Source organism: Glutamicibacter sp. 2E12, assembly GCF_050030965.1.
GTDB lineage: Bacteria > Actinomycetota > Actinomycetes > Actinomycetales > Micrococcaceae > Glutamicibacter.
Genome location: NZ_CP188297.1, coordinates 3,692,618 through 3,749,246, shown reverse-complemented (window position 1 = coordinate 3,749,246; position 56,629 = coordinate 3,692,618). Strand labels below are relative to the sequence as shown.

The following is a 56,629-nucleotide window of genomic DNA, read 5'->3' as shown; positions in this document are numbered from 1 at the left end:
GCAAGCTGGCCAAGCACCTGAAGTCCGAGGGCCACACCCCGTTGCTGGTGGCCTGCGACCTCCAGCGCCCCAACGCCGTCAAGCAGCTGCAGATCAACGGCGAGCGTGCCGGCGTGCCGGTCTACGCACCGCACCCGGGCGTCTCCTCGGAATTCGACACCGCCACCGGCGACCCGGTAGCGGTAGCCCGCGACGGCGTGGCCGAGGCCAAGGCCAAGCTGCACGACATCGTGATTGTCGATACCGCCGGCCGCTTGGGCGTGGACACCGAGATGATGGCCCAGGCCGCGAACATCCGCGCCGCCATCAACCCGGATGAAGTCCTCTTCGTCATCGACGCGATGATCGGCCAGGACGCGGTCAACACCGCCCAGGCCTTCCACGAGGGCGTCGACTTCACCGGTGTCGTGCTCTCCAAGCTCGATGGCGATGCCCGCGGCGGCGCCGCCCTGTCGGTCGCCTCGGTCACCGGCAAGCCGGTCATGTTCGCCTCCACCGGCGAGAACCTGGACGACTTCGAGATCTTCCACCCGGACCGCATGGCTTCGCGCATCCTGGACATGGGCGATGTGATGACGCTCATCGAGCAGGCCGAGAAGAACTGGGACAAGACCGAAGCCGAGCGCATGGCGAAGAAATTCGCCGACCAGGAAGACTTCACCCTGGACGACTTCCTGGCCCAGATGGCCCAGATCAAGAAGATGGGCTCGATGAAGAAGCTGCTGGGCATGATGCCCGGCGCGCAGATCTCCCGCCAGCAGCTCGAGCAGTTCGACGAACGCCAGATCGACCGCGTTGAGGCCATCGTCCGTTCGATGACCCAGCACGAGCGCGTGGCTCCGAAGATCATCAACGGCTCGCGCCGCGCGCGTATCGCCAAGGGTTCGGGCGTTTCGGTCTCCGAGGTGAACCAGATGCTGGAGCGTTTCGCCGAAGCGCAGAAGATGATGAAGAAGATGGCTGCCGGCGGCGGCATCCCGGGCATGCCGGGGGCCGGCAAGGGCGCTGCCCGCAAGGCGAAGGCCAAGGGCAAGGGCAAGAAGCAGCAGAAGTTCGGCAACCCGGCCAAGGCCGCGCAGGCCGAGCTGGAGGCCAAGAACAAGAAGGCCGCCGCCCCGAGCGGTGCCGCCTTCGGCCAGGGCGCCAACCAGGACTTCGATCCTTCGAGCCTGAACCTGCCGGCGGGCTTCGAAAAGTACCTTGGCAACAAGTAGCAACCAGTCCTTGCAGGGCGGCGACCAGGAGCACACGCTGGTCGCCGCCCTGACTCTTTTCTTCGAAGAACCCCAGGCGCAGCAGGCCGAAGCCAAGGTCCGCGAGCTGCTGGCCGCCCGCGAAGTGATCTCGCTGGTCTCCGTGCCGGTGCCCTGGAACGGGCTGGCGATGATCGAGGCCAGCCTGGCGGTGAACCACGAGGGGCTCTTGCTGCTTGCTGGCGCCGCAGGCGCCATCAGGCTGGGCCAGCAGGTCGAGGACTTCGCGCTGGCGCTGAAGCTGGGCACCGGTGCGCTGTACATCGACCAGGACGACGCCGAGGTGCAAACCGGGGAGCCCATCGAGGATCCGCGGCTCGATGCCATGCCGCCGGGGCGGACCGTGGCCATCGGCGCGCTGAACGAGCCGGACATGGGGGTGTGGGCCGCCGCGAGCAAAACCAGCTGGCAGCTCTTGCCGCCGGAATCCGCCGGCGCTGCCGTCGCCGTGCACGAAGGCTTCCTGGTGGGCGGCGTGCTGGCTGCCAGCCAGCATCCGGCGATCATGCTCAGCCGCACCGGCGCGCGCTTCACCGCGAGCTTCTGGTTCGACAAGCAGCCGGCCAAGCTCGGCGGGCACCCGGCCTGGGTGCACATCTGGCCGGTCGCGGCCAGCCCCGCCTTCTGGCCGCAGGCCTCAACACCCGCCCGGCGCGAACTGGACTGGCTGCTCGCCAACCAGGACAGCGTGGATGGCCAGGAACTCGACGAGCTGGCCGGGCTTCTGGTCGGCGCCGAGCACATCGAGCGGCTCAAGCAGGCGCTGGTGGGCACCGGCAGCCTGCAGTCGGCCCAGCGGGTGCTGGAGACCTTCGGGCATCCACCGGTCCTGGCCCGCTATCTGGAAGACGCCGATCTTCCCGAGGGCGCGCGGCGGATCGAGCCGGTGTCAATGGCCAGGGCAGTGGGCCGTGCACTGATCACCGAATCCCGCACCTCCGGTGCCAGGCCGCGATGGTACAACACGTTGTCGTGGAAACCCGCCGCGCAGCTGGCGCTGGGGCTCATCGAGGGCCTGGTATTCTCGCTGGTGCTTGCGGCCACCCATTGGCAGCAGCCCTGGGCGCCACCCTGGGTAATCGTGCTGCTGCTGGTGCTCGGCTTTGTTGATGCCACCGGGAATACCGTCCTCGGCGCGGTCCGCTGGTTCCGCGCCCGGCGCCGGCGCTAGCGCCAGGCAACCACCCGGGCGCTGCCTGCCAGGACGGCACGGGTTACCGCCTATGATTGACTTATCGCCATATCCAATTAACCAAAGGGGTTACTTTTCGTGGATTCAACCGGGTTCAACTACCTCAACCTAGAGTTCATTTTCATGGGCGACAAGCCTGCATCTGCACAACTGGTACGCACCGCGCTGGCCGATCGCCGCCTGCTGGGTTTCATTGGCGGAGCTGTTGAGCGCGAGAACTCCACTGAAGTAGCCGCCGAGGTGGCCACGGTGAGCGAAGCCCGCGATGCGGTGCTCTACCGCATCGATGCCAAGGGCAAGCTGCGCGAAGGCTCGCGCGTGACCAAATTGGTCCACGAGCTGAAGAACTCCACCGGTGCCAGCTACGTGCTGGTTGACGGGGACGAGATTGACGGCCCCAACCCGGATGACGAGCAGCTCGGCGAGTACGGCGGCACCAACGAGCTGCTGCACGGGCCGAAGCTCAAGGGTTCCGAACTGGTGCTGGCAGCCGGCTTTGCCGAGAACGAGATCACCGTTTGGGAGAATGCATCCGGGCTGATGGCCATGCCCAAGGAACCGGTCTATGCCCCGAGCATCTCGCGCTCGAACCGCCCGTACCTGTGCTTGGACCGTACCGGCAATGTCATTACCGCAACCATCGAGGCCAAGGGCTCGCGCCGGACCATGTTCGGTTCCTCGGTGTCCATGGTGCTGGACCTGGAACGCACGGCAATCCTGGAACCGGAAGCCGGTTCGCCGGCAGCGGTGCGCCTGGATGAGCTCAACAGCTTGCTCTTTGGCTGGGACGAAGAAGAAATGCAGATCATCGAGCAGCTGATTCCGGATCCGGCCGACCGCTCCGAGGCCCAGCAGCTGCTGTGCAGCAGCGGGGACTTGAAGGATATGAAGCGCCTGGTCTCGCTCTTCGGCTTCGATCCGCGCAGCATCGATTACCTCACCGGCCGTCCGCTGCCCGAAGACCGAAGGGTGATCACCACCGGCGGCCCGTTCAAGACCTTGAAGTCCGCATTGGCTGAGCAGGAGCGCGAGGCCACGGGCCTGGAACGGCTGCTGTACCGGCACAACTGGAATCCGAAAGCGCTGATGGGTTCGGGTGCCGCCGTACTGGCCTCCGGCGCGGCAGCGCACCTGGTCCTGGCCAAGAGCGGCAAGTTCGCCTGGTTGCCCAAGCCGGCGCGCCAGCTGCTGATGCTGGCCTGGTACGCAGATGGCACATTCTATCTGGGCAAGGGCATCGTCGATGCGCTGAAGGCCAAGAACAAGCGCTAGGCGCCCACCGCAGCCAAAAGGACAGCCCGGCGGGAAGCTGGATCCGCTTCCCGCCGGGCTGTCTCATGCTTTTCGTGCCTAGCCGCGTTCCTTCAGCTCAGGGAAGTCGGTATCGCGGTACTCGCCGCTCGGGGTCGTGCCGGCCGCATGCTGCTCTTCCTCGGCCAGGCGCAGCTCCACGCGGCGGATCTTGCCTGAAATGGTTTTGGGCAGCGTGGAGAATTCGAGCCGCCGGATCCGCTTGTACGGAGCCAGGTGCTCGCGGCAGAAGCCGAGGATTTCCTTGGCGATCTCCGCGCCGGGCTCGACGTGCGAGGCCAGCACCACAAAGGCCTTGGGCACCGAGAGCTTCAGCGGATCCGGCGAAGGCACCACCGCCACCTCGGCCACCGCGGGATGCTCCAGGACCACTGACTCCAGCTCGAAGGGGCTGAGCTTGTAGTCGCTGGATTTGAAGATGTCATCGGCACGCCCCACGTAGGTCAAGACGCCTTCATCATCGCGTTCGGCGATATCTCCCGTGTGGTACACGCCGCCACGCAGCGCCTCGGCGGTTTTCTCCGGATCGGCGAAATAGCCCTTCATCAACCCGGCAGGCCGGGGATCCAGGCGCAGGCAGATTTCCCCGATTTCGGCCAGCTGCCCGGTGGTCGGATTGCGCAGCTCCACCGCGTAGCCCGGCATCGGGCGGCCCATCGCGCCGACCTTCACCTCCGTACCCGGCGAATTGGCAATCTGCACGGTGGTCTCGGTCTGCCCGTAGCCATCACGGATCACCTGCCCCCATGCGGTGCGCACCTGGTCGATGACCTCGGCGTTCAACGGCTCGCCGGCAGAGACCAGCTTGCGCGGGGGAGTCTGCAGGGTGCCCAGGTCCGCCTGGATCAGGTAGCGCCAGACGGTGGGCGGTGCGCAGAAGCTGGTGACCTTCTCCATATCCATCTGGTTCATCAGCGCCAGCGGATCAAAGCGCTCGTAGTTGTAGACGAAGACCGTCGCTTCGGCGATCCACGGGCCGAAGAAATTCGACCAGGCGTGCTTGCCCCACCCGGGGGACGCCACATTCAGATGGACATCGCCTGGTTCCAGGCCGATCCAGAACATCGTTGCCAGGTGGCCGATGGTGTACGAGGTATGGGTGTGCTGGACCAGTTTCGCCAACGAGGTGGTGCCCGAGGTGAAGTAGAGCAGCATGTTCTCATCGGCCAGGGTCGGGGAGTCCAGGCGGAATTCGGCCGGAGCGTCGTGGGACTTGGCATAGTGCAAGGTCCCTTCGGCGGCCTGCCCGCGGACTTGCACGATCCGGTAGTCCCCGGGGACTGCTTCGAATTTGGCGACCTGGTCATGGCTGGTGATCACCCAGTTCGCGTTGCCGCGCTCGATGCGGTCGGCGAGGTCCGCGCTGACCAGCTGCGTGGTGGTCGGGATGATGACCGCACCGAGCTTCATGCCGGCGAGCATCACTTCCCAGAGCGCCACCTCGTTGCCCAGCATGACGATGATGGTATCGCCGCGCTGCAGGCCTTCGTCGGCAAGCCAGCGGGCCACCTGGGTGGAGCGGCGCGAAAGTTCGGCCCAGCTGTAGCGTGCCGAGCTGCCATCGGGTTCGGTCAGGATCAGTGCCGGTTCATTGGCTCGCGCCGGGTCCTTGGCTACCTCGTCGAACCAGTCGTAGGCAAAGTTGAAATCGGTGAATTCCGGCCACGTGAACTCCGCCCGAGCCCGGTCGTAGTCATCGCGTGCTGCCAGCAGCAGATCGCGTGCTGCCCGGAACTTCTCGGTATTGCCCATGGGGGTCCTTTGCGTGATGGGCGCCTGCGCCCGACAGAATTCTTCGGTCTTCAGGATTCAATATACTTCAGTGCACAGTTCTGGCGAATTGTTGCGTCACCATGCGCGGTGCAGGTGCTGAACTTCACGAATTTTGTCCAGTAGCTTCCAATACGGGCATGCATAGTGACCGAACGCCCGATCCGGCTGAACCCGCTGGCGGGGACGCTGCCGGTGGCAGGCTGGCCAAGGCGCCTGCGAGCAGTGCCGGGCAGGCAACTGGACTCGCAGATGCCGATGGTCTAGCGTCTGGAATATGCCAAAGGAAGAGACCCCCGCCAAGAAGCACAACCCCCTGTTGGTCTTGGGAAAAATCAGTTCCATCCTCGATTCCTTTTCACTGCGCCAGCCGGTGATGAACTTGGCCGATATCCGTGAAGCAACGGATTTGCCTGCCTCCACGGTGCAGCGGCTTGTCGCGAATTTGGTGGGGCAGGGTTTCTTGGACCGCGAGGATGACGGCTTCCGCATCGGGATGAAGATGGCCTACTGGGCCGCGCCGGCGACCCGGGGGCGGGAAGTGCTGGACGTCATCAGCCCATCGTTGCGCGAACTGCGCGACTTCACCGGGGAAACAGCCTGCCTTTTCCGTGCCGAGCAGCAATTCCGCGTCTGCGTGGGCATCGCCGAAACGCGCCACGCGCTGCGCAGGGAAATGCACCTGGGTGAGCTCGCCCCATTGCATGCCGGATCTGCCGGCCGCGTGCTGCTGGCCTGGAAGCCCGAGCTCATGCAGCGGTTGCAGGAATCACAGCTGCAGCCGTTGACCGATGCCACGATTACCGGCATGGCCAACCTGGAAAAAGCGGTTCAGCAGACCCGCGCCGATGGCTTCGCGATCACCACGGGGGAGCGTGAAAGCGGGGCCTCGGGACTGTCCGCACCGGTCTTCGATTCCGCAGCGGGCCTCGTGGCGGCGGTGACCATCAGCGGACCCACCCTGCGCATGCCGCGGGAGACCTGCCAGAGCTGGATCGAGCCGTTGCTGGACACCGCTGAACGGATGACCCGGCTGATCGGCGGACGCTTCCCGGGCGAAACCCACCGGTCTTCCGCCTAGCACAGCCCGCCCGGTCCGAGAGCCGCGGCGGCACCAGGCAGCAGCGGCACTAGAGGCTGGTGCCGCAATCCGGGGTGGCATCAGAGGGGATCACCCAGGCAAAGGCATCTGCCTTGGAACGCGCCCCCTGGGCCGACTTGGAACGGTTCGGCTCGCCCAGCTCCTGCAGCAAGGATTCGGACAGCCCGACGAGCCCGGCAAAGCGCTGCGGCGTGAGCCATGGCGGCTGGGTGGCGAACAGGATGTCCTCGCTGGAAGTGTTCCCGCTGGCCCCGGGGGCGAAAGGACAGCCTCCCAGGCCGCCGAGCGCTCCATCAACCAGGGTGGCTCCTGCCGAAATGGCTGCCAGCGTATTGGCAACACCCAGCCCCCAGGTATCGTGGCCGTGGAACACGATGCGCCGTTGCGGGGTTTCGCCGCGCACCCTGGAAATGAGCGAGGCGACCTGTGCCGGAACCGCTTGGCCCAGGGTGTCGCAGATGACGATGTCGCAGGTGCCCTCGGCCCGTGGATCATTGGCGATCTCCAGCACGCGCTCGGCGGGGACCTGCCCCTCGAAAGGGCAGGTGAACGAGGTGGCCAGGCACAGCTGGATGCGCCCGCCGGCTTCCTGGGCATAGCGCACGGCTTCTGGCAGGGCGGCGAGGCTCGCCTCCGTGCTGCGCCCGATATTCGCCTGGTTGTGCGCATCGGAAACAGAGAGGCAATACTGGAAGTTCCGGAGGCCCGCCTTGGCCGCCTTGGCCACATGCCCCGGGGTCGCCACCCAGATCCAGCAGCGTTCCAGCTCGTCGGGGCGCAGCCCCCGGGCAACATCGAGGGTATCGGCCATGGGCGGCACCAGGTCGGCACGCGCCATGGAGCCGAGCTCGATTTCCTGGACTCCGAGCCGGATCAACTCGCGCACGGTCCTGATTTTCTCCGGGGTGCTCAAAAGCTTCCCGGTTAGCTGCAGCCCGTCACGCAGCGTGACGTCGCGCAACGCGGCCGCGGGGGTGAATGAGTAGCTCACGCGATATTCCTTTCGCCAGCCGAGGCTTGCGCAATTTGCGCATCGGTCATTCCCAGCAATCCGCCCAGTACCTGTTCGGTATGCTCCCCGAGGTCGGGGCCGAGGTTCCGAATGGGCAGAGAGGTGCCTCCCATGACCGGCACGATGCCGGGGAAGCCGACACCTTGCAAGGTTTCCTCGCCGGTGGAGACATCCAGATGCTGGATCATGTTCCGGGAGATGTATTGCGGCTCGTTGGCAATGTCCTTGGCGGTGTAGATCGGGCCGGCAGGAACTCCTGCCGCATCGAGGATGGCCAGGGCCGTGTTCGAATCCACGCTTGCGGCCCATTGGCCAACGGCGGCATCCAGCATTTCCCTGGCCTCCCAACGCTGGGCATTGCCCTGCAGCCGCGGATCGGCCCCGAGCTCCGGCCTGCCGATGGCTTCCATGTAGCGGCGGTAGATCCCGTCACCGTTTCCGGCGACCACAATGCTGGCCCCATCGGCGCAGACATAGGCATTGGATGGCGCAATGCCTTCCATGCGTCCACCGGTGCGGGTCCGGGTTTCGCCGTAGGCGCCGTGGTCCGGGAGCAAAGATTCCATCATGGAGAACATCGCCTCGTGCAGCGCCACATCGATCACGCGATGGTCCAACCCGAGGGAGGCCTTGTCCCCGCGCGCCATCTCCCGCTGGTAGAGCGCCATCACCGCGCCGAACGCGGCATACAGTCCGGCAATGGAATCGCCAATCGATACGCCGACACGAACCGGCGCGCGATCTGGATCGCCCACCAGATTGCGGAAGCCGCTGAAGGCTTCGGCCACGGCGGCAAAGCCCGGGCGCTCGGAGAGTGGCCCGGTCTGGCCGAAGGCCGAGATGCGGGTGATCACCAGGTCCGGATTCACGGCGCTAAGTTCTTCGGGGCCCAGGCCCCACTTCTCCAAGGTGCCCGGACGGAAGTTTTCCAGCAGCACATCGCAGTGCTTGGCCAGTTCCAGCACGGCCTCCCGGCCGGCGTCGCTGCGCAGGTCCAGGACGATGGACTTCTTGTTGCGGTTGATCGTCCGGTACAGCATCGAGACGCTGCCCTTCTTGAGCCGCCAATTTCGCAGCTCGTCCCCGGTTCCCGGGCGTTCCACCTTGATGACTTCGGCGCCGAAGTCCGCCAGGAGCCGGCCTGCAGTGGGGGCGGCAATGTAGTTGCCCAATTCGAGAACGCGGACACCCTTCAATGGGGCGATGTGCTCTGACATGTTCTGCCGTTCCTTTGCTGTCGCGCTAAATGAAGATGTTGAGGATCATGACCATTCCAAGGGCCACGATGGATGCGACCGAGACGCCTACGCTGACGGTCTTCAGCGCACCGCGCACGGTCTGCCCGAACAACGACTGCAGGAGCCAGAAGGTGTTCGAGGTGACATGGACCATGAACAGCGCGCCGGAACCTGCCGCCAACGCGATGAGCACCGGGTCGATGCCCAGGCTCGGGGCGATCGGTGCCAAGAGGCTTGCTGCAGTAATTCCGGAAAGGGTCACCGAGCCAACGGCAATGTGAAGCAGGGCCGCGATGCCCCAGACCACTACCAGAGGTGCAACGGTGCTGGCCGAGAAGAACTGGCCCATGATGTCGCCCAATCCAGCCGTGGAAACCGTGGCTGCCAAGGAGCCGCCGACGCCGGTCAGCAGCAGGATCTGCCCGCTTTCCCTGAACCCGCTGGCCACGCCGCGGTCAATCGCCTTCTGGCCGATGGTGTAGCGTGCCACGGCAATCGTTCCGACCAGGCCGATGAGCAGGGCAACTACCGGATTGCCGACCAGCTGGATCCAGCTGGCCTCATAGCCGAGGATTTCGGCCAGCGCGCCGCTGGCGATGAGCAGCAAGGATGCGAGCAGCGGCAGGAAGAGCAGGAACAGGGGCGCCTCGCGGCGCTGCCCGGTCTGCACCGCGGTGGCCGCCGTGGTTGTTCCGGCGTTGCCGGTGCGTGCCGCATCCTGGCCGGTTCCTTCGCCGCGCTCCAGCTTGCGGGTACCCGGTGTCGGCTCGTCTTGCGCCAGCAGCTGCTCATCGCTCTCGGCTTTCCAGAAGCCGCGGTCGAAGAAGAAGGACATGATGGCGACGGAAATCAAGACCGTGGGCACGACGACCAGCAGGCCGAAGATCAGCATCTTGCCCAGGGGAACCTCAAGCATGCCGGCCAAGGCGACGGCGCCGACGCCAGGGACCATGAGGACGATGCCGACCTCGCCGGCGATGGCCATGGCCGTGGCAATGCGCGCGGTTCCGTGCTTGCCGATTTTCGGCGCCATGCGCCGGGCCAAGGGGGCCGCGATGACCAGCAGCACATCGAGGAAAATGGTCTGCAGCGCGGTGCTGACAGCCAACGCCATGGTGTAGGGCAGCCGTTTGGGGCCGAAGGTGTTCAGCAGGTGCTCGACCAAGCGGCGGATGGCCCCGGTCTCATTGAGGATGGAACCCATCAGCACGCCGAAAGCCACCAGCAGTCCGACTTCCACCATGATGTCGCCGAAACCCTGGGTGATGGTCTCGATGGTCTTGGTGACTCCCAAGCCGGTGGATAGGCCCAGGTAGAGCGAGCCAATGACCAAGGCGATGACTGGGTTGACCTTGAATCTCACGATAAGCACCACGGTGGCAAGCACGGCCACCGCGGTATTTATCAGAATCGCGATATCGGACATGTTGGATCCGTTCTAGAGGAATCGGGGAGCAGTGTGACATAAGCCACGGCATGAGAACTCATAGTATGAGTGTCAGCTCACGATGTAAACTATTGGCTTCTTGAGCGGGAAACCTCTGGAAATAAACCCGCAGCGAACCCTGGCGGCTTGACGCGAGGAAGGGGAGTGGCGATGGGCTGGCGAAAGTTTCGAGGGAAGAGAAAAATCCAGGGCGCCTGCCGAAGCCATGTCCGGAAGGCGCCCTGGATGCTGGAGGTCTCTACCCCTTGAGATTCGGGAAGTCGGTGTCCCTGTATTCGGTGCCCGCCGGGGCGCCGGCGCGGTGCCGGTCCTCTTCAGCCTGGCGCAGCTCCACCCGTCGGATCTTGCCCGAGATCGTCTTGGGCAGGTCCGCGAATTCCAGCCGGCGGATGCGCTTGAAAGCCGAAAGGTGCTCGCGGCAGTAGGCCAGGATGGATTCGGCCAATTCCGGTCCGGGCTCATGCCCGCCGGACGCGACGATGTAGGCCTTGGGCACCGTGAGCCGCAGCTCATCCGGTGCTGGAACGACGGCCGCTTCGGCCACGCCCGGATGCTCAATCAGAACCGATTCGAGTTCGAAAGGGCTGATCTTGTAGTCGCTGGATTTGAAGACGTCATCGGCGCGCCCCACATAGGTCAGGACGCCGCGTTCGTCCCGCTCGGCGATATCCCCGGTGTGGTAGACCCCGTCCCGGAAGACCTCATTGGTCTTTTCCTCGTTCTCGAAATAGCCCTTCATCAGCCCCAGCGGGCGCTGGGCGGTGACCAGGCAGATCTCGCCCACATCGCCTTCTTCCCCGGTGGCTGGATCGCGCAGCACGATCTCGTAGCCGGGCATCGGGCGTCCCATGGCGCCGATGGTGATGGGCTCTGCGGGTGGATTGGCGATCTGCACCGTGGTTTCGGTCTGCCCGAACCCGTCGCGGATCACCTGCCCCCAGGCCTTGTGGACCTGGTCGATGACCTCTGCGTTCAGCGGCTCGCCGGCCGAGACCAGTTTCTGCGGCGGATGCTCCAGTGCACCGAGGTCGGCCTGGATGAGCAGGCGCCAGACGGTCGGTGGCGCGCAGAAGCTGGTGACCTGCTGGGCGTCCATCTGGTTCATCAGGGCCACTGGATCGAAGCGGTCGTAGTTGTAGATGAAGACCGTGGCTTCGGCGATCCACGGGGTGAAGAAGTTGGACCACGCGTGCTTTGCCCAGCCCGGCGAGGCGACGTTCAGGTGGACATCGCCTGGTTCGAGGCCGATCCAGAACATCGTGCTCAAGTGCCCGACCGGATACGAGGTATGCGTATGCTCGACCAGCTTGGCCTTCGAGGTGGTGCCGGAGGTGAAATAGCGCAGCAGCGTTTCATCGGCGCGGGTCGGATGCTCCAGTGCGAAGGCCGCTTCTGCCGCGGACGACTGGGAGTAGTCGAGGATGCCAGCCGGCGGCTGCCCGCCGATCTGGATGAGCGTGTAATCGCCCGGCACCGATTCGAACTTGGGGATTTCGCCCTCGTTGGTGATGACCCATTGGATATGGCCGCGGGCAATGCGGTCGGCCAGATCGGTGGGCGTCAGCTGCGTGGTGCAGGGGACCATGACCGCACCCAGCTTGATGCCTGCAAGCATCGATTCCCAAAGTTCGACTTGGTTGCCCAGCATGATGGCGATTGAATCCCCGCGCTTGATGCCCTGGTCGCTGAGCCAGCGCGCAAGTTGGGTGGACCGGGTTGATAGTTCGGCCCAGGTCCGCTGGGTGCAGCTGCCGTCGGATTCGGCGATGACCAGTGCTGGGCGCTCGGAGCGCTGCGGATCCCGGGCGACGTGGTCGAACCAGTCGAAGCCGAAATTGAAATGGGTGAATTCCGGCCAGGTGAACTCGGCGCGAGCCTGGTGGTAATCCTCCCTTAGCTCCAGGAGACGGTCACGGGCTGCTCTGAATTCTTCGGTAACGCTCACAACTAACCTTCCGTAGCTCTGGGTAAACCACCAAAACCCAAGGTGAGGTGGATCACCAGTCAATATACTTGGAAGTCCTAGCGAGTGGAAGATCGCCACCGATATAAAACCGGGCCACCCCATGATTGCTGTGCGAAGTCGGACTGAATTCCGGTCCCTGGTTACGTCGTGGCCAGAGCCCAGCTAGCAGTTTGTTCCCGATATCCCGTCTGCAGCCGCGGCGTGTGGCCTTGCATTATTTCTGGGGTCCGACTGCCCGGACGCAGGCTTCGTCGTTGTTGGCCTTGAGGTCTTCGGCCAGGGCTGTTAATGCTGCATTTCCAGGGCAGTGGTTTTACCGATCCTCGCGGATGCAACCCGTACGCCGGGGCAATGGCATGGAATGCAGTGGCTGCAGTGTGGCCCGGGGCCGCTGCGGAATCTGCCTGATCGGCGAGCTCGTCTGCCTGTTCCATTGTTGTCGCATCAGTGGTTTCGCTTGCGACCGGAGTAGTTGAAGCGGGTAGAAACGTGCTGTTGATTGATCTGGATCCACGAGCAGTCCAGACCTATCCTCTATTAAGTGCCGACCAAGAAATGGGACTGGGTGACCCATGGTTAAAGCCAAGCGGCTTTGTCCGGGCAGCCCATTTTCCGTGAAATCTGAGTATCAACTGCGATGCCCCATGGAAGCAGGGATCGGGTTGCACTTGGGGATAGAGTCTCTCGAAGACGGCTAGAAGTTGCACCATATCCAGTACTGACCAAGGAGGGGCATGGCAATCACAGCGAGTGAGGCGCGCCGCGATCTTTTCGGCTTGATCGAACGAGTCAATCTTGACCATGCCGAAGTGGAGATCTTGTCGAAGCGCGGATCTGCAGTCCTCATGTCTAAAGATGAGTATGACTCTCTGGTGGAAACGAGCTACCTTCTGCGCTCGCCGAGGAATGCGCTCCGCCTGCTTGCTTCGCTGGAAGCGGTACGCGGTAGCCAAGTGTCCGAGCGTGGACCTATTGATCCCTGAGTGAAAGATTGCTGACCTGGACGGCTGCCGGCTGTGAAGACTATTTCCACTGGCAGACCCAAGATCGCAAAACGCTCAGGCGTATCCATGCGTTGATTGAGGCTGTGCTGCGCTGTGACCCATTTGAGGGTATTGGCAGGCCTGAACTGTTGAGGCGTACCCTGGCTGGCGCGTGGTTGCGCCGCATTGATGAAGCTAATTGACTGATCTATATTGCCGATGATCGCGCGGTGGCAATCCTGCAGGCCAGATACCGTTAGTGAACGGTTTCAAGCATTCGGTCGCCTGGCAGGCACGCGTTATCGCGGCGCTTCGAGGGGAACGCGCGGGCGATATCCCTATTGATGGGCAGATCGCTTCCAGGGACGGCCGCAAGGGTCCGGCACGCATGGTCCGTGCAGGGCACGTTGTAATCCCAAGCTGACTCTTTGTCTTGCCGGCAGGGCGTGCTCAAGATATTCGGCAGCCGCTGGCCCGAGGCATTTGACCCCATTGCCCGGGTGAATGGCTTCGGGGATGTCGATGTTCAGCAGCTGGACTCGAGTTTCTGCGCCCGCCACCTTGGCATCCATGGTGTCGCCATCGCCATCGGCAACCCGGGTGGCCGTACCGCGATTCTCCGATCCGCCACTGCTGGTGAGTTCTATGGCACTGGCAAACAGCGACCCTGCCGCCGCAAGGAAATCCGGATGGCCTTCGTAGTTTTTGCAGCGGGGTTCTTGGTGTGCGAGCAGGGGAGGCTAATGCCATCCCTGGAACAGAATTCGCTGTGATCGGCTGAACATCCCAATTTCATTGAAGCATCAAGTAATTTGCGATAGGCTGTTAATCAATAAGGAATAGATGCACTTGGAAAAGGAGCTTGCCATGTCAGTACTCCAGCAAGACAAACTAGCGGCCACCACCCACATGAACGCAGTCCAGCTCAAGGTCGGCGACATGAAAACCATGAGCGAGTACTACCAGAAGGCCCTGGGCCTTGAAGTGCTGGCCGAATCAGCCGAAGGCACCCGCCTGGGCCGCGGAACCCAGGAACTGGTCAACCTGCAGAACGCGCCAGGACTGCAGCTCCCATCGCGCAACGAAGCGGGCCTGTTCCATACCGCGCTGCTCTTCGACACCAAGGCTGATCTGGCTGCGACCGTCCTGTCGGCAGCCCAGTTCGACCAGAGCCGCTTCGTGGGCAGCTCCGATCACCTGGTATCCGAAGCGTTCTACTTCACCGACCCGGAGGGCAACGGCATCGAGCTGTACTGGGACCGCCCGCGCGATACCTGGAGCTGGAACGGCGGCGAGGTGGCCATGGACACCATCTACCTGGATCCGAACAAGTTCCTCAATGAGCACCTGACCGAGCAGTCCATTGCCGGACAGCGCAAGGCCGCCGCGGATGTAGGCCACGTGCACCTGCAGGTGGGCGATGTCGCAACCGCCCGCCAGTTCTACGTCAGCACCCTGGGCTTTGACGAAACCACCACCCTGGGCGAGCAGGCACTGTTCGTCTCGGCTGGCGGGTACCACCACCATATGGCCATGAACGTCTGGAACTCGCGCGGAGCCGGCCCGCGCAAGGACACGCTGGGGCTGGGTGAAGTGCTGATCAACGTCCCGACCGAAGAAGAAGTGGGCAAGCTGGCCGAGCGGCTGGCCTACGCCAAGGTGGCAAACCACCACACCGGAGCCGAACTTCGCTTCCGGGACCCTTGGAACAACGAACTGCGCGTCGCCGTAGGCTAACGCGGAGACAACGCACCGAGGCTTCATTGCCCCCGGGCGCTCGCCGAATCGGCGAGCGCCCGGGGGCACTTCCTGTCTTCACCCGGTTCCGGTGCCCAGGGCCTCCAGGTGCTCGGCAATGGTCTTGGCGGTCAAGGGCCTCGTCTGGAATGGCCGCACAGTCCCTGCCTCGGCCTGCTCGAGCACCTGCTGGGCGAAGGCGGCCGGGTTGGCCACGTCCAGGTGGGTCAGGTTCTCCGGGGCGTACTGCCACCACTGCGATGCTTGGAGGGCCTGGACGGTCGGCGCATCGAAGCGGTCGCGGATCTTCTTGGCCGGCAGGCCGCCGACCACGGTGTACGGCTCGACGTCGCTGGTGACTACGGAATTCGAGGCGATGACCGCGCCGTCGCCGATGGCGACCCCATGGCCCAGCGTGACCTTTTCGCCGATCCATACATCGTTGCCGATGGAGATCTTCCCCGGCGTGTAGCCGTACTTCGTCGTGCCCAGTTCCGCGCCGTGATCAGCCGCGTAGGTGCGCATCAGCAGCCGCTGGTTGTAGAACACCGGGCTGGTCGATGCCCACTCCAGGGGGTGCTTGGCTCCCATGACAGTCATGCCCTTGGCGATCGAGGTGAACCGTCCGACGCTGATGGCCTTGTTGAGCTTTGAATGGGTGTAGGAGAACGCGCCCATGCGCGGAAGGGCTGTTCCGCTGGTTCCCCAGAAGGTGGTGTAGGGATCCAGCGCGAGGTCTTCCTGGTAGCTGATCCACGCCTCGGGATTGCAGGTGCTTCCGGTGTCCTGGAAATCCTTCATGCCCGGAACCGTCATCAGGATCCGGTGGCTTTTGAGCAGCGGTCGCAGTTGGGACATCTGAATTCGCATGCGATCGACTTTATGGGACCGGACTTGGAGAATTGTCAGCAAGTCCCGAACGCGCGCTGGATGCGACCTGCTGCCCGGCTACTGCTTGGGGCGGAAGGAGAGGTTCTTGTGAGTGGTGAAGTACGGCAGGATCATTGTTTCGGGCAGACCCAGGCGCTTCATTTCCATGGCCTTGCCCACGCGCAGGCGCAGGTTCACGTCCACCGCTGCATCCTGGTCCTGGGTTTCGCCCAAGAGCTGCGGTTCCACATCGAAGACCGCCAGCTGCTCGTCCACACTGCTGCTGGCCACGGCCGCGATTTCTTCCTTGCTGTCCCGATTGACGAAGACCAGCTCGAAGGTTGCCGGTTCGGGCAGGTCTTCGACGTGGGCCCGATGCTCCACCCGCACCTGCAATCCCTGGCCGTCAGGGAAGTCGACGCCCCGCAGTTTTGCTTCGAAATGCGGGACGCGGTTCTTCGCGCCGAGCTTCTTGAGCATCTTGGCTATGGACATGGTGTCCTCCCAAAGTGAGACTAGATCGCGGGCTTGGTACTCGCTGGCAAAAGTGCGGGCCTGCTGCGACATCCGGGCGGCCAGGGCGGGATCGTCCATGAGCTGCTGCACCCGGTCGGCCATGGCCTGGATATCGCCATGGCGGACCAGGAAGCCGTTATGCCCGTCGGTGATGCTGTCGGCTGGGCCGAAGTTGATGTCGAAGGACACCGGGATGCATCCCTGGGCCTGGGCCTCGAGGATGACCAGCGCCTGGCCCTCGTTGGTCGAGGTGAATAATTGGGCCGTACAGGAAGCGAAGTGGCGGGGGAGCTGGTCGGAGTAGCCGTGGAAGATGACCGACTCGCGCAGGTCCAGCTCGGCGGCCCGTTCCTCCAGCGCGGCGTGTTCGCTGCCCTCGCCCACAATGTGCAGGGTTGGCCGCTTGCCGCGAAGGGCCAGCTCGTGGAGGACATCCAGGGCGGCGGAGACGTTCTTGTTGGGGGTCAGCGAGCCGGCAACAATGAGGTCGGTCGAGCTGCGTGCCGGCACAGGTGGCTGCACCACTGCGGGGTTCAGCGGGTTGGGAATGACGAATGCCGAGTCTGCTGCGCCGAAGCGGTCGACATAGGCCTGGCGCTGGGAGTGGGTCAGGAAGACAAAAGCATCCCAGTTGGAGCGTTCTTCGATGATGGGTTCGTGGCCCTTGGAGAGCTGGCCGCTGGCAAGGTCCTGCCCCTTGGCCACATGGATGCTGTGGAACGCGAACACCTTGGGCGCATGCACCGGTTTCCAGGAAGCGAGCATGGCCGCGGTGTACTTGCTGTCGATGACCACCAAGGAGTTCGGGTGGTCGACGATCTGCGACAGCCAATGGCGGTAGAAAGCCGCCGCGCTGGGGAAGCGCGCCACCAGGGTTCCGTTGCGGTCAAAAGCCTCAACGATGCGGCGGGCCTTGCCGTCATGGAACTTCATATCGGACAAGAAGGCGGTGCCATCGGCCCGGTAGTACGTGGTCTTCTTGATCCCGCCTTCGGGGCCGGCAACGCTGTGCTCGCAGAACAAGGCGGCGCCCTGGCCAGAGTGGTGGACGGACTTGCGTACCGTGAAGTCCAGGCAGGCCGGTTCGGCCTTCCGCTCGGGGATGCTGGCCTGCGGCTGCAGGTCATGCTCCGCCAGGTGGAGGTAGGGATTGAGCACCCGGACCTTGGGCGAAAGCTTGCCGCGCTCGACGAGTTCCTCGACAATCTGCGGGAGCTGTTCGTTGGGGCCGAAGGTCACCACCGCGGCAGAACCGTGCCGCTGGGCGAACGCGGCCGCGCGCTGGGTGCAGACGGTGGTCATCCCGCCGAATTCGCGCTCGAGCTTCCACGTGACCATGTAGGCGTCCAGCTGCTGTTCCCTGATATCCACGGAGAATGATCCTTAGTTTGACCACGGCAAAGTTAATTTCGCGCGAGGATATGCAGTTCCTCGCGCCACATTCCAGACTACGCGGTGAAGCTAGGCGGGCGCTGGGAAGACGCCGTCGTGTCGGTCTCGATTTCCCTGGCCTGCACCGCAAGGCTGGCCCAGCGGCCGAAGAGGCGGCCAACGCGGATTCGAACGTATCTTCGAAAACTCCATGGCGCTCGCCGAGCGCCGTGGGGGAATCGCCGGGAAGGCTCCAGCCCTTGCTCTTCGGTGCGAAACTTCCTATGGTTCAGGTTATGGGGTACTCTCCCCACACTTGTTGGAGGCGCAGCGCGTCTCCGGTAAAGGACGGCACGTCATGTCGAGCAAATCCCCACGCAAGGGCGAAGCGAAAAAACCAAGCAAGAGCATCAAGGAAAAGCGCGCTGAGAAGCGGCTGAAGCACGCGGAGATCGCTGTCGATCCGGTGCGCAAAGCTGCCAGGTAACCACTGATTGGCACCGGTTCCCGCGCACGGAGCCGGTAAATGAATCGAGTCCCTGCCTACGGCGAATGACGCCGGGCAGGGACTTCGAGTATTTTAATTGCCGGTATTCCGGGCGCCGCTTAGGGCAGCTGCGGGTCGACCTCGAAGTGCTCGGCCACCTGGGTGATGACCTCATGTGCGCCCTGCAGCGAAACCGAGGAGAGGAAGATCGAGTCGTCGACCTGCATGACCTCGCCTTCCAGCTTCTCCCACAACGGGTTGGAGGTGAACTTGTCTTCCTGGGCGCGCGACGCGTCGCCCTCGGCCCCTTCCGGGGCCCAGGTGGACTGGAAGATCACTTCGGCGTCGGCCTTCAGGATTTCCTCCGGCGACAGCGGCACGAAGATCGACTCGGTGGTATCCGGGGCATCCTCCGGGCGCGGAACGCCCATGTCCACCATGATCTCGCCGATGAACGAATCGGTGGCGTATAGGCGCGCGGTGTCCTCGCCGGCGAAACGCACCAGAGAGTAAGTGGTCTCGGGCTTCTTCGCGAGGATTTCCTTGCCCACCGCGGCGGCGCGGGCCTCGTAGTCAGCCACGGCCGTTTCCGCCTGCTCCTTCTTGCCCAGGGCCTCGCCCAGCAGCACCACGTTTTCCTTCCAGGTTGGTCCGGTGGACTCGGAGAAGATGGTCGGGGCGATCTTGTTCAGCTGGTCGTACATGGCGCCCTGGCGCACGTCGGCGGAGATGATCACGTCCGGCTCGGTGGCCAGCAACTTTTCCAGATCCGGTTCGGTGATGGTGCCGACGTTCACGGCTTCGTCGGTCTGCTCGGTGATGTCGCCGAGGTACTCGGGGAAGGGGTTGTTGCCCTTGCGGTATTCGGTGTAGGCCACCAGCTCGGCTCCCAGCAGCATGGCGGCATCCACGTAGGAAGGGTCCAGTGCGGCGACGCGCAGCGGGCGTTCGGCCAGCTCGGTGGTGCCGCGGAAGTGCTTGATGGCCGCCGGGAAGCTGGAATCGGCTTCCGCGGTGGCGGCGGTTTCTGCCGGCTCGGTGCTCGGGGAGGAGCTGGCGCAGGAGGACAGGGCCAGGGCGGCCGCGGCCAGGGCGGCGCTCAGGGCGAGAATGCGGGGAGTGTGCATGCGAGTGCTTTCCATGAAGGTGATTGACTAATTAGCGCATGATGTATTTTTGCTTGCCCCACTTAGGCAAGGGTAAGCTTAGCGCGCGAGAAGAACAGTAGCATGGATCCGGCCGTCCCGGTCAAGATCCTGCGACATCATTGCTTCGCATATCCTGCACGCACCCGCCGCGCACTCCGCGGCCCGAGAAAGGCCACCGACCATCGACCGCACCACACCGCGCATCAGCTCGCTGCTGGCCCTGGCCGCCGGCGTGGGCGCCGCCATCGGGCTCAGCCTGTGGATCGGCAGCACCACCTCCAGCTTCGCCGAGCTGCGCCACGCGCTGCTGGCCCCCGACGGCCAGGTCAGCGACATCGCCATCCGCGAGATCCGCTGGCCGCGCACCGTCACCGCGCTGGCCGCCGGCGCCGCTTTGGGGATGGCCGGCACGCTGATCCAGGGCCACACCCGCAACCCGATCGCCGAACCCGGCCTGCTGGGCATCAACCAGGGCGCGGCCCTGGCCATCGTCTCGGTCGCCGCTTTCACCGGTCCGTTGCCGGCGTGGACCCAGGCGCTGCTGGCCCTGGGCGGAGCGCTGCTGGCGGCCCTGGTGGTCTTCGGCATCGGGCGCATCGACGGGCGCGGGGGATCGCCCATCACCTTGCTGCTGGTGGGCGCGGCGGTCACCGCGCTCTGCGCCGGAGTGGTCTCGGCCATCGTGCTGCTCAGCGAGGCCGCCCTGGAAACCCTGCGCTTCTGGCAGGTCGGCTCCGTGGTCCAAGGCTACGAATCCTTCTTGTCGCTGTGGCCGCTGCTGGTGGCCGGCACCGTGCTGGCGCTGGCCAATGCCCGCGGGCTGAACGCGCTGACCCTGGGCGAGGATTCCGCCCGCAGCCTCGGGGTCACCGCCCTGCATGCCCGCGGGCTGGGGCTGGCGGCGATCGTGGCACTGTCCGGGCTGGCGGTCACCCTGGCCGGGCCGATCGCCTTCCTGGGCCTGCTGGTACCGCATATTTCGCGGCGCATCTTCGGCGCCGACTACCGCTGGGTGATTCCCGGCTCGGCCCTGTGCGGCGCGCTGCTGCTGTGCGTGGCCGATGTGCTCGGCCGCATGCTGGCCCGCCCCGGGGAACTGCCCGTGGGCGTGGTCATCGCGCTGCTCGGCGCGCCCTTCTTCATCTACGTGGCCCGGCGCCGCAAGGCGGTCACCGTATGAGCGCCCCGGCGATCCGCACCCCCGCTTCCGCGGTGCGCGCCCGGCGCGCTGTGGCTACCGGCCTGATCCTGCTGGCCGTGGCCCTCGCGGCCTTCTGCCTGCACCTGGCCATCGGGGGCACCCCGATCGCGCTGGGCGATGTGGTGGCCACGCTCTTCGGCGCGGCCCCGGATCCGCGCACCGAGCTGTCGATCATCGAGTTCCGGCTGCCGCGCAGCGTGGCTGCGGTGCTGGCCGGGGCCGGCTTCGGAGTGGCCGGGGCGCTGACCCAGAACGTGGCGCGCAACCCGCTGGCCAGCCCCGACATCCTCGGGGTGACCAACGGCGCGGCCCTGGGCGCAGTGGCCGTGTTGGCCCTGAGCGTGCACGCCGGCGGGCGTTCGGAACTGCTGGTGCACTACGGGCTGCCCATCGCCGCGACCCTGGGCGGCTTGCTGGTCTCCGCCCTGGTCTTCGCGCTGGTCTGGCACAGTTCCCTGGAAAGCAACCGGCTGGTGCTGGTGGGCCTGGGCTTTTCCGGGCTGTGCGCCGCACTGACCTCCTGGATGCTGACCCTGGGAGAAATCTACAACGCCCAGCAGGCGCTGACCTGGCTGGCCGGGACCATCAACGCGATCTCCTGGGCCGACCTGGCCTTCGCGCCGGCGGTCATCGCGCTGGGACTGGCCGCGGCCGCACTGCTGCGCAACCAGCGCGAGGTGCTGGCGCTGGATTCGGATACCTCCCGCGCGCTGGGCATGAACCTGGGGCGCGACCGGGTCCTGATGCTCGGCCTCGCCTCGCTGCTGGCCATCGCCGCGACCGTGATCGCCGGGCCGCTGGCCTTCGTTGCGCTGGCCAGCGGGCATGCCGCGCGGCTGGTGGCCCGCGGCACCATCCCGCCGGTGCCCCATGCCGCGCTGATCGGGGCGATCTTCGTGCTGCTGGCCGACCTGGTTGCGGCCCGGGCTTTCCCGGTGATCCTGCCTGCCGGGGTGGCGACCGCGGTGATTGGCGCCCCGTACCTGATCTTCCTGGTCATCCGCCAGTCCAAGGTCCGCCAACGCGGCTAGCGGCTTATCCACAGTTGGCGATGGCTGCCAGCTCGGTCCTCTGGCCGCGCCCATGATGGGTCCATGGGCATCCACCAGCTAGCCGCAGCGATCCAGGTCCTGCGCGAATCCATCACCGGGTCGCTCCCGCGCGGAGCGACCCAAGTGCTCCTCGAGCTGATGGCTTCCTGCTGCGCGCTGCTGGCCAAGCTCTCCTGCACCCTGCGCGAGTCCGATGACCCGCGGGTGGCGGCGGGGCATGCGCGGCTGATTGAAACGCTCTACCGCTATACCCTGCGGGAGCAATTGCACTGCGCCATCCATCTCGAATCAACCGGCGCCCACCTGCTGGAGGACGATGAGCTGGCGGCCGTCGCCGAATCGCGGACCAGCTACGACCGCCCTGCCCGCCAGCATTCAGGCCGCGCCCACTACCAGAACACCGGCGACTTCCTGGCCAGCTGGCTGGGGATCAACGCCCATGAGGGGCAGCACCGGGTGAATGACGCGCACCTGCTCATCGCCCGGCGCCTCATGGATGGCAGCACCGCCGCGCCGCGCTTGTCCCAGCTGGCCAGGCTCTACGCCGAAGCGCCGGACCTGGACCCGAGGCTGATTGCCCGCACGGCCCGCGCACTGGACAAATTCGAGCCGGCTGACACGAGCTTCCAAGGCCGGCCGCTGGAACCGGCCGCCCGCAATGAACAGGGCCAACTGCTCGATCACCAAGCCGCGGCCCTGCTGCAGGAACCTGACCGTGCCACCCGCGAGACCCAGCTCGCGGCAATGCTTTCCGCTGAGCGCAAGGCCCGCAAGCAAACCAGGAACCCGGCACCCGGAATCTATCCGCGAGGCACCGTGGGCGACTGCGACAAGTACGAGCTCTACATCGCCGGGACGCAGCGCGAGGAATTCCGCTCCACCCTGGCCCAGGCCGATAATCCGCGTACCAAGGCCGGCAAAGCCGCCCGTGCCGCCGAATCCGGTTCAGGAGCTGCACCTGATGATGGCCAGAACGCCTCAGAGGACCAGCAGGAAGCGGATCCCGGGGCAAATGCCGGGCAATCAGCCACCGATGACCTGTTCAGCAGCAAGGAACCACCACCGCCATGGGCCCAGGACGGGCAAGAGGAAGAAGAATCCTTGTCAGGAGCCCAGCAACAACGAGACAAGCTTGTTGAAGAGCAGGAAACGCGCGGCGCAGGCGGAGCAGGTGAAGGCCTCCAAACGTCCCTGCTGCTTGGCGATGGGGAGGTTCCGGTGGCCCAGCGCCGGCTCAACGCACTATTGGCCGCGCTGAGAGGGCGCACGGCAGGTGCCGCGCCCAATGGAATCATTCCAAGGATCGGCATCCATATCCAGTTGCGCGATCCGCAGGATCTTGGAGATCCGGCCAAGCTTCGCGCCACCTCCGACCACGGGATGAAACTCGATTCCGCGGACACCGCACAGCTGATCTGCCAAGGCGAGATCTACCGGGTGGTCTTCGGACCCGATGGGCAACCGCTGGATGTAGGACGCAAGGAACGCTTCTTCACGGATGCAATGAAGCGCGCAATTTTCGCCCGCGACCGCGGATGCATCGTCCCGGGATGCACCGCACCGCCTGAAATGCTCGAATACCATCACGACAACTGGTGGGAACGTGGCGGGTGCACTTCATCGCGCAATGGCAGCTGCCTGTGCCGGAGGCACCACCATGCCATTCATGCAGGATTGCTGACCCTGGTTACCGTTGGGGGACTGGCGCACATCCTGCTGCCCAAGCACCTGGACCCGATGCAGGTACCGCGAAGAAACAGTGTTCCGGTGGCCGCCTGAGCACCCGGAGCCGCGAACTGCTGCACCTGCCGGCGTGGCCAAGATGCTATGGGCTCGAGAGCGCAACTTTCAGTCCGAACCCGATCAGCACTGTCCCGGTGATCCGGTCCATCCAGGACACCGACTTCGCTGAGCCCAGCCAGCGGCCAGCGATCCGAACCCCGTACACCAAGGCCACTGCCCACACCAGGGTCAGTGCAACATGCACCGCCGATAGCCCCATGCCCATGAGCAGGGCGTTGGTGCCCGCCGGGGTGAATTGCGGGATCGCGGCGATATAGAAGACGCCGATCTTCGGGTTCAGCACGTTGGTCACCAGCCCGGTCAGGTAGGTTCGATACCTGCTGTGCGGTACCGGGACTCGGATCGTTGCCAACTGCTTGCCCCGCAGGCTCCGATGGATCATCTGCCCGCCCAGGAACACCAGATAGGCTGCGCCGGCATAGGCCAGCACCTGGTAGGCCAGGGATGAGGCGGCCAGAATTGCCGAAGCTCCCGCGGCCGCGGCCACACCCCAAACGAATACTCCCGTGCAGATCCCCAGCGCCGCCAGCAGCGCTTCACCGCGTCCCCGGGCAATGGCCGATCGCAGGATCAGCGCGGTATCGACACCCGGAATCAACGTCATCAGGGCGGCAACTATACTGAAACCCAGCAAGGCGGAAGCAACGGTCATGCACTCAATGCTAGAAGCTGCAGCTGGGCGCAGGCCCCAGGGTGAGCAAGCTCATGATCTTCGCCCGACGCGCGGGGCCAATTAGAGTTGGCCACCGCGCACGCTCTCTGGCATAATTGCAGGGTACTCGATTCGCAGTGGCCCCTCTCTCCGCTATGAGTCCTGTCCTTTTAGAATCCGACCAGTAAGGCCTGCCCCACAGGTGCTAAAAATTGGATTCGACCATGTTGAGAAACAGGAGACCACAAAAGTGGCCGTAAAGATTCGTCTGAAGCGCTTCGGTAAGATGCGCGCACCTTTCTACCGCGTTGTCGTCATGGACTCGCGCGCTAAGCGCGATGGCCGTGCCATCGAGGAGATCGGCAAGTACCACCCAACCGAGAACCCATCGGTTATCGAGATCGATTCGGATCGTGCACAGTACTGGCTGTCCGTTGGCGCTCAGCCAACCGAGCAGGTACACGCACTGCTGAAGATCACCGGTGACTGGCAGAAGTTCAAGGGCATCGATGGCCAGGAAGGCACCTACAAGGTTGCCGAGCCTAAGCCAGCATTCGTTGCTCCCGACAAGGGTTCGGTGATCCTCCCAGAGGCAATCACCAAGAAGGCTGAAAAGCCAGCTGCTGAAGAGGCAGAGGCCGAAGCTACCGAGGCTGAGTAACAGTGCTCGTTGACGCGCTAGACCACCTGGTACGCGGGGTTGTCGAGGAACCGGAAGACGTCAAGGTCGCCTTGAAGTCCACCCGCCGCGGCGACCTGCTCGAAGTACGTGTGAACCCTGAGGATCTCGGTCGTGTGATCGGACGCCAGGGACGCACCGCACGAGCACTGCGCACCGTAATGGCAGCGTTGGCCAAGGAGCCGGTACGTGTCGATGTAATCGACACCGACCGTCGCCGAGGCTAAGCAACTTAGAGGTCTGGCTTTTAAGTTGGCTTCGAAACGAAAGGAGTTTCCGTCCTAACTAGTGACGGAAACTCCTTTCGTGTTTACCCCTAGAATTTCCATTCCAGTCTCCCGGCACACGCCACGGAACACAGTGCAGAAAGAGCAGCAGACTATGCGATTGCAGGTTGCCCGCATCGGCAAGCCCCACGGCATCCGTGGCGAAGTCACCGCCCAGGTCATGACCGACACCCCGGAAGAGCGCTTCACCGCTGGCGAAGAACTCATCGTCGTCGACGGCCCGGTCAAGACGCTGACCATCGCCAATGCGCGCTGGAACAAGACCATCCTGCTGCTCTCCTTCAAGGAAATCGCCGACCGCAACCAGGCCGAAACCCTGCGCGGCGCGCGCCTTGAGATTGAAGTTTCCGACCAGCCGGAAGACGACTCGGACGAATGGTACGAGCATGAACTGCTGGACCTGAAGGTCATGCTCGATGGCGAGCAGGTCGGTACCATCACCGCACTGCGCACCAACCCCGCCCAGGACCTGCTGGTCTTCGAAGACGCTGACGGCCAGGAGATCTACCTCCCGTTCGTCGACGAATTCGTCCCGGAGATCGATCCGGAAGCCGGCATCGTGGTCATCACCCCGCCGGCAGGCCTGCTGACCTTGAACAGCGATGAAGACGGCAGCGACGAAGAGGGAAATAAGTAAGCCATGCGTCTTGACGTCATCTCGATTTTTCCTGAGTACCTCCAGCCGCTCTCGCTTTCGCTGATCGGCCGCGCCGCCGAAGACGGCATCCTGGATCTGAACGTCACCAACCTGCGCGACTTCACTGCCGACAAGCACCGCAAGGTCGACGACACCCCGTACGGTGGCGGCGCCGGCATGGTGATGATGCCGGAACCATGGGGACAGGCACTGGACGCGGTGCGCCCAGCCGATGCTGGCGGCCCCAAGCCAACCCTGATTGTCCCTTCGCCTGCAGGCGCCGTCTTCAACCAGCAGATGGCCTACGACCTTGCCGAGGAAGAGCATCTGGTCTTCGCCTGCGGCCGCTACGAAGGCATCGATGAGCGCGTCATCGAATACGCGCACGAGAACTTCAACGTCATACCCGTATCCATCGGCGATTACGTGCTCAACGGGGGAGAAGTGGCCGTGATGGTGATGGTGGAAGCCATCGCCCGGCTGATCCCAGGAGTCATCGGCAACCCGGAATCGCTGGTAGAAGAATCCCACTCGGATGTTCTGCTGGAATACCCGGTGTACACCAAGCCGGCCTCCTGGCGCGGCCGCGATGTCCCCGAGGTGCTGCTCGGTGGCAACCACCAGCGGGTGGGACGGTTCCGCCGCGACGAGCAGATCAAGCGCACCGCAGAGCGTCGCCCCGACCTGATCACGCAGCTGGATGCCGAGAGCCTGAACCGCAGGGACCGCGATGCCCTGTGGCACAGCGGATTCGCGCTCGTTGACGGTGCCATAACCCCCAAGTCCGAATTGGACTGGGCTACCGGCGCTGGCACCGAGAGCGACTAAGAGTCCAAAATCACTCGAAAGCCATTTCGGACAAACTCGCATCGGCTTCGCGGATACGGCATAATTGTTTCTTGGTGTGTTTTTGTTCGACTCCTGCCGCAGGGGGAAGTTCGAGCCACAGAAGACCACCGCACCGTTTGCTAGAGGCAATCGGTGGTACAACGTTCCGGGGATTTCACTGGTTTCGACCGGTGTCGGGCCCCGCTACGAGGATTCGGTGACCTGCGGCATTGATCCTAGGAGATGCACTATGCATATTCTTGACTCTGTTAACGCAGCCTCGCTGCGCTCCGACGTTCCAGCCTTCGGCCCAGGCGACACCCTGAAGGTTCACGTCAACATTATCGAAGGCAAGAACTCCCGTGTTCAGGTCTTCCAGGGCTACGTCCTTGGTCGCCAGGGCCAGGGTATTGGCGAGACCTTCACCGTTCGCAAGGTTTCCTTCGGCACCGGTGTTGAGCGTACCTTCCCAGTTCACTCCCCAATCATCGAAAAGATTGAGGTTGTGACCAAGGGTGACGTTCGTCGTGCAAAGCTGTACTATATGCGCGATCGTCACGGCAAGGCTGCTCGCATCCGCGAGAAGCGCGACTTCAGCGCAAAGAAGTAATCTGCGTTCTTCAATGAACCGGATTGCACGCACTGAGCGGGCAACAATGAAGCGCCGGGCCTTTTCATGGGTCTGGCGCTTCGCTGTACTCGCCATCATTCTTGGTCTGCTAGCCGCCATCGTTATTCGCGCCACCCTGATCGACGTCTTCCATATCGAGTCCAACTCCATGGAATCCACGCTCAATCCTGGCCAGAGCATCGCCGTAGACCGCCGCGCTTACTCGGATGCCGATCCGCAACGCGGAGACGTCATCGTCTTCGATGGCCGCGGCTCGTTCCTGCCCTACGCCAAGGCCAGCTTCGCTGATGATCTGCTGGGGGCGTTCAGCCTCACCGGGAGCAGCAATAAGTACGTCAAGCGCGTCATTGGTGTTGGGGGAGACACCGTGGAATGCTGCAGCGCCGATGGGCGACTGCTCGTCAACGGCGAGCCTGCAGACGAGCAGTACATCTTCGCCGGGGATGCTCCGAGCGAACAGAAATTTTCCGTAGAAGTGCCGATTGGCCGCTTGTGGGTCATGGGCGATCACCGCTCCACTTCCAAGGATTCGCGGGCATTGCTGGGCGCAAGCGGCGGCGGAATGATCAGCGTCGAGCGCGTCACCGGCAAAGCGACCGAGGTGATTTGGCCGCTCGATCAGCGTTCAGCAATCAGGTGACACGCCGTAACAACCGGCGATTTTGATAGCGCCAGATGGGTAGAACTACCCATCTGGCGCTATTTTTGTAGGTTAATGGAATTAATTCGGATGGATTTCCATCCCACCCGATTTGCTGTGCAATTGGTGTGTAAATTTCGCGACAACACTCAGGATCCACCAAGCTGACTAGGGATTAGAAAGAGAAGTCCAATCTTAAACCAATACTACTGGCACGTAAGTTGTAACCCAGCTCGACGAGGGTAGAGCTATTTGACTAGGTGAAACGGGTTCTGGAATTTATATTTTTGTTGGATTCGATGGTTGAAAAGCTGTGTCGGAACCAAGTATTGTTTCATTTTGGTAACAACACCTGTGCTTACGCGCGCGCCCTTAGGTAAGGGGACGCGCGGGCACTCGCACCATAAATCTGGGAGAAGCATTAATGCCACATCCAAAAAAGAAGACTGCGCAACGCGGCATCGTTGCAGCAGCCGCGACCGCCTTGGTGGTCGGCTCTAGCTTCATGCCTGCCGCAGCAGCGCCAACGGCCTCCGAATCGCCGTCTGCGTCCGCTACGGCAAGCGAGAAGCCTTTGGCCAGCGAAACCGCTCTGGACACCGAGGGGCTCGACAAGGCTATTGAGAAGGACCTCAATAAGTCCGTTGAAGAGTACGTCAAGGACGGGGAGACCAGCGACGCTGCTTCCAAGGTCCGCGACGAACTGAATGCGAAAGGCATTGACGCCACTGCCTCGGTGAAGGACGGCAAAGCCGAGATCACCGTAAGCAAGAATGACGCTGCCAAGGCCAAGGAGATCGTCAAGGCCAGTGCTGCTCCGGCTCCTATCGTGGTGACCGAAGTTGACTCGCAGGTCAAGACCGTAGACAAGGTCTACACCGAGCTCTTGGCCAACATCGAGCCGAAAGAACTGAAGCGCATCACCGCTATCCTTCAGACCAACGATGGCTTGAAGATCTACGCAAAGGGCTTCGACGAGAAGGAAGCTGCGGACGAACTGAAGTCCAAGTCCGCTGGCTCCCTGCCTGAGAAGCTGACCGTTGAGCAGTTCGTCAGCGAAGCTACGCACGTTGACGGTGTAGAAAGCTCGGGTGTTGCCAAGACCACCGCCGCAGAGGATATTTACGGCGCCCTGGGTTACGCAATGGACAAGTCCGGCGCACCTACTAGCACGTCGACGGTCTGCTCGCTCGGATTTACTGCGTGGACCGCAGAGGGTGAAGATGCCATCATCTCGGCTGGGCACTGCTCGGAAGATGGCGCCACCAAGATTTTGGGCCTTGCCGAACAGTCGGTACCAGGCCAATCGCCAACGCTGGGTGCCGAGCTGGGTACCTTTGGATTCAACCAGTTCGGTGGTCCGGGTAATTCGGGCCTATCTGCCGAAGAACTGAACTCCTTGACCGAGGAAGAGTTCAATAACCTGGAACCAGGCACGGATATCTCGGTGATCGATAACATCAATCCTGCGCTGAACCTGCACGCTGCTGTGTCCGAATGGGTTGACGGCAAGGAACCTCGCGACGACGTTATCAACGTGACTGGCACGACCAAGGCTCTCGTCGGGTCGGAAGCTTGCTCTTCGGGCCGTACCACCGGTTGGAGCTGCTCCCCGATCATCGGCGAAGGTGTCTTCTTTGTCGGTGGCTCGGATAAGACCTACCGTTCAGTTGCTGGGTATGTCGCTGAAAATCCTGGCCAGAGCGTGCTTGACCAGGGTGACTCCGGTGGCCCAATGCTGGTTGGCAGCAAGGCTGCAGGCATCAACTCGGCCAACGCCGCAGGTGAAGACCTGGAGGAAAACACCGCTGATGACATCGCCATGTACACCTCGCTCGATGATGTCTTCGACAAGGGCTACATTGATGGCTACACGCTGAAATTCCATATCAATACCCCTGCCATCACGGTGGAAAACGGTACTGAAGTTGAACCTGGTGAAGCAATCACCGGTACCCTTGCCAATGCTCCGGCTGGCACCATCATCCGTGTGGTCGTTGACGGCAAGCTCTACAAGAAGGTTGAGCTGGACGCTAAAGGAAACTTCTCGTTCCCAGCCCCGGAAGAACCAGGAAAGTTTGCGTTCAGCGTTGTGGCCAAGAACGGCTTCAACACCTCTGAGCGGGTCAACGCCAACGTCGTGATCGTTGCTGCGCCGACTCCAACTCCAACTCCAACCGAGGAACCTACTGAGGAGCCTACCGAGGAACCTACTGAGGAACCAACTACGGAGCCTTCCGAGGAACCAACTACTGAGCCTTCCGAGAGCACCTCGCCATCGCCTTCCGAGGACGAAAGCGACAAGCCTTCCGAGAGCACCTCGCCATCGCCTTCCGAGGACGAAAGCGACAAGCCATCGGAGAGCACCTCTCCTTCCGCTTCGGAGGACAACAAGTCCGAAGCTCCGAAGGACCAGAAGGACGACGAGCCAAGCAAGTCTGCAACTCCAAAGGAAACTCCTAAGAAGGACGATCCTTTGGCGGATACCGGTTCGAACAGCGTTCCGCTGATCGCCGCCGGTGGCGCAATGGCCCTGGCCGGTGCGGCATTCCTGCTGTTCCGCCGCAACGCACGTCGCCACGGCTAAGGGATTCTGTTCCGGCGGGACTGGGTCCTGCTGAAAATGCCCCGCTACTTGAGAACAAGTAGCGGGGCATTTTTACTTGGCACACATGTAGCTCCTTGGTTGCTCTACGATTCCGGCACTAGTCTCAAAGCTAAGATCGTTGCGGCAACGTGAATATCACCGAGGTGTAAATTATGAATTTCAACGCTAGAACTTCACGCACGCCAATCATGCTGGCCTCAACTGCCGCCATGGCTGCCCTATTGCTAACCGGCTGCGGCCAGGGAACCGATCCAGGTGCGCAGGCTACGACCAGCGCCACGGGATCGGAATCCTCGCAGCAAACAGAAAACTCGAGCGGGAACACCGTGGATCAAGACGCACTGCTCCAGACCAATGACCAGCTCTCCGAAGCCTTGGGCGATGAATACGTCCAGGGTTGGATCAAGGACGGGCAGCTGAACGTTTCGACGACCAGCGAAGCGCAGCTATCCGCTATTGAAGAAGCCGGAGCCATCGGGCACCTGGTCCAATTCAGCAGCGAGGAGCTTCGTTCGGCGATTTCCGAAATCATGAAGTGGCAGGGCAAGCAGGAAAACCCCGTGCGCACTGCCATCCATGCATACACGCTGAATCCTGAAACGGGTGGCATCACCTTGTCGGTGGACAAGAGCCAGCTGGACGAAGTCCAAAAGCTGATTGAAGCTGAGAAGCCCATCGGCGAAATCCCCGTGGACTACAAGCAGAGCGGTGGCATCATGTCGCCTGCTGCCACCCAGTAGCCCGCAGTCCGCTTGAACGGACGCACCAATGGCCAGGCCCGGCGACGGACCTGGCCATTGGTGCGTTTCTGGGCAACTGGCCGTGGCTATGCAATGATCCGCTGCGCCTGGCAAGACACGTAAGATGGGGATTACACGCGACAATGGAAGGTACTAATCGAATCGTGAGCGCAGCATCAGCAGAGACTCCTCCAAGCAGGGGACCCCTATACAAAATATGGCGCTTCGTCCGCGAGATTGTCATCATCATCGCGATCGCGCTGTTGCTCTCGTTCGTGATCAAGACCTTCTTCTTCCGTGCCTACTACATCCCGTCAGGCTCCATGGAGCATACCCTCGAGGTCAACGACAGGATTTTCGCCAACCTCATGGTTCCCGGGCCGTTCGAGCTGGAACGAGGCGACGTCGTCGTCTTCCGCGATGACCAGGAATGGCTGCCACCGCTGACCGAGTACCCCACCGCGTTCCAGAATGTGCTCTCCTTTGTCGGCGTGCTGCCAGCGGCTGATGAGCAGTACCTGGTCAAGCGCATCATCGGCATGCCCGGTGACACCGTGGAATGCTGCACCGCGGAAGGCGCCATCACGATCAACGGCGAGCCCATTGACGAGCCGTACATCTTTGACGGCGACAGCCCGTCAGACATGGAATTCAAGGCGACCGTCCCAGAAGGAAAAATCTGGGTGATGGGTGATCACCGAGGTGCCAGCGCGGATTCCCGCTTCCACGCCGATCGCCAGGGCGGTTTCGTCGACCTCGAATCCGTCCAGGGCCGCGCTTCGGTGATCTCTTGGCCAACCTCGCGCTGGGGCATCGTCGACTCGCACGAAGAAGTCTTCGCCAACGTCCCGCACGCAGTGGCGAAGTAGGGGCACCGCCCATGGCCGTTTTGAAGAGCAAGGCAACCACGCTAGAACATGAGCGCGCCTTGGCAGCCAAGCATGGGTTCCGCTATATCGCAGCGGTCGATGAGGTGGGACGCGGCGCCTTGGCTGGTCCGATTACCGTCGGCATGACGGTAATAGATATTGAGCAGGTCACGGAGTTCCCAGCGCTGCGCGACTCCAAGCTGCTGAGCTCGGAAACCCGTACGGAACTGGTCGATCCAGTTCGCCAGTGGGCCGTGGGCTATGGCGTCGGGCATGCCTCTGCGGCTGAAATCGATGAGCTGGGAGTTACTGGCGCCCTGCGCCTGGCCGGATCGCGGGCCATGGAGCTGTGCGCGGTACAGCCCGAGGCGGCGCTTCTGGATGGCAGCTACGACTGGCTGACCGCACCGGAACCGGATCTCTTCGACATCCTGGCCGATGACCGCGAACCAGTGGGCCTGCACATCCCGGTGACGACCATCATCAAAGGCGACATGACCTGCCAGGCGATCGCCGGAGCTTCCATCCTGGCCAAGGTCGAACGCGATGGAATCATGGTTGATCTGGCCACCGAGCATCCGGCCTTCGGCTGGGAGATCAACAAGGGGTATGCCACCGCTGCGCATCGTGCCGCGATCGTTGCGCAGGGTCCCTGCGACTACCACCGCAAGAGCTGGAACTTGACTTCGGGTGCTGATCAGGCCCAAGGTGAAGCCACGACAAAGAAAGCAAAGTGATGGCTGCCGACGACCTGGAAAACTACGAGTCCGACATGGAACTGCAGCTATACCGCGAGTACAAGACCGTGGTGGGGCTGTTCAATTACGTGGTCGAGACCGAGCGCCGCTTCTACCTGGCCAACCAAGTGGACGTGAAGACCCTGTCCAACGCCGGGGAAGTGTACTTCGAGTTGAACCTCACCGACGCGTGGGTCTGGGACATCTACCGGCAAGGGCGCTTCGTGAAATCCGTCAAGGTGCTGACCTTCAAGGACGTCAACGTCGAAGAACTGAACCCTGACGAGTTCCAGATCCCGAAGGATGGGCTGGGCTCCTAGCACGAGGCACTGCGGCATTCGATCGCTGGCTCTGTTTCTGGAACAGAGCCGGCGATCTCGCTTAAAGCGAATTGTCCACATTCCGCGGCGGGCGCCGCCGCTGTGGACCATAATTCTCCGACGATGTTTCCATTACGGATCGCAGACATCGAGGAGCAAACATGCAGACTGCGAAGCAACGCCTAGGGACCGATGGCGAACAAGCTGCCGCCGCATTTCTCACCGGGCAGCACTACGAAATTCTCGATCGCAATTGGAGATGCCCAGCAGGGGAGCTGGACCTGGTAGCAAGAGCCGGCAACGGCCAGATCACCGCCATCGAAGTCAAAACGAGGTCTTCGCAACGCTATGGATCAGGCTTCGAGGCGATCAGCGCGGCAAAATTCCGCCGGCTCAACAGGCTGCTGATTTCCTGGGCCCAATGCCATCGCATGTTTCTCGCCGAACTTCGCGTGGACATCGTCGAGGTCTATCTGACAACAACAGGGTTCGAATGCCGGCTGCATGAGAACGTGCGCTCATGAGCACCGCGCGCACCAGCGCAGTGGCCCTGCACGGGGTCAGCGCCTCACTGGTGGAAGTCGAGGCCGACCTCGGCAACGGCATCCCAGGATTCGTCCTGCTGGGCTTGCCCGATGCATCTTTGAGCGAGGCCCGCGAACGAATCAAAGCCGCGGCTAGGAACTCAGGGATTCCTCTGGCAAACCGGAAACTGACGGTCAATCTTTCGCCAGCCACCCTGCCCAAGTATGGATCAGCTTTCGATCTGGCCATCGTCATCGCCGCCTTGGCCGCTGATCAACAGCTGTTCGCGTCACCGAGCACGCTGTACATGGCGGAACTCGGCTTGGATGGCACCTTGCGGCCAGTACCCGGGGTGCTGCCAGCGGTGCAGCTAGCCAAGGTCCATGGTCTTGACCGGGTGATCGTGGCCGAGGCTAACGGGGCAGAAGCGAGGCTGGTGCATGGAATCGAGGTCATGGCGCTACGCCATCTGGGACAGGTCCTCACCTGCTGCGGTGCCCCAGCCGAACAGGTCACCACTTACCTGCGCCACCGGCAGCCGCAGGCGCCTACCGAATCTGCCGGCCCTGCCGCAGGAACTGCTGCCTCGGGCGATGCGGACCTGGGCCTGGTCAACGGGCAGCAGGAAGCACGGCTCGCCTTGGAACTGGCCGCGGCCGGCGGGCACCACCTGATCATGGTCGGACCGGCCGGCGCCGGCAAAACCATGCTGGCCAAGTGCCTGCCATCGATTCTGCCGCCACTTGATGACCTGCAAGCCCTTGAAGCCACCGCGGTGCATTCCATTACTCGGGGCGGATCCGGGGAATTGGACCAGCTGCAACGCACCCCGCCTTTCGTGGCGCCGCACCACACCGCGTCCCGCTCAGCCCTGATTGGCGGCGGAACCGCACAACTCATTCCCGGGGCCATTACCCGCGCGCACCAGGGCATTCTATTCCTCGATGAAGCAGCGCAATTCCAAACCGGAGTACTTGATGCGCTTCGCCAACCGATCGAGGAAGGCTATATCAACCTCGCGCGGATACGCGGCCACCAGCGGTTGCCGGCCCGTTTCCAACTCATCATGGCCTCCAATCCGTGTCCCTGCGGAAAAAACTTCGGCACCGGTACCGGGTGCACCTGTACGCCCATGGCCCGCCGGCGTTATTTCGCCCGGCTTTCAGGACCCATCCTCGACCGTGTGGATCTGCAAGTCAGAGTCAATCCGGTAGCGCAGGCACAGCTTCTTAGCGGGGTACCAAATGAATCCAGTGCACAGGTGCGTGAACGCGTCTTGGCCACTCGGGCACGCAGCAAGGAGCGGCTGGGAAAGTTCTCTATTGCTTGCAACGCGCAAATACCAACTCAGATCCTCAGGAATGAACTGGAATACTCGGCCAAGACCCGGGCGGCGCTTGAACAACTCGCCACACGACGCGGGCTATCTGCGCGTGCCATCCACCGCCTCCTGCGGGTCGCGTGGACGGTTGCAGACCAGCAAGGGCATGCAGCACCGACCGAGGATGATCTGGCCATCGCCGCTCACCTTCGCCAGAACTTGGAAAATAGCTAGGTAAGGCCATGACTTTCAACGATGTGAACACTGCCGGAAAATCCTCGCCTCCAACCAGCCAGGAGCGCCGGGTCTACGCCCATCTGAACCAACTTATCGAGCCCAACGACTATGTGGCCACGGCCTTGCTGGAACTGATGAGCCCACAGGAACTGCTGCGCCTGATCCAGCGGGAGGATTTCTACCCGGCCGCGCTCAAAGCGCCGGTCGACGGAATCCTCGGATTCCACCCGCCCGGGGATGGCGCACAAGACTTGAGGGTAGCCTTGGCCCGATGGAGAAAGCGCCTGTCGCTGAGCAACCCAGCGGGAGCCTTGGATGCCGCCGCGCGCGCGGGTGGCGGTTTGCTGATCCCGGACGATGCTTCGTGGCCGCGACAGCTAGCCGACCTGGAACTGGGACGTCCCCTGTGCCTGTGGTGGCGTTCAGCGAACCCGCAATTGCTCGAAGGCCAAGAGCTGGCGCGCAGCGTGTCCATCGTCGGCTCCCGCGATGCCAGTGACTACGGTGATCAAGTCACCTTCGATCTTGGCCGGACCCTGGCCCTGAACGGGTACACCATCGTCTCGGGTGGCGCTTACGGCATTGACGCCAGCGCGCACCGGGCCGCTCTGAGCGTGGACGATTGGCAGCATCCGAACCCGCCAACGATCACGGTTATGGCTGGCGGCATCGATCGGCTCTACCCTTCGGGCAACAGCAACCTGCTCAACCAGATTATTGCTCGCGGCGTGCTGATCTCAGAGGTGCCTCCCGGAACCACATCAGCGCGCTTCCGCTTCCTGAACCGCAACCGGCTGATCGCGGCATTGAGCAGGCTGGTTATCGTCAGCGAAGCGCGCCACCGCTCAGGAGCGCTGAACACCGCCAGCCATGCAGTCGAGTTGGGACGCGATGTAGCGGCCGTTCCCGGAAGCGTTTTCGCGCCCAACTCCGCAGGGTGCCACCGATTGATTGCAGAAGGCAGTGCGGCCTTGCTCGCCAGCCCGCAAGATGCGCTGGGCCTGGTTGGCCACCACTGCCAAGCAGAGCCGCGGAGTGCCAAAGTTCAGCAACGACCGACGGACATCCTGGGTAGGGACGAAGCAATGGTGTACGACATCATGTCCTTCACCAAAGGATTGCTGGTCGATGAGATCTCTGCCCGCAGCGGGGTGCCGCTGATCCAGACGCTACGCGCTATCAACCGATTGGAGACACTGCAAATGGCTGCCACCGATGGCCTGGCATGGAAGTTGGTGCGCCAAAACTGACCGGTGACGCAGCTGAGGGTATCCTCAATAGTGATGAAGCAAGAATCAACGACGCACGCCAGCAATGCGATGTCAGCAAAATTCGCTGAGCCGGTGGCAGACTACCTGGAGTACCTGCAACGCGAACGCGGCCGCAGCACTAATACCCTGCGAGCCTACGAAGTGGATTTGCGGAACCTCGGCCAGTTCTTGCTCCACCATGCGCAGGATCCGAGCCTCAAGCAGATTTCAGTTGATACGCTCCGCGATTGGTTGGCACAGCTTCATGAATCGCAGATTTCCCGCACCACCTTGGCCCGCAGGATCTCTGCGGTGAAGAGCTTCTTCGCGTGGGCGCTGAAGCATCAACTGATCGACGCGGACCCTGCCCTGCGGCTGGCCGCGCCCAGGAAGGAACGGCGTCTTCCGCATGTTTTGCAGCCAAGCCAGATCGACCGCTTGCTCTCCGAAACAGCCCAGCCGCCTGCTGGAAAAGAAGTCAGCGAGAGCAAGCCGGAACCTGCCCCCGATGCCAAGAGCCAGGCCGTAGCGGCACGCGATAAAGTCATCGCCGAGTTGCTGTACGCATCCGGCCTGCGTATCAGCGAGCTCGTGGCCTTGGACGTTGACGACATCGACTTCGAACGAGGCACCGTCAGGGTTCTCGGCAAGGGCAACAAGGAACGGGTTGTTCCGTTTGGCAAGCCCGCCGAGCGCGTGATCATCGGGTGGATTCGGTCGCATCGCAAGGTCCTGGCCCGCCAGGAAGCTCAAGGCGCTTTGCTCGTAGGGGTGCGCGGTGCGCGCTTGAATGTACGCCAGGCACGAGAGGTCATTTCCAAGGCCTTGCAATCGCTGGGGGATACCGCTGCCAGCGGCCCGCACGCCTTAAGGCACACCGTAGCCACGCATCTGCTGGATGGGGGCGCAGATTTGCGTGCTGTCCAGGAATTCCTCGGGCATGCTTCGCTGGCAACGACCCAGCTATATACTCACGTTTCGGTTGACCGATTGAGGCAAAGCTACCGCCAAGCCCATCCCCGAGCCTGACTATTTGGTACCAATCTGCAAAAATAGCCTTTCTGGGTGGCGAAAGGCCTCTTCATCGGGCAAAATGGAAGTATCGGCGGCGATGGCACCGGAACGATGTTGACGTAGGGGAAGACGATCAACACCGCAACGGAGGATGGCATGTCTGCACCGATGTCCAGAGGCGTGATTTATATTCATTCCGCCCCTGCAGCGCTATGCCCACATCTGGAATGGGCAATCGGGTCCGTGCTCGGTACTCCAGTAAAAATGGAGTGGACCGAACAGCACGTCGCACCCGGATTTTGTCGCGCCGAAATCGAGTGGGTAGGTACGCAAGGTACCGGCGCTTTGCTGACCAGTGAGATGCATGGTTGGCAGCACCTTCGTTTCGAAATCACCGAAGACCCAAGCCCGGGTGCCGACGGCAGCCGTTGGTCCGTGACCCCTGATCTTGGCATCTTCCACGCCACCGTTGATTGCGCTGGCAACGTCATGGTCAGCGAAGAACGCATCCGGTGGGCCTATGAAAAGGGCGACGGCAATCCCTCGGTCTTCTACCAGGAGATGTCCATCGCTCTCGGCGAGCCCTGGGATGAAGAACTTGAACCCTTCCGTCACGCAGGCGAAGACGCGCCTGTTCGATGGCTCAACCAGGTGGTTTAGCAACTGGTTATCTAGTCCCTGAGTGACTTATCAACAGGCACTCAGATACAACCCCGATGGTGCGGGGTTGTTACCCAAAAGAAGTGGGATCCCATGCCGGGGATCCCACTTCTTGCTCTAAGAACTGCGGTTGTGGAGAAGTGTCGAAGCGCAGTGCTATGCTCGATGGCGATGAAGACCAGTCAGGCCGCATGCGGCCACTCCCGGAACGGCAAACTGGTCGTTCCCTGATCCGCGGCCCTCCCGTGCCAGATGCATTCCACCAAAGAACAGCACATCTGAACCACGAAAGGGAGACATGACCGCACAGTTCAACCACACCATCATCGCTTCACTCGACCCGCACCGCATGGCAAAGTTCTATCTTGAGCTGCTCGAAGCCCGCGCGGAATCAAGCTGGGGACCATTTACCAACATCAGCCTGGCCCACGGGGTGCTGCTTCAATTCGCTGCACCACCGATGGACTTCCCAGCGCAGCACTATGCCTACCTGCTCGATGACGAGCATTTCGACCGCGCCTACGCGACTATCCGCGACGGGAAAATGGAGCATTGGGCCGATCCCCAACGGCAGCTGCCAGGGCAGATTAATCATGAACACGGCGGCCGGGGAGTCTATCTGCTTGATCCTTCCAGGCACTACCTGGAATTGATCACCCGGCCTTACCTGCCCGCAGCCAGCTAGGACCAGCTAGCGCTGAACCTTGAACACGTTCTTCTGGATGCCGTTGGAGTAGACCTGCGAATCAATGAGGGCCAGCTTCTGCGCGTCCAGGCTCGCGTCGCTGAAAAGGCGCTTGCCTGCACCAAGCAAAACCGGGAAGACCAGCAGGTTGTACTGGTCGATGAGCTGATGTTCTTGCAGCGAGTGGACCATCGTTGCCGATCCATGGATACTGATCGGGCCGCCGTCGCCGGCTCGAAGCCGCGCCACATCGGCGACCGAGCGCAAGATCGCAGTCTCGCCCCAGTTCCCGGCCAAGTCCTTCTCCCGCAAGGTAGTGGAGAGCACGTACTTGGGCATCGCGTTGTACTGCGGGAACTGCTCGGTCATCGAGGGCCACACCGCGCAGAAGGCCTCGTAGCTGTGCCGGCCCAAGAGCATGGCGCTGGCTTCTTCTTGCTCGGCGCCCTTCAGTTCGTAGGCGGCGGGGTCGAACTCGACCGAGTTCATCGTCCAGCCTGAATTGCGGTAGCCGGGTTCGCCGCCCGGGGCTTGGACGACACCGTCCAAGGAGACGAAGGAAGTGGCGATCAGGGTGCGCATGGGAAGGGATCCTTTGCTCGTGGCAAGTACCGTCAGTTGCCTCCGACATGAGGCGGTACTTGAGCTTAACGAACATGTCAGGACCGAAGCAATGGCTCTGAGCCAATTCTTTCGGGGTTAAAGACCACTGGGCTGGTTGAAGAGTAATCTTCAACCAGCCCAGTGGCGCGCTCGCCTGCAGCTGCCGGAACGGCTAGACGCTGCGGATGGCGACCACGGCGTTATGGCCGCCGAAGCCGAAGGAGTTATTCAGCGCAACGATGGAGCCCTCTGCAGGCAGCTGCGCAGGCTGGCCGGTGACGACCTTCAACGGGATCTCTGGATCCTGGTTGTCCAGGTTAATGGTCACCGGGGCCTTGCGGTTGTAGATGGCCAGTGCGCACAGCACGGACTCCACGGCACCGGAAGCGCCCAGCAGGTGGCCCATCTGTGACTTGGTCGCGGATACCCACACGTTCTCGAGGTGATCGCCCAGGGCGTTCTTCAGCGCAGCGTATTCCGGCTTGTCGCCAACTGGGGTGGAGGTTGCGTGGGCGTTCACATGGACCACGTCCTCTGGCTGGATGCGGCCATCGAACATGGCAGCCTTCAGCGCACGGGTTGCACCCATGCCTTCTGGATCCGGTGCGGTGATGTGGTGCGCATCGGAGGTGACCGAGGAGCCTGCCAGCTCGGCGTAGATGCGTGCGCCGCGGGCGATTGCATGCTCTTCGGCTTCCAGTACCAGCGCGCCAGCGCCCTCGCCCATGACAAAGCCATCACGGTCGGTGTCGTAGGGACGCGAAGCCTTGGTCGGATCATCGTTGCGGCGGGAGAGTGCATGCATGGACGCGAAGGCGGCCATCGGCATGGGGTGGATCGCGGCTTCTGCGCCACCGACCATGACCACATCGGCCTTGCCCGAACGGATCAGTTCCAGGCCAACGTGCATCGCTTCGGTACCCGAAGCGCAAGCCGAAACCGGGGTATGCGCGCCACCGGCGGCACCCAGGTCCAGCGACACGGCAGCTGCTGGGCCGTTAGGCATCAGCATTGGCACGGTCATGGGCAGGACGCGGCGTGGGCCCTTTTCACGCAGGGTGTCCCAGGCGTTGAGCAGGGTCCAGACGCCGCCGATGCCGGTAGCGAAGGCAACGGCCAGCTTGTTCTGGTCCATCTCTTCCTTGACCAGGCCTGAGTCGGCCCAGGCTTCACGGGCCGCAACCACAGCGAACTGGGTCGATGGGTCCATGCGCTTGGTCTCCGGGCGGGAGAGTACCTCGGTCGGCTGCACAGCAGCGCGGGCGGCGAAGGTGACCGGCAGGTCGTATTCCTTAACCCAGTCATCTTCCAGGGTTACGGCGCCGGAGACGCCCTTGAGGGCGTTTGCCCATAGGGTGGGGACATCCCCGCCGATTGGGGTGGTGGCTCCGAGACCGGTGATCACTACTTTGCGCGCCATCATCAAACTCTCTACTGTGCGAATAAGAACTGTGCTTGGAAATTCAGGGGGCCGGCTTGACGTACCGGCCGGTGTGCGCGGCTTGCCCGCACAACGGTGTGGCGAAAAAACGCCGGGAAGCTTAGGCCTGTGCCGCAGCGATGAAGTTGACGGCGTCGCCGACGGTCTTCAGGTTCTTGACCTCTTCGTCAGGGATCTTGACCTCGAACTTTTCCTCAGCCTCAACGACGATGGTCATCATCGAGATCGAGTCGATGTCCAGGTCCTCGGTGAAGGACTTGTCCATCTGCACGTCTGCTTCGTCCAGGCCGGTCTCGGAGTTGACGATTTCGGCGAGGCCCGCCAGGATTTCTTCGTTGCTAGCCATGGATGGCTCCTTTTCTTCTTAGCCGGAGGACTCCGGTCATTTTTGTGGCTGGGCGCAGATCCTGTTTCCAGGAACCGGTTCCAGCCGGCTTAATGAAACTTTGGTGGCGCATCAAGAATGCGCGGCACGTTTCGTCGGTTTAAAGCTTAGGCCAGAGACGCGCTCGGCGGACGCAACATGACGTTCCCGGCGTGCACAATCTGTGAACGGCGCAAAAGCCTAGTTGGCGGTGTGCTCGGCGATGAACGCCTTGGCAGCTTCCAGATCCGCTGGACTCTTCACCGCCAGGGTCTTCACGCCCTTGAGCCCGCGGCGGGCCAATCCCACCAGGGTTCCGGCCGGTGCCAGTTCCAGCACACCGGTCACGCCAGCTTCGGCCAGCGTCTGCATGCACAGGTCCCAGCGGACCGGACGCGATACCTGGGCGACCAGCGAATCGAGGTTCGCCTGGCCATCGGCTACGGCTTTGCCGTCGAAGTTCGAGAGCAGGGTTTCCGCTGGTTCCTTCGGGGTGATGGTTCCGGCCAGTTCCTCCAGGATGCCAACTGCGGGCTGCATGTGCGCGGTATGGAATGCGCCGGCAACCTTCAGGGGGATCACGCGAGCCTTGGCCGGCGGGTTCTCGCCCAGGGCCGCGAGCTGCTCCATGGTTCCTGCGGCCACAATCTGGCCGCCGCCATTGGCGTTGGCCGGGGTCAGGCCCAGTTCGTCGAGCTTGGCCAGGACCTCATCCGGGTCGCCGCCGAGCACTGCTGCCATGCCGGTCGGAGTCGCCGCAGCGGCTTCGGCCATGGCGTTGGCGCGGACCTTCACGAAATTCATGGCGTCAGCTTCGTCCAGCGCGCCGGCCAGGGCCGACGCGGTGATCTCGCCAACCGAGTGGCCGGCCACAACGGCGCCTGCCGGCAGCGAGCTGCCAAAGAGCGCACGGGCGGTGACCAGGCCGGCCGCGACGATCAGCGGCTGGGCGACGGCGGTGTCCTTGATGGTCTCTTCATCGGAGGTGGTGCCGTGGGCGGTGAGGTCGCGCTCGGTGATCGAGCTGAGCGCCTGCAAATGCTCGGCCACGCCATCGACGTCGAGCCATTCGGTGAGGAAACCTGGGGTCTGGGAGCCCTGTCCGGGGCAAACGATTGCTAACACTCTTACAGCTTTCCAAATGTTGGGAGCTTTTGGCGCTTCATTTGAGTACCAAGCTCGTGGTGACTGTTTGTAGGATCTCTACAAAAGCCTAGCGTATCCAGAAGCTGAATTCCGCTGTAATGCGCGATCAACTCGGAATTATCGGTGTCGGGAGCTCGACGCTCTTTGGTTGAAGCCTACAAGTTCGATTCGTGGAGCCGTCCGAAAAGCAGCGCGGTTTGCAGGACGAAGGCATCCCGGGGAACCAGTGGATCCCAACCGGTCACTTCGCTGACCCGCTTGAGCCGGTAGCGCACCGTGTTTGCATGGACAAACAGTTCCCGGGCGGTGCCTTCGAGCGAGTGGCCGAGCGCCAAGTAGCTGGAGAGCGTTTCAGCCAGGCCATTGGAGGCCTGCTGCAGCGGAATGTAGACCTGGTCCACCAGCGCCGTGCGGGCCAATTCATCGCCGTTGCAGGCGCGTTCTGGCCACAGGTCATCGGCACCGACCGGATTCGGCGCTTGCGGCCAGGCCTTGGCAGCGCTGAATCCCGCCACGGCTGCCACCGCGGCGTGGTGCATTTCCTTCACCGTCGGAGCCATGGGGGAGTAGACCAGCGGGCCGGGACCGAAGAACCGGGTCAGCCGGCTCAGATCCGCTTCTTCGAATTTGGTGTCCGAAAGCATCAGCACCGAGCGGTCGCCAAGCACGCCCACCAGCGAATCGCGCGAGTAGCGGATGGCAATACGGCGCAGGGCCGAGACAAAGGTCGCCGGGTTGGACGAAGGGGTGGTGCCCACCAGGATGCGGATATTCTTCTGCGACTTCCAGCCAATGGCCGCAATGCGCGAGGAGAGCGAGTCGTGGGCCTCGCCGTGCAGCACCGCGTCGACCACGTGGGCCTCCAAGCGCGAGTCCCAGGCGCCGCGGGTTTCGGCGGCGCGGGCATAGACATCGGCGGCGGCGAAAGCGACCTCGCGCGAATAGCGCAGCACCGCTTCGCGCAGGGCTGCCTGCTCATGCTCGGCGGCGATGTCGGGCACCTGGGATTCGACCACTTCCACGATGGTGCGCAACAGGCCCAAGGCCTTCTGCAGGGAGATGGATCGGGTCAGCTCCGTGGGAGCGGCGCCGAAGACGTCGGTCACCACCCAGGACGGGGTGGAGGAGGGATCCTCGTACCAGGTAACGAAGGTGGAGATGCCCTTCTGGGCGATCAGTCCCAAGGCGGCGCGCTCATTGGGCGCCAGCGATCGGTACCAGGGCAGTTGCTGGTCCAGGTACTTCAGCGCGGTGGTGGACAGGACGCCAATATGGCTTTTGAGTCGCTTGAGCGTTTCACTGCTGGGTGCCTGGGATCGGCTGGGACGGTTCTTCGGAGCTGCGGCGGCATCCATTTCAGGACTCATGGGTTCCAGCTTAGTTTCTTTTCTTCCCCCGCGCCCGGCACAGCAGGTAAAGGTGAGATTAAATGAGCCAGCTGCCCGGCAACGAGGAAAACCTCGTCATCGGGCAGCTGCTCAATGCGGCGCCGGAGCAAGCTCCGGGCACCTGGACCCTGGGGCCTAGGCGTCGCCGCCAGCGTTGCCGGACTGGCCGGCGTTAGCGTTATTCAGGTCGTACTTGGCGTGCGCCTTCACTGCGGTGTCCGCAGGGATTTCGCCGCGCTCAACCAGCGACTGCAAGGTCTGCACGACCAGCGAGTGCGCATCGATCTTGAAGAAGCGGCGGGCCGCGGCACGGGTGTCCGAGAAGCCGAACCCGTCCGCGCCCAGGGTGTGGAATTCACCTGGCACGTACGGGCGCAGCTGCTCGGGCACGGCGCGCATGTAGTCGGTGGTCGCGATGACTGGGCCCGGGGTGGACTCCAGCTTCGAGGTCACGTACGGGGTGCGGCGCGGCTTCGATGGATCCACGAGCACGTCGGCGTCGGCGCGCTGGCCGTCGCGGGCCAGTTCGTTCCACGAGGTGACCGACCAGACATCAGCCGAAACGCCCCACTCCTCGGCCAGGATGGCCTGGGCTTCCAGCGCCCATGGCACGGCCACGCCCGAGGCCAGCAGCTGTGCGCGCGGGCCGTCGGTGGTAGCTTCCTTGAGCAGGTGGATGCCCTTGATGATGCCTTCGATGTCAACGTTCTCCGGCTCAGCTGGCTGGCTGATCGGCTCGTTGTACACGGTCAGGTAGTACATCACGTTCGGATCGGCGTGGGTTCCGCCGTACATGCGTTCCAGGCCGGAGCGCATGATGTGGCCGATTTCGTAGCCGTAGGCCGGATCGTAGGTGATCACAGCAGGGTTGGTCGAGGCCAGGATTGGCGAGTGGCCATCTGCGTGCTGCAGGCCTTCACCGGTCAGGGTGGTGCGGCCGGCGGTAGCGCCGATGATGAAGCCACGGGTCATCTGGTCCCCGGCTGCCCAGAACTGGTCGCCGGTGCGCTGGAAGCCGAACATCGAGTAGAACACGTAGATCGGGATCAGCGGTTCATCGTGGGTCGAGTAGCTGGTGCCGGCAGCGGTGAAGGCTGCGACGGCGCCGGCCTCGTTGATGCCCGGGTGGATCAGCTGGCCCTGAGGAGATTCCTTGTAGGCCAGGACCAGATCGCGGTCCACGGACAGGTAGTTCTGGCCGCCCGGGTTGTAGATCTTCGCGGTCGGGAAGAACGAGTCCATGCCGAAGGTACGGGACTCATCTGGCACGATCGGCACGATGCGGTGGCCGAATTCCTTGTCGCGCATCAGGTCCTTGAGCAGGCGCACGAAGGCCATGGTGGTGGCCGCCTGCTGCTTGCCCGAACCGCGCTTGGCGATCGCGTAGGTCTTCTCGCCTGGCAGGGCCAGCTTCTTCGAAGCTTCCTGGCGGCGGGTAGGCACCGAACCGCCCAGGGCCTCGCGGCGCTCCATCATGTACTTGTACTCAGCCGAATCCTCGGTTGGGCGGTAGTACGGAGGAGTGTAGAGGTCCGCTTCGAGCTGCTCGTCGGTGATAGGGATGCGCAGGTGATCACGGAACTTCTTCAAGTCCTCCATGGTCAGCTTCTTCATCTGGTGGGTCGCGTTGCGAGCCTCGAAGTGCGAACCCAGGCCGTAGCCCTTGACGGTCTTGGCCAAGATGACGGTCGGCTTGCCCTTGAACTCCGCAGCAGCCTTGTAGGCGGCGTAGACCTTGTGGTAATCGTGGCCGCCACGCTTCAGGTTCCAGATCTCGTCGTCGCTCATGTCGGCAACCAATTCTTTGGTTTCCGGACGCTGGCCGAAGAAGTGCTCGCGAACGAATGCGCCGGACTCAGCCTTGTAGGTCTGGTAGTCGCCATCCGGGGTCTGGTTCATGATGTCAACCAGCGCGTTGGTCTTGTCTGCTTCGAGCAGGGCATCCCACTCGCGGCCCCAAGCAACCTTGATGACATTCCAGCCGGCACCGCGGAAGAAGGCTTCCAGTTCCTGCATGATCTTGCCATTGCCGCGAACCGGGCCGTCAAGGCGCTGCAGGTTGCAGTTGATGACGAAGTTCAGATTGTCCAGCTTTTCGTTGGCGGCCAGCTGCAGGAAGCCGCGCGACTCCGGCTCGTCCATTTCGCCGTCGCCCAGGAAGGCCCAGACCTGCTGGTCCGAGGTGTCCTTGATGCCGCGGTTCTGCAGGTAGCGGTTCAGCTGCGCCTGGTAGATGGCGTTAGCTGGGCCGATGCCCATCGAGACGGTTGGGAATTCCCAGAAGTCAGGCAGGGAACGCGGGTGAGGGTAGGAAGGAAGCGCGTGGCCTTCCTTCGACTTTTCCTGGCGGAACCCGTCCATGTCCTCTTCGGACAGGCGGCCTTCGAGGAATGCGCGGGCGTACATGCCTGGCGAGGCGTGGCCCTGGAAGAAGACCTGGTCGCCGCCGCCTGGGTGGTTCTTGCCGCGGAAGAAGTGGTTGAAACCTACTTCATACAGGGTCGCTGCACCGGCATAGGTGGAGATGTGCCCGCCAACGCCGATATGAGGGTTCTGGGCGCGGTGCACCATGATGGCGGCATTCCAGCGCATGAAGGCGCGGTAGCGGCGCTCGATGGCCTCATCGCCCGGGAATTCTGGTTCCTGGTCCACAGGAATGGTGTTCACGTAGTCGGTGGTGGTCACGTGCGGCACGCCCACGGACTTGGCACCTGCACGCTGCAGCAGCGAGCGGATAATGAACTGGGCACGCTCGGTGCCCTGGGTCTCTACGAGGGAGTCAAACGAGTCCATCCATTCCTGAGTTTCCTCAGGATCCCGATCGGACAGCTGGTAAGTCAACCCGCTACGGATCTGGGAGATGTGTTCCTCTACAGCCACGGAAGCTCCTTGATTGAATTGCGGCTCCGACGCTGTGCAGTTTTGCGCTGCGGTGCATCGGTATTGGGACAACGGGTGCAGTAGCACTGGAATGATGTGCACTGCCGGTTCATATGCAACTCTAGTGTTAAACGATCCAGTTTTGTGGCGCGTTTTCCAGCAAAAACCGGTTTAAATCAGATATTTGAAGTGACTTGCGCAACTAGGTACGGGAGCTAACTTCCCGATGGCCATGTCAATATGATGCGGGTCACTGGAATGTGGGTTATATTTGTTCGGCGTGTTATCGCTGTAGCGCTTGAACGGAGCGGCAAAACCGTGTTTCGTTGGTAGTAACGCTTTGCACCAGCAGGAGGAATGAAGTGAGCGACGCCGTATCGGCAAACTTGGAGCCCGCCAAAAAATTGGGCTTCGCTAATGAAGACCTTATTCAGGAACTGGGTTACGACGATGACGTGGACTACGATCTGCGCGAATCGATCGAGGACCTGATTGGTTCAGAGCTGCTCACCGAAGAGGACCATGACGTTGTCGACGCAGTCATTTTCTGGTGGCGCGACGGCGATGGAGATCTAGTTGACGCATTGATGGACGCCCTGAACTGCTTGGACGAGAGTGGCATCGTTTGGCTGCTTACTCCTAAGCAGGGCCGCGAGGGACATGTATCCCCAGCACTTATCCAGCAGGAGGCGCCAACCGCTGGCCTGCATGTAACTACTAGTGAAGGCGTTTCGGAGGATTGGTCCGCAATCCGCCTCGCCCCGCGTAAGAAGAACTAATGATTCAAACAGGTTCACGCCTGTTCGACTTCTCGCTGGAAAATCAGTACGGCGAAACGATAACCAGTACCGGGCTGTCTAGCGGCCGGGTGCTGGTTGTCTTTTATCCCTGGGCGTTTTCGCGGGTATGCGGGTCGGAACTGGCAACACTCCAAGAGCACTACGAATTCTTCACGCAGCACCAGGTGCGCATCGTGGCCATTTCGGTGGACCATAAATTCACCCTGCGCAACTATGCGCAGTCGCTTGGCTTGGACTTCGAGCTGCTGGCCGATTTTTGGCCTCATGGGGCGGTGGCGCAACAGGCCGACGCCTTTGACCCTGAGCGTGGGGTCGCGGCCAGATTGACGCTGTACCTGGTTGACGGTGAAGTGCGCGATATTTTCCGCAGCGAGATGACGCAGCCAAGAAGCATTGATGATTACAAGGCGGCAGTGGAACGCGCCGTTTAGCGTGCCGATATGGGCTGTGCTCCAGTTCACGAAAAAAGTCGGCTCACCGATTTGCCCGGACGCAGAAACCTGTGTAGAGTTATTCCTCGTTGGCTTGCAAAAGCGAACATGGTAAGGGCCTTTAGCTCAGCTGGTAGAGCGTCACGTTTACACCGTGAATGTCATCGGTTCGATCCCGGTAGGGCCCACCAAATAAGAATCCTCGATCCATTCGGATCGGGGATTTTTTGTCTCCTTGAGGCGATTTTTCCACTCGGGCAAGTCCTGCGGTGCCCATAGTGCCGCCTTCATGGAATATTTGATCCTCGATGACGCTGGACTCCTGGCATTGTCGTCCGAAGCCAGCGTGGCTGAGCCGGTGGCCCTTGCGCGGCACCGGAGGGTGCTTCGAATCTGCGAACCCGGTACAGCGATCTGGCATCGCTGTTTTCCAATGCCCCGTGGAGGGTGGCGGCGTCGTCTTCGATCACCGCTTCTTGGTACGTGCTATCGCTCATCGAGCTGCTTCGCTTCCACCTGCGGGGCAAGTCCGCAGATCCAGGCGCCTCGTGTTCTTCCGCGCTGGACTGAGCTCGCGCCTCGGTGGCGCTGGTCCCAGTGGTGCAGCGTGGAATAAGCAGGTGTGGGGGCGATGCTGGCGATTGCGGATTACCCGTGCATGCGAACAGCCTCGAACTTGCCGGCAACGCCAGTGGAGAGTATGTTCCAAGATCAGGCGATGTGGTGACGCTCGGCACTCTTTTATGAAAACCTCCATTTCAATTTGCCAAGTCAGTTCGGGATGCATTAGATTATTACTTGTTGCAGCGAAGGACTGAAGGAAAGAAACTTCCCGATTTCACACACTGCAGGAGGGCCTTTAGCTCAGCTGGTAGAGCGTCACGTTTACACCGTGAATGTCATCGGTTCGATCCCGGTAGGGCCCACAAAAACGAAGACCGCTTCAATCACTCTGGAAAGAGTGATTGAAGCGGTCTTCTTCGTATTCCCGGCCGGCGCCAGCCAATCGCCGAATGCCAGCGAAAGTGCGAAACTGGATGCATGACTGCACCAGAAGAAAACCTTTGGCTCGCCACCGTTCGCAAGAACCCGGACCACTCGCAGAATTTTGCCCAGCGCTGGCGCACGCTTGCCGCCGAAGGCCAGGATATTTTCGGGGAAGCTCGAGCCGTTGACGCGATGGTTGCCCGGGGCAGCAGAATTCTGGATGCCGGATGCGGGACCGGGCGGATCGGCGGCTGGCTTTCCGAGCAAGGGCACCAAGTGGTTGGCGTGGACCTCGACCCGCATTTAATCGATGTTGCCCGGGCAGATTACCCCAAAGCCCAATGGCAGGTCGGCAATCTGGCTGACTTCACCATCGCTGACGCAGCGGGGGAGAACCAGGAATTCGACCTGATAGTTTCTGCCGGCAATGTCGTCACCTTCCTCTCCGAGTCCGAACGCCGCCCGGCGCTGCAGCAACTGCGCGGGCATCTGGCGGCAGACGGGCGCATGATCATCGGCTTCGGCTCGGGACGCGGCTACGGGTTCGATGACTTCGAGGCCGACGCTTTGGAGGCGGGGCTGGCACTGCAGCAACGCTATTCGACCTGGAACTTCCATTTGCCTGCCGCCGATTTCCTGGTGGCCGTGCTCGGGCGCAAATAGCGCCAAGCGCAAACCGAACACTGCAGGAAAAAAGCCACTTCGCTTCCATGCGACGTGCAATTGCTCTTGAAAGGCCTCTGGCCTGCGGCTTCTGCCGTGGGTCGAAAACGGCGGGGTGCGATTAGGCGCAGCTGCCAGAATGCGCCTCTTGCGGTAAGCCGTCGTTAGCGCTATCTTGAACTTTGTAATGCAAAGTGGTTTTCATCACGTACTGCTTTGCGGCTCGGAGGCGGTGATCGCCGAAGGAGGCAGTGCGCCATGGACAACACGAACAGCAATGACATCGACCCGGCTCGCATTCTGCGTGGAATTGAATCGGATGCACAGCAAGCCCGCGAGGGCATGAGCCCGAACCAGCAACTGCTGTTCTCCATCTGGGGCGGTGCCTGGATCATTGCCTTCCTCGGGCTCTACTTGGCACTCGCGCCGCAGGGCTCGCCGCTGCTGCCGCCGGCGGTTGGCATCGGCACCGCAGTTGCCTCATTCCTCATCGCGATCGTGACTTCCGGCGTGCATTCGGCCAAGCGCGGTTCGGGGACCAAAGGTCCGTCGATGGCGCAAGGGGCGATCTACGGCAACACTTTCAGTCTGGGCATGATCATCACCGCCTTGCTCGGTTGGCGGCTGCATGCCGAGGGGCTGAGCTCAATGGGCATGGCGACTTTTGCCCTCACCGGCCTGTGCCTGGTGATCGGCGTGCTCGTGGTTGCCGGCTCGGTGCTCTTCAACGACCGGGCCCAGCTGGTCTTCGGGTCCTGGATCCTGGCTATTGCCCTGCTCTCACTGGCCGCGCCGGCACCGCATAACCTCTTGGCCGGTGCAGTTGGCGGGCTGGGATTCATCGTGCTGGGCCTGCTGCACGGCAGCAAGCCGGAACTGGTCTCAGGAGCCTTGATCCGGGGTGGGCATGCAGGAGCTTGACCCGCTGATCCACGCCCAGGCACGGCTGAGGACCGTCACGGTCCTGGACACCTTGCGGGCCGGGGACAGCATCTCGTTTCCCAAGCTGCAGGGCCTGCTGTCGATGACCTCGGGTAATCTGGCCACGCATTTGCGCAAGCTGGAAGACGGTGACTACGTGAAGGTGGACAAGATCCTGGAGGGGCGCAGCCCAGTGACCTACATTGCCTTGACCCGCGCTGGGCGAACCGCCTTCGAAGAGTACAAGGAACAGCTTCGCGCATTGCTGGATGCGGTGTGATCGCCGGACGAACGTGCAAGGATACACGCAATTGCGCAGCCGGGGAGGAACCGGGAAAATGTGCCAGCTAATGCAGAGGCCCGGGACAGGTGAATCATCTGCGCGGCCCATTAGGCTGGAGAAGGTACGCTGTCGAATCAACTGCAGAAGGAGATTTTCCAATGGGCCTAGGCGATAAGATCCAGAATAAGGCGCAAGAAGTTTCGGGCAAGGCCAAGAAATCCGTAGGCGATGCGACCGGCAATGAACGCCTGCAGGCTGAAGGCGTTAAGGACCAAGCCGCTGCGAAAGCCAAACAGGCCGGCGAGTCAGTCAAGGATGCGGCCAAGGACGTACGCGACGGCCTGGACAAGTAGCAACAGGCACGCAGGAGCTTAAACGGCAAAGGTGCCCGCGAATTCCGCGGGCACCTTTGCCGTTTCTGCATGGAACGCACTCGGGGCTACTTGGCCTTGAGCCTCCACAATGAAGTGACTTCCTTCGAACGGGCCGCATGCAGCACGTCCTGGGCATCCTGTGCGCGGTGGTGCCTTGGCGCGGTGTCGATCTTGTCGATGACTTCAAGGCCTGCCGCCTCGATGGCCTCCAGCAGCAGCGCGCGGGTACGCAAGCCCAGCAGCTCGGCGAGATCCGAGATGATCAGCCATCCTTCGCCGTTCTCGGTCAGGTGACCGGGCAATCCGCGCAGGAACTGCATCAGCATCTTGCTCTCGGGATCGTAAATAGCCGCATCCAGGGTGCTCGGCGCGCTGCCCGGAAGCCACGGGGGATTGCACACGACCAGCGGGGCCCGGCCTTCGGGGAACATGCTGGTCAGTTGCGCACGGGCGGCGCCGGAAATACCCAAGCGCGCGAAGTTGTCGTTGGCGCAGTCCACCGCGCGCTGGTGGATGTCGGTGCCGATGACCTGCTTGACTCCGCGGCGGGCCAGCACTGCCGAGAGCACTCCGGTTCCGGTGCCGATGTCGAAAGCCAGCGAGAGGTCCTCCAGCGGAGCCACCGCCACCAGATCCACATATTCCTGACGGGTGGGCATAAACGTCCCGTAGGCCGGGTGGATTTTCGCTCCCAGTGCCGGAACGTCCACACCCTTCAGGAACCACTGGTGGGCACTGAGCATGCCAGCTAGTTCCTGCAGGCTGGCCACAGCCCGGTGTCCAGCCAGGTCCGCGGCCTGCTCGTAGCCGAATGCCACCGCCGGACCGACGATCGGCGCCCGGGGCAAGTCCAGGGCGGCCAGGCCGTCCTCGGCTTGGAAATCCAAGGGAACCAGGATCAGCGACAGCATCCGCGAACGCTGGGCCCGGGCCTGCCGGATGGCGTAGAACTTCTGCGCATCATCCAGGACCTTTTTCTTGGCCTTCGCGCTGCTGGCCTTGGCCGCGTTGGCGGCCGCCATGCGCCGGTCCATGGCGGCAAGCAGCTGCTTGGCGTTGTGGAAGTCGCCGGTCCACAGCATGGCCGTGCCGCGGGCCGCGTGGCGCATGGCCGCATCCGCGCTCAAGCGGTCATCGGCCACCACGATGTGTGCTGGTGCCCGGCGGGAATTGGCGGACAGCCAGATGGCTGTGGTGCTGGTTCCTTCGTGGTCCCAGGAAACGGTCACAGGGGCGGTGGCGGAATGGGAAGCGATGGGATAGCCCTGTCGATCAGCGTTGCTCAAGCGCATGGCAACCGCGCATGAGCTGTTCTGTTGCGAGGGGCTGGAGTTCCAATTCTACCGGTCCCGGCCAGGCTAGCTGGGCCGGTGCCTGGCGCCCAGCTGTTCGAGGATCCTTATCACTGGAATCGAGCTGTCCGTTTCGGCTGCCAGCTGCCGGGCAATTCGCCGGGCGCCATCGGCCAAGTCCTCATTGGCCAGGACTCCGGTAATCGAGGACGCGAGCCGCTGCGCAGTCAAGTGCTTGTAGGCAATGGGCTCGGCAGCCGCGCCGAGCCGGTGGATGCGCTGGGCCCAGAACGGCTGGTCGGTGAAGACCGGAACCGGAACTGCGGGGACGCCAGCCCGCAGGCCAGCGGCCGTGGTGCCGGCCCCGGCATGGTGCACGACGGCCGCCATCTGCGGAAACAGCCAGTGGTGGGGTACCGCGCCGATGCCCAGGATGCCGGGTTCGTCGATTTCCGGTTCCCCTTGCACGATAGTCCGTCTTCCGGTGCGCCGGGCAACATCCGTGATGAAGTCTGGTTCCAGCGCCTGTGTGCTGCCGAAGCCAATGAAGACTGGCGCCGGCCCCTCGTCGATGAAGTCGAGCAGCCTCTGCGACGGTGTCCATGCCGGATCGGCTGGCGGCCACCAGTACCCGCAATTGACGATCCCCTCATGCCAATCAGCGGACCGGGGAACGATAACTGAACTGAAGCCGTGGAGAATGGGACTCCGGTGCTGGCGGCGAAGGCGTTCGGAGGCAATACGGCTGCGCGCGGGCAATCCCAGGGATTCGCGTACCCGCTTTGCTGGGAGGTCGTAGGGCGCCTTGGAAGCGGCGAAGAGCTGGCCGAGCAGCTTGTTGCCCAGTGGCCCGAAGCTGCGCGATGCACCCAAAGCCATGGGCGAGTACGCTGCACTGGGTTCAATGGGTTGCAGGTGCGCGCCGATCGCGGGGATGCCCATGGCCTCGGCCACGTCGTAGGCATAGGGTGCTACCGCATTGGTCATGATGATATCGGCACCTCGCTCGGCTGCGGCCATCGTTCCGGTAGCTGCCAGTTCGAAATAGTCCCGGAGCTCCCGGAGGTACCGGCGCAGATCCTTGGGGCTGGCCTTAGCGCCCGGAGCTGCCGGCTTGACCAAGGCGCCCATGTCGCCGGGGAGCTCCCGGAATCGGCAGCCTGCGGAAACGGCAAGGTCCTTGTATGCCGGGTTTGCCGCAATGGATACATCGAAACCATGGAGCGCCAGCTTCTGGCCGAGGCCGGCCATCGGCGCGACATCGCCTCGTGTTCCCGGTGCGATCATCAGCAAGCGCATGGTTCCTCCTGTAGAGTTAAATGCGAACAGTGTTCGCGGTTAACTATACAGCCAGAGCACGGCGCGCGACGCGCCCTGCGGGAAAGGACGAGCGATGACCGGCAACCAGCCTCGCACCGGGCCCAGGCCCCGGCACTCCCGGGACAAGATCGCCCAGGCGGCGATCGCGCTGGCCGATGAAGAAGGCATGGGAGCGGTATCCATCAGAGCCGTAGCTGCAAAGATCGGAGCAGGAGCCGCCTCCCTGTACCGTTACGTTGAATCCCATGAGGAGCTCACCGGCCTCATGGTTGAGCAGATCAGCGCGGAATATGAACTGGAATCGCTGGCCGGTTCGGCTGCCCAGCAGCTGCTCGGCCTGGCCACCCAGGGCCTGCAGATCATGCGCAGGCATCCTTGGGCGCCCTCGCTGGCCATGGGCAAGTCGTCCATGGGGTCGAACGCCTTGGCCTACCTGGAACGTGGATTAGCGGCCCTGGAAGGCAGCGGGCTGGAGGCAGGGGCCAAGCTGCATTGCCTGGCGATGCTCAACGCCATCACCGCAGCATTTGCGCTCAATGAGCAAAGCCAGCAGCGGCCCGAAGACCCGGCGGCGCTGTTCGCCCAGCTGGAAACAGGCCGCTACCCCCACCTGTCGGTCGCGCTGGGCCAAGCGGCAAGGCCCGTGGACCAGCAAGAGGCCTTCGAGAACGCGATCCTGAACTATCTGCGTGGAGCCGGCGTTATTCCCGACTAGCCAGAGGCCATTCTTTGACATCTTCTAGGTGGTGCGGGAGCAATATGGAAACATGAATCCATAGCATCATCGCCTAGAACCAGGAGCTGAAATGCCCGCGCCCAGCGAAGCAAGCATGAAAGAAATCCACGAGCTCATCGCCGTGGACACCACTAGCCGCGACAGCAACCTTGCGCTGATCGGGAATGTCGTGAAGAAGCTGGACGCCTATGGCATCAGCTCCCAGCTGATCCACAACGAAGAGGGCACCAAGGCCAACCTGCTGGCCACCATCCCCGCCGCCGATGGAACCCGCACCGGCGGCATTGTGCTTTCCGGGCACACCGACGTGGTGCCAGTGGACGGGCAGAAATGGAGCAGCGATCCATTCGATGCCCAGGTGCGCGCAGACAAGCTCTATGGCCGCGGCACCTGCGACATGAAGGGCTTCCTCGGGGTGATCCTGGCCAAGCTGGATCGGTTCACCGGCGCAGAACTTGCCGAACCAATCCACCTGGCGCTGTCCTATGACGAAGAAGTCGGCTGCGTCGGCGCGGTGTCCCTGGTGCAGAGAATTGTTGACGAGAAACTGGCGCCTCGCGGATGCTTCGTGGGGGAGCCATCGAGCATGCGGGCGATCCGCGGCCACAAGTCGATGAACGTTTTCCGCGCCGAATTCAACGGCGTCGCAGCGCACTCCTCGCTGCCTTCCGAGGGGGTCAACGCAATTTCCTATGCGCTGCGCTTCGCGAATTTCGTCGAGGAGGTTTCGACCGAGCTGCGCAACCATGGCCCGCGCGATGAAGCATTCATCGAACCGACCACCACCATGAACGTGAACAAGTTCGACGGCGGCATCGCGGTGAACACCATTCCCTCGCAGGCGGTGGTGTTCTTCGAGTACCGCTCGCTCGCGGTGGTGGACCGCGAGGCGCTGACCGCGCGCTTGCGCGAAGAAGCGGCCAAGCTGGAAGCCCAGATGCGCGAGCAGAACCCGAGCTGCTCCGTGGAGTTCTCCCAGCAGGCGGGCGCTCCGGGACTGGATACCGCTGCGGAGGAAGGGATTGTGTCCTTCGCGGCCGCCTGCGGCGCCATTGCCACCGATGAAAAGGTCACCTATGGCACGGAGGCCGGGCTGTTCGCCGCGGCCGGCATCCCCACCGTGGTGTGCGGTCCTGGCGATATCGCCCAGGCCCACGCTCCGGACGAATACATCGAGCTGGAGCAGATCGTGGCGTGCGAGAACTTCATCGATTCGCTGATTGCGCAGGTCAGCTCGTGAGCGCAGAGGTGAAGGCGACACCCGAACAGATCGTCAAAGCCCGCAAGGCGGTCATTTCCAGTTCCATTGGCGCGGCGCTGGAATGGTTCGACATCATTGTCTATGCCACCTTCGCGACCACCATTGCAAAGGTGTTCTATCCGGAATCGGACGGCACGTTCGCGCTGATTCTCACCTTCGCCACCTTCGCGATTTCCTACCTGATACGCCCCCTGGGCGGCATGGTGCTGGGCAGCTACGCCGACCGCAAGGGACGCAAGAACGCGCTGACGCTCACGCTGGGCCTGATGATGCTCGGTACGCTGATCATGGCCGTGGCGCCGCCCTATGAGGTGGCGGGCGTAGCCGGTGCCTTGATCATCCTGCTCTCGCGCATGATCCAGGGCTTCTCTGCCGGTGGCGAGTTCGGCACGGCCACTGCATTCCTGATCGAAACCGCACCGCACAAGAAGGCGTTCTACTCTTCGTGGCAGGTCGCCAGCCAGGGTGCATCCATGCTGCTGGCTTCTGCCTTCGGCTACTTCCTGACCACCGGCCTGAGCCCGGAAGCCCTGGAGAGCTGGGGCTGGCGCGTGCCGTTCTTCGTTGGCCTGCTGATCGGGCCGGTAGGCCTGTACATCCGCGCCAAGCTGGATGAAACCGACGAGTTCGTTTCCGCCGCCAAGGAGAAATCGCCACTGGGCACGCTGTTCACCCAGCACTACGGCCGCCTGCTGGCCGCAGCGGCAACCATTGGCGTGGCCACGATTTCGGTGTACATGATCCTGTACATGCCGACCTTCGCTGTCACGAACCTGAAGATCCCTGCCGACGCGGCCTTCCTGGGCGGCATCTCGGCGGGCATCATCACATTGTGCGGCGTCCCGCTGGTGGGCCATCTGGCCGACCGCATTGGCCCGGCCCGGGTGATGACCTACGCAGCGGTCGCAGCGTTCGTGCTGGCCTACCCGTTGTTCAAGCTGATGACCTCGAACCCGAGCG

55 protein-coding genes and 2 tRNA genes (2 of these 57 cut by a window edge) are annotated in these 56,629 nt (G+C 62.7%); 40 read left to right on the top strand and 17 right to left on the bottom strand.

From position 1 onward, the window contains the following. From ffh to ACP3TE_RS17800, 3 genes are all read left to right on the top strand, one after another. On the top strand, positions 1-1,214 hold the 3' portion of the coding sequence (gene ffh, locus ACP3TE_RS17810) for a signal recognition particle protein (protein WP_105661194.1). 352 nt of this gene lie to the left of the window's left edge; 1,214 of the gene's 1,566 nt are visible here — the last part of the coding sequence; its start codon lies beyond the left edge, outside the window; its stop codon occupies positions 1,212-1,214. Then, on the top strand, positions 1,201-2,424 hold the full coding sequence (locus tag ACP3TE_RS17805; protein ID WP_426734572.1) for a hypothetical protein: 1,224 nt from the start codon (positions 1,201-1,203) through the stop codon (positions 2,422-2,424). Before ffh ends, ACP3TE_RS17805 begins: the two co-directional genes overlap by 14 nt. Positions 2,425-2,523: 99 nt before the next feature. After that, positions 2,524-3,717 carry a hypothetical protein gene (locus ACP3TE_RS17800; protein WP_426734571.1) on the top strand — a complete coding sequence of 398 codons (1,194 nt, stop codon included), beginning with the start codon at positions 2,524-2,526 and terminating at the stop codon, positions 3,715-3,717. Between the two features lie 78 nt (positions 3,718-3,795). Here the strand turns inward: ACP3TE_RS17800 and ACP3TE_RS17795 are convergent, their stop codons facing one another. Further along, the gene (locus tag ACP3TE_RS17795; RefSeq protein ID WP_426734569.1) at positions 3,796-5,508 is read right to left on the bottom strand and encodes an AMP-binding protein; all 1,713 of its coding nucleotides are present in this window, start codon (positions 5,506-5,508) and stop codon (positions 3,796-3,798) included. Between the two features lie 295 nt (positions 5,509-5,803). On the opposite strand from ACP3TE_RS17795, the gene ACP3TE_RS17790 reads away from it, so the two are divergent. After that, complete coding sequence (locus ACP3TE_RS17790; RefSeq protein WP_426734568.1) at positions 5,804-6,607, top strand: IclR family transcriptional regulator; 804 nt, start codon at positions 5,804-5,806, stop codon at positions 6,605-6,607. Between the two features lie 49 nt (positions 6,608-6,656). On the opposite strand, the gene ACP3TE_RS17785 is transcribed toward ACP3TE_RS17790, so the two are convergent. The 4 genes from ACP3TE_RS17785 to ACP3TE_RS17770 all read right to left on the bottom strand — a co-directional run bounded on the left by ACP3TE_RS17785 (position 6,657) and on the right by ACP3TE_RS17770 (position 12,270). Further along, positions 6,657-7,619: a hydroxymethylglutaryl-CoA lyase gene (locus ACP3TE_RS17785; protein WP_426734566.1), complete on the bottom strand. Its 963-nt coding sequence runs from the start codon at positions 7,617-7,619 to the stop codon at positions 6,657-6,659. Beyond that, on the bottom strand, positions 7,616-8,857 hold the full coding sequence (locus ACP3TE_RS17780; protein WP_426734564.1) for a CaiB/BaiF CoA transferase family protein: 1,242 nt from the start codon (positions 8,855-8,857) through the stop codon (positions 7,616-7,618). Before ACP3TE_RS17780 ends, ACP3TE_RS17785 begins: the two co-directional genes overlap by 4 nt. Before the next feature lie 25 nt (positions 8,858-8,882). Next, a complete protein-coding gene (locus ACP3TE_RS17775) occupies positions 8,883-10,304 on the bottom strand; it encodes a GntP family permease (RefSeq protein WP_426734562.1) in 1,422 nt (473 codons plus the stop codon). 259 nt (positions 10,305-10,563) lie between these two features. After that, a complete protein-coding gene (locus ACP3TE_RS17770) occupies positions 10,564-12,270 on the bottom strand; it encodes an AMP-binding protein (RefSeq protein WP_426734561.1) in 1,707 nt (568 codons plus the stop codon). A gap of 755 nt (positions 12,271-13,025) precedes the next feature. Here ACP3TE_RS17770 and ACP3TE_RS17765 point away from each other — a divergent pair. The 3 genes from ACP3TE_RS17765 (at position 13,026) to ACP3TE_RS17755 (ending at position 15,011) form a co-directional block, all read left to right on the top strand. After that, positions 13,026-13,274, top strand: coding sequence for a type II toxin-antitoxin system Phd/YefM family antitoxin (locus ACP3TE_RS17765; RefSeq protein WP_133833449.1), 249 nt, complete (start codon positions 13,026-13,028; stop codon positions 13,272-13,274). Positions 13,275-13,282: 8 nt separating this feature from the next. Continuing rightward, positions 13,283-13,477: a Txe/YoeB family addiction module toxin gene (locus ACP3TE_RS17760; protein WP_426734559.1), complete on the top strand. Its 195-nt coding sequence runs from the start codon at positions 13,283-13,285 to the stop codon at positions 13,475-13,477. 664 nt (positions 13,478-14,141) lie between these two features. After that, a complete protein-coding gene (locus tag ACP3TE_RS17755; protein ID WP_426734557.1) occupies positions 14,142-15,011 on the top strand; it encodes a VOC family protein in 870 nt (289 codons plus the stop codon). Between the two features lie 78 nt (positions 15,012-15,089). Here ACP3TE_RS17755 and ACP3TE_RS17750 read toward each other — a convergent pair whose 3' ends face one another. Together ACP3TE_RS17750 and ACP3TE_RS17745 are read right to left on the bottom strand one after the other, a co-directional pair. Further along, entirely contained in the window at positions 15,090-15,881 is a 792-nt protein-coding gene (locus ACP3TE_RS17750) for a CatB-related O-acetyltransferase (protein ID WP_105661203.1), read from the bottom strand. Positions 15,882-15,959: 78 nt separating this feature from the next. Continuing rightward, positions 15,960-17,768 (bottom strand): glycosyltransferase, encoded by a 1,809-nt coding sequence (locus tag ACP3TE_RS17745; protein ID WP_426734555.1) that lies wholly within the window; start codon positions 17,766-17,768, stop codon positions 15,960-15,962. Positions 17,769-18,126: 358 nt separating this feature from the next. Here ACP3TE_RS17745 and ACP3TE_RS17740 point away from each other — a divergent pair, with 358 nt between their 5' ends. Further along, on the top strand, positions 18,127-18,255 hold the full coding sequence (locus tag ACP3TE_RS17740) for a hypothetical protein (RefSeq protein WP_426734553.1): 129 nt from the start codon (positions 18,127-18,129) through the stop codon (positions 18,253-18,255). Positions 18,256-18,374: 119 nt separating this feature from the next. On the opposite strand, the gene ACP3TE_RS17735 is transcribed toward ACP3TE_RS17740, so the two are convergent. After that, complete coding sequence (locus ACP3TE_RS17735; protein WP_426734551.1) at positions 18,375-19,382, bottom strand: ABC transporter substrate-binding protein; 1,008 nt, start codon at positions 19,380-19,382, stop codon at positions 18,375-18,377. A 253-nt stretch (positions 19,383-19,635) separates the two neighbouring features. Between ACP3TE_RS17735 and ACP3TE_RS17730 the strand changes: the two genes are divergently transcribed. The 3 genes from ACP3TE_RS17730 to ACP3TE_RS17720 all read left to right on the top strand — a co-directional run bounded on the left by ACP3TE_RS17730 (position 19,636) and on the right by ACP3TE_RS17720 (position 23,435). Continuing rightward, on the top strand, positions 19,636-20,583 hold the full coding sequence (locus ACP3TE_RS17730) for a FecCD family ABC transporter permease (RefSeq protein WP_286134219.1): 948 nt from the start codon (positions 19,636-19,638) through the stop codon (positions 20,581-20,583). After that, positions 20,580-21,635 (top strand): FecCD family ABC transporter permease, encoded by a 1,056-nt coding sequence (locus ACP3TE_RS17725; RefSeq protein WP_105657727.1) that lies wholly within the window; start codon positions 20,580-20,582, stop codon positions 21,633-21,635. The genes ACP3TE_RS17730 and ACP3TE_RS17725 overlap by 4 nt, the downstream gene beginning before the upstream one ends. 63 nt (positions 21,636-21,698) lie before the next feature. Beyond that, entirely contained in the window at positions 21,699-23,435 is a 1,737-nt protein-coding gene (locus tag ACP3TE_RS17720) for a hypothetical protein (protein ID WP_426734549.1), read from the top strand. A 46-nt stretch (positions 23,436-23,481) separates the two neighbouring features. Here the strand turns inward: ACP3TE_RS17720 and ACP3TE_RS17715 are convergent, their stop codons facing one another. After that, the gene (locus ACP3TE_RS17715; RefSeq protein ID WP_426734547.1) at positions 23,482-24,111 is read right to left on the bottom strand and encodes a LysE family translocator; all 630 of its coding nucleotides are present in this window, start codon (positions 24,109-24,111) and stop codon (positions 23,482-23,484) included. Between the two features lie 250 nt (positions 24,112-24,361). On the opposite strand from ACP3TE_RS17715, the gene rpsP reads away from it, so the two are divergent. The 17 genes from rpsP to ACP3TE_RS17630 all read left to right on the top strand — a co-directional run bounded on the left by rpsP (position 24,362) and on the right by ACP3TE_RS17630 (position 38,779). Then, positions 24,362-24,772 carry a 30S ribosomal protein S16 gene (gene rpsP, locus ACP3TE_RS17710; protein WP_105657730.1) on the top strand — a complete coding sequence of 137 codons (411 nt, stop codon included), beginning with the start codon at positions 24,362-24,364 and terminating at the stop codon, positions 24,770-24,772. Between the two features lie 2 nt (positions 24,773-24,774). Beyond that, a complete protein-coding gene (locus ACP3TE_RS17705) occupies positions 24,775-25,017 on the top strand; it encodes an RNA-binding protein (RefSeq protein WP_038991490.1) in 243 nt (80 codons plus the stop codon). 154 nt (positions 25,018-25,171) lie between these two features. After that, entirely contained in the window at positions 25,172-25,714 is a 543-nt protein-coding gene (rimM, locus tag ACP3TE_RS17700; RefSeq protein WP_332489220.1) for a ribosome maturation factor RimM, read from the top strand. Between the two features lie 3 nt (positions 25,715-25,717). After that, positions 25,718-26,542, top strand: a complete 825-nt coding sequence (gene trmD / locus ACP3TE_RS17695) for a tRNA (guanosine(37)-N1)-methyltransferase TrmD (RefSeq protein ID WP_105657732.1) — start codon at positions 25,718-25,720, stop codon at positions 26,540-26,542. Between the two features lie 250 nt (positions 26,543-26,792). Then, entirely contained in the window at positions 26,793-27,152 is a 360-nt protein-coding gene (gene rplS, locus ACP3TE_RS17690; protein ID WP_332489221.1) for a 50S ribosomal protein L19, read from the top strand. Between the two features lie 13 nt (positions 27,153-27,165). Further along, complete coding sequence (gene lepB / locus ACP3TE_RS17685; RefSeq protein ID WP_426734544.1) at positions 27,166-27,813, top strand: signal peptidase I; 648 nt, start codon at positions 27,166-27,168, stop codon at positions 27,811-27,813. A 424-nt stretch (positions 27,814-28,237) separates the two neighbouring features. After that, the gene (locus ACP3TE_RS17680) at positions 28,238-30,400 is read left to right on the top strand and encodes a S1 family peptidase (protein ID WP_426734542.1); all 2,163 of its coding nucleotides are present in this window, start codon (positions 28,238-28,240) and stop codon (positions 30,398-30,400) included. A 173-nt stretch (positions 30,401-30,573) separates the two neighbouring features. After that, a complete protein-coding gene (locus ACP3TE_RS17675; RefSeq protein ID WP_426734540.1) occupies positions 30,574-31,161 on the top strand; it encodes a hypothetical protein in 588 nt (195 codons plus the stop codon). A 164-nt stretch (positions 31,162-31,325) separates the two neighbouring features. Further along, entirely contained in the window at positions 31,326-32,030 is a 705-nt protein-coding gene (lepB, locus tag ACP3TE_RS17670; RefSeq protein WP_286134220.1) for a signal peptidase I, read from the top strand. A gap of 11 nt (positions 32,031-32,041) precedes the next feature. Then, positions 32,042-32,767 (top strand): ribonuclease HII, encoded by a 726-nt coding sequence (locus ACP3TE_RS17665; RefSeq protein WP_332504279.1) that lies wholly within the window; start codon positions 32,042-32,044, stop codon positions 32,765-32,767. Then, positions 32,767-33,087 carry a DUF2469 domain-containing protein gene (locus ACP3TE_RS17660; protein WP_105657739.1) on the top strand — a complete coding sequence of 107 codons (321 nt, stop codon included), beginning with the start codon at positions 32,767-32,769 and terminating at the stop codon, positions 33,085-33,087. Before ACP3TE_RS17665 ends, ACP3TE_RS17660 begins: the two co-directional genes overlap by 1 nt. 161 nt (positions 33,088-33,248) lie before the next feature. Continuing rightward, positions 33,249-33,611 carry a YraN family protein gene (locus ACP3TE_RS17655; RefSeq protein WP_105657740.1) on the top strand — a complete coding sequence of 121 codons (363 nt, stop codon included), beginning with the start codon at positions 33,249-33,251 and terminating at the stop codon, positions 33,609-33,611. Next, entirely contained in the window at positions 33,608-35,167 is a 1,560-nt protein-coding gene (locus ACP3TE_RS17650; RefSeq protein WP_332498649.1) for a YifB family Mg chelatase-like AAA ATPase, read from the top strand. Before ACP3TE_RS17655 ends, ACP3TE_RS17650 begins: the two co-directional genes overlap by 4 nt. An 8-nt stretch (positions 35,168-35,175) precedes the next feature. Then, a complete protein-coding gene (gene dprA / locus ACP3TE_RS17645) occupies positions 35,176-36,420 on the top strand; it encodes a DNA-processing protein DprA (RefSeq protein ID WP_426734538.1) in 1,245 nt (414 codons plus the stop codon). A gap of 33 nt (positions 36,421-36,453) precedes the next feature. Next, entirely contained in the window at positions 36,454-37,449 is a 996-nt protein-coding gene (locus ACP3TE_RS17640; RefSeq protein WP_332498651.1) for a tyrosine recombinase XerC, read from the top strand. A gap of 141 nt (positions 37,450-37,590) precedes the next feature. Beyond that, complete coding sequence (locus ACP3TE_RS17635) at positions 37,591-38,094, top strand: DUF3145 domain-containing protein (RefSeq protein WP_105657742.1); 504 nt, start codon at positions 37,591-37,593, stop codon at positions 38,092-38,094. 298 nt (positions 38,095-38,392) lie between these two features. Continuing rightward, entirely contained in the window at positions 38,393-38,779 is a 387-nt protein-coding gene (locus ACP3TE_RS17630; RefSeq protein ID WP_426734535.1) for a VOC family protein, read from the top strand. Positions 38,780-38,785: 6 nt separating this feature from the next. Here the strand turns inward: ACP3TE_RS17630 and ACP3TE_RS17625 are convergent, their stop codons facing one another. From ACP3TE_RS17625 to ACP3TE_RS17605, 5 genes are all read right to left on the bottom strand, one after another. Beyond that, complete coding sequence (locus tag ACP3TE_RS17625) at positions 38,786-39,361, bottom strand: dihydrofolate reductase family protein (protein ID WP_105657744.1); 576 nt, start codon at positions 39,359-39,361, stop codon at positions 38,786-38,788. Positions 39,362-39,554: 193 nt separating this feature from the next. Next, complete coding sequence (gene fabF / locus ACP3TE_RS17620) at positions 39,555-40,802, bottom strand: beta-ketoacyl-ACP synthase II (protein WP_105657745.1); 1,248 nt, start codon at positions 40,800-40,802, stop codon at positions 39,555-39,557. 121 nt (positions 40,803-40,923) lie between these two features. Next, positions 40,924-41,169 carry an acyl carrier protein gene (locus ACP3TE_RS17615; RefSeq protein WP_105657746.1) on the bottom strand — a complete coding sequence of 82 codons (246 nt, stop codon included), beginning with the start codon at positions 41,167-41,169 and terminating at the stop codon, positions 40,924-40,926. 219 nt (positions 41,170-41,388) lie between these two features. Continuing rightward, a complete protein-coding gene (locus ACP3TE_RS17610; protein WP_105657747.1) occupies positions 41,389-42,312 on the bottom strand; it encodes an ACP S-malonyltransferase in 924 nt (307 codons plus the stop codon). 176 nt (positions 42,313-42,488) lie between these two features. Then, positions 42,489-43,700: a PucR family transcriptional regulator gene (locus tag ACP3TE_RS17605; protein WP_105657748.1), complete on the bottom strand. Its 1,212-nt coding sequence runs from the start codon at positions 43,698-43,700 to the stop codon at positions 42,489-42,491. A 62-nt stretch (positions 43,701-43,762) separates the two neighbouring features. Here ACP3TE_RS17605 and ACP3TE_RS17600 point away from each other — a divergent pair, with 62 nt between their 5' ends. Beyond that, positions 43,763-43,897 carry a hypothetical protein gene (locus ACP3TE_RS17600; protein ID WP_286134540.1) on the top strand — a complete coding sequence of 45 codons (135 nt, stop codon included), beginning with the start codon at positions 43,763-43,765 and terminating at the stop codon, positions 43,895-43,897. On the opposite strand, the gene aceE is transcribed toward ACP3TE_RS17600, so the two are convergent. Further along, positions 43,857-46,601, bottom strand: a complete 2,745-nt coding sequence (gene aceE / locus ACP3TE_RS17595; protein ID WP_105657749.1) for a pyruvate dehydrogenase (acetyl-transferring), homodimeric type — start codon at positions 46,599-46,601, stop codon at positions 43,857-43,859. The genes ACP3TE_RS17600 and aceE overlap by 41 nt on opposite strands. 362 nt (positions 46,602-46,963) lie before the next feature. Here aceE and ACP3TE_RS17590 point away from each other — a divergent pair, with 362 nt between their 5' ends. The 8 genes from ACP3TE_RS17590 (at position 46,964) to ACP3TE_RS17555 (ending at position 51,039) form a co-directional block, all read left to right on the top strand. After that, positions 46,964-47,380 (top strand): DUF3052 domain-containing protein, encoded by a 417-nt coding sequence (locus tag ACP3TE_RS17590; protein WP_105657750.1) that lies wholly within the window; start codon positions 46,964-46,966, stop codon positions 47,378-47,380. Then, a complete protein-coding gene (locus ACP3TE_RS17585) occupies positions 47,380-47,832 on the top strand; it encodes a redoxin domain-containing protein (protein ID WP_332498654.1) in 453 nt (150 codons plus the stop codon). Before ACP3TE_RS17590 ends, ACP3TE_RS17585 begins: the two co-directional genes overlap by 1 nt. A 115-nt stretch (positions 47,833-47,947) precedes the next feature. Further along, positions 47,948-48,023, top strand: a tRNA-Val gene (locus ACP3TE_RS17580). A 662-nt stretch (positions 48,024-48,685) separates the two neighbouring features. Further along, a tRNA-Val gene (locus ACP3TE_RS17575) sits at positions 48,686-48,758 on the top strand. Between the two features lie 115 nt (positions 48,759-48,873). Next, positions 48,874-49,482, top strand: coding sequence for a class I SAM-dependent methyltransferase (locus tag ACP3TE_RS17570; RefSeq protein WP_105657752.1), 609 nt, complete (start codon positions 48,874-48,876; stop codon positions 49,480-49,482). A 258-nt stretch (positions 49,483-49,740) separates the two neighbouring features. Continuing rightward, positions 49,741-50,403 carry a hypothetical protein gene (locus tag ACP3TE_RS17565; protein ID WP_332489097.1) on the top strand — a complete coding sequence of 221 codons (663 nt, stop codon included), beginning with the start codon at positions 49,741-49,743 and terminating at the stop codon, positions 50,401-50,403. Further along, complete coding sequence (locus tag ACP3TE_RS17560) at positions 50,390-50,683, top strand: transcriptional regulator (protein WP_105657754.1); 294 nt, start codon at positions 50,390-50,392, stop codon at positions 50,681-50,683. The genes ACP3TE_RS17565 and ACP3TE_RS17560 overlap by 14 nt, the downstream gene beginning before the upstream one ends. Before the next feature lie 161 nt (positions 50,684-50,844). Next, the gene (locus ACP3TE_RS17555; RefSeq protein ID WP_105657755.1) at positions 50,845-51,039 is read left to right on the top strand and encodes a CsbD family protein; all 195 of its coding nucleotides are present in this window, start codon (positions 50,845-50,847) and stop codon (positions 51,037-51,039) included. A gap of 86 nt (positions 51,040-51,125) precedes the next feature. On the opposite strand, the gene ACP3TE_RS17550 is transcribed toward ACP3TE_RS17555, so the two are convergent. After that, positions 51,126-52,352, bottom strand: coding sequence for a class I SAM-dependent methyltransferase (locus ACP3TE_RS17550; RefSeq protein WP_332489096.1), 1,227 nt, complete (start codon positions 52,350-52,352; stop codon positions 51,126-51,128). Positions 52,353-52,418: 66 nt separating this feature from the next. Further along, a complete protein-coding gene (locus ACP3TE_RS17545) occupies positions 52,419-53,651 on the bottom strand; it encodes a glycosyltransferase (RefSeq protein WP_332489095.1) in 1,233 nt (410 codons plus the stop codon). Positions 53,652-53,745: 94 nt separating this feature from the next. Between ACP3TE_RS17545 and ACP3TE_RS17540 the strand changes: the two genes are divergently transcribed. From ACP3TE_RS17540 to ACP3TE_RS17530, 3 genes are all read left to right on the top strand, one after another. Further along, positions 53,746-54,387: a TetR/AcrR family transcriptional regulator gene (locus tag ACP3TE_RS17540; protein WP_332489094.1), complete on the top strand. Its 642-nt coding sequence runs from the start codon at positions 53,746-53,748 to the stop codon at positions 54,385-54,387. Positions 54,388-54,478: 91 nt separating this feature from the next. Further along, positions 54,479-55,648: an acetylornithine deacetylase gene (gene argE, locus ACP3TE_RS17535; protein WP_426734530.1), complete on the top strand. Its 1,170-nt coding sequence runs from the start codon at positions 54,479-54,481 to the stop codon at positions 55,646-55,648. Beyond that, positions 55,645-56,629 carry the 5' portion of an MFS transporter gene (locus ACP3TE_RS17530; protein ID WP_133833424.1) on the top strand. It continues 290 nt past the right edge of the window, so the window shows 985 of its 1,275 coding nt (coding positions 1-985); the start codon lies at positions 55,645-55,647; its stop codon lies beyond the right edge, outside the window. The genes argE and ACP3TE_RS17530 overlap by 4 nt, the downstream gene beginning before the upstream one ends.

Bases quoted from the DNA above. Each gene is read 5' to 3' on its own strand.
- ACP3TE_RS17795 (WP_426734569.1), bottom strand. From the start codon at position 5,508: ATGGGCAATACCGAGAAGTTCCGGGCAGCACGCGATCTGCTGCTGGCA.
- ACP3TE_RS17790 (WP_426734568.1), top strand. From the start codon at position 5,804: ATGCCAAAGGAAGAGACCCCCGCCAAGAAGCACAACCCCCTGTTGGTC.
- ACP3TE_RS17780 (WP_426734564.1), bottom strand. From the start codon at position 8,857: ATGTCAGAGCACATCGCCCCATTGAAGGGTGTCCGCGTTCTCGAATTG.
- ACP3TE_RS17775 (WP_426734562.1), bottom strand. From the start codon at position 10,304: ATGTCCGATATCGCGATTCTGATAAATACCGCGGTGGCCGTGCTTGCC.
- ACP3TE_RS17765 (WP_133833449.1), top strand. From the start codon at position 13,026: ATGGCAATCACAGCGAGTGAGGCGCGCCGCGATCTTTTCGGCTTGATC.
- ACP3TE_RS17755 (WP_426734557.1), top strand. From the start codon at position 14,142: ATGTCAGTACTCCAGCAAGACAAACTAGCGGCCACCACCCACATGAAC.
- ACP3TE_RS17750 (WP_105661203.1), bottom strand. From the start codon at position 15,881: ATGCGAATTCAGATGTCCCAACTGCGACCGCTGCTCAAAAGCCACCGG.
- ACP3TE_RS17740 (WP_426734553.1), top strand. From the start codon at position 18,127: ATGTCGAGCAAATCCCCACGCAAGGGCGAAGCGAAAAAACCAAGCAAG.
- ACP3TE_RS17735 (WP_426734551.1), bottom strand. From the start codon at position 19,382: ATGCACACTCCCCGCATTCTCGCCCTGAGCGCCGCCCTGGCCGCGGCC.
- ACP3TE_RS17725 (WP_105657727.1), top strand. From the start codon at position 20,580: ATGAGCGCCCCGGCGATCCGCACCCCCGCTTCCGCGGTGCGCGCCCGG.
- ACP3TE_RS17720 (WP_426734549.1), top strand. From the start codon at position 21,699: ATGGGCATCCACCAGCTAGCCGCAGCGATCCAGGTCCTGCGCGAATCC.
- ACP3TE_RS17715 (WP_426734547.1), bottom strand. From the start codon at position 24,111: ATGACCGTTGCTTCCGCCTTGCTGGGTTTCAGTATAGTTGCCGCCCTG.
- rimM (WP_332489220.1), top strand. From the start codon at position 25,172: ATGCGATTGCAGGTTGCCCGCATCGGCAAGCCCCACGGCATCCGTGGC.
- trmD (WP_105657732.1), top strand. From the start codon at position 25,718: ATGCGTCTTGACGTCATCTCGATTTTTCCTGAGTACCTCCAGCCGCTC.
- rplS (WP_332489221.1), top strand. From the start codon at position 26,793: ATGCATATTCTTGACTCTGTTAACGCAGCCTCGCTGCGCTCCGACGTT.
- lepB (WP_426734544.1), top strand. From the start codon at position 27,166: ATGAACCGGATTGCACGCACTGAGCGGGCAACAATGAAGCGCCGGGCC.
- ACP3TE_RS17680 (WP_426734542.1), top strand. From the start codon at position 28,238: ATGCCACATCCAAAAAAGAAGACTGCGCAACGCGGCATCGTTGCAGCA.
- ACP3TE_RS17675 (WP_426734540.1), top strand. From the start codon at position 30,574: ATGAATTTCAACGCTAGAACTTCACGCACGCCAATCATGCTGGCCTCA.
- ACP3TE_RS17665 (WP_332504279.1), top strand. From the start codon at position 32,042: ATGGCCGTTTTGAAGAGCAAGGCAACCACGCTAGAACATGAGCGCGCC.
- ACP3TE_RS17660 (WP_105657739.1), top strand. From the start codon at position 32,767: ATGGCTGCCGACGACCTGGAAAACTACGAGTCCGACATGGAACTGCAG.
- ACP3TE_RS17655 (WP_105657740.1), top strand. From the start codon at position 33,249: ATGCAGACTGCGAAGCAACGCCTAGGGACCGATGGCGAACAAGCTGCC.
- ACP3TE_RS17650 (WP_332498649.1), top strand. From the start codon at position 33,608: ATGAGCACCGCGCGCACCAGCGCAGTGGCCCTGCACGGGGTCAGCGCC.
- dprA (WP_426734538.1), top strand. From the start codon at position 35,176: ATGACTTTCAACGATGTGAACACTGCCGGAAAATCCTCGCCTCCAACC.
- ACP3TE_RS17640 (WP_332498651.1), top strand. From the start codon at position 36,454: ATGAAGCAAGAATCAACGACGCACGCCAGCAATGCGATGTCAGCAAAA.
- ACP3TE_RS17635 (WP_105657742.1), top strand. From the start codon at position 37,591: ATGTCTGCACCGATGTCCAGAGGCGTGATTTATATTCATTCCGCCCCT.
- ACP3TE_RS17630 (WP_426734535.1), top strand. From the start codon at position 38,393: ATGACCGCACAGTTCAACCACACCATCATCGCTTCACTCGACCCGCAC.
- ACP3TE_RS17625 (WP_105657744.1), bottom strand. From the start codon at position 39,361: ATGCGCACCCTGATCGCCACTTCCTTCGTCTCCTTGGACGGTGTCGTC.
- fabF (WP_105657745.1), bottom strand. From the start codon at position 40,802: ATGGCGCGCAAAGTAGTGATCACCGGTCTCGGAGCCACCACCCCAATC.
- ACP3TE_RS17615 (WP_105657746.1), bottom strand. From the start codon at position 41,169: ATGGCTAGCAACGAAGAAATCCTGGCGGGCCTCGCCGAAATCGTCAAC.
- ACP3TE_RS17605 (WP_105657748.1), bottom strand. From the start codon at position 43,700: ATGAGTCCTGAAATGGATGCCGCCGCAGCTCCGAAGAACCGTCCCAGC.
- ACP3TE_RS17600 (WP_286134540.1), top strand. From the start codon at position 43,763: ATGAGCCAGCTGCCCGGCAACGAGGAAAACCTCGTCATCGGGCAGCTG.
- ACP3TE_RS17585 (WP_332498654.1), top strand. From the start codon at position 47,380: ATGATTCAAACAGGTTCACGCCTGTTCGACTTCTCGCTGGAAAATCAG.
- ACP3TE_RS17570 (WP_105657752.1), top strand. From the start codon at position 48,874: ATGACTGCACCAGAAGAAAACCTTTGGCTCGCCACCGTTCGCAAGAAC.
- ACP3TE_RS17565 (WP_332489097.1), top strand. From the start codon at position 49,741: ATGGACAACACGAACAGCAATGACATCGACCCGGCTCGCATTCTGCGT.
- ACP3TE_RS17560 (WP_105657754.1), top strand. From the start codon at position 50,390: ATGCAGGAGCTTGACCCGCTGATCCACGCCCAGGCACGGCTGAGGACC.
- ACP3TE_RS17555 (WP_105657755.1), top strand. From the start codon at position 50,845: ATGGGCCTAGGCGATAAGATCCAGAATAAGGCGCAAGAAGTTTCGGGC.
- ACP3TE_RS17550 (WP_332489096.1), bottom strand. From the start codon at position 52,352: ATGCGCTTGAGCAACGCTGATCGACAGGGCTATCCCATCGCTTCCCAT.
- ACP3TE_RS17545 (WP_332489095.1), bottom strand. From the start codon at position 53,651: ATGCGCTTGCTGATGATCGCACCGGGAACACGAGGCGATGTCGCGCCG.
- ACP3TE_RS17540 (WP_332489094.1), top strand. From the start codon at position 53,746: ATGACCGGCAACCAGCCTCGCACCGGGCCCAGGCCCCGGCACTCCCGG.
- argE (WP_426734530.1), top strand. From the start codon at position 54,479: ATGCCCGCGCCCAGCGAAGCAAGCATGAAAGAAATCCACGAGCTCATC.